Below are 55,920 nucleotides of genomic sequence, written 5' to 3' on the forward strand. Positions count from 1 at the left end.
CGGCACCGCCGGCGAAGTGCTCGCCCTCACCGGTGAGGACGACGATCTTCGGATCCTGCTCGACGAGCCCGCACACCTCGTGCAACTCGCCGATCATCTCGGAATCAATTGCGTTGCGCTGCTTCTCGCGATTCAGGGTGACGACAACGCGGTCCGTCAGCTCCTCCACGATGAGCGTGTTCACGGTGCCGCGATCAACATCGACACGCCTTGCCCGACGCCGACGCACAGGGTGGCGAGCCCACGGGAGGCCTTCTCGCGTTCCATCCGACCCAACAGTGTCAACAGAATTCGAGCACCCGACGAGCCGAGGGGATGGCCGAGAGCGATGGCACCGCCGTCGGCATTGACGATGTTCTCGTCGAGCTTCAGCTGGCGGATGACGCCGAGCGACTGGGCCGCGAAGGCTTCGTTGAGCTCGACGGCACCGAGGTCCTCGGCAGACCACCCGGCGCGAGCGAGCGCCTTCTGCGTGGACGGCACCGGACCGAGCCCCATGATGTGGGGCGCGATACCGGCGCTCGCACTGGTGACGATGCGGCCGCGAACGTCGAGGCCGTACTTGTTCACGGCCTCCTCGGACGCCACCACCAGCGCCGACGCACCGTCGGTGAACGGCGACGAGGTGCCTGCGGTGACGATGCCGTCCTTGCGGAACACGGTCTTCAGCGTGCCGAGCTTCTCCAGTGTGGTTCCGCGCCGCGGTGTCTCGTCCTCGGTGACGTCGCCGTTTTTGGTCGAGACGGGCACGATCTCGTCGGCGAAGCGGCCTGCGTCCTGAGCGGCGACGGCGCGTTGCTGGCTGCGGAAGGCAAAGGCGTCGGACTCGGCGCGGGTGATGCCTTCGCGCAGTGCCACCTCCTCGGCGGTCTCGCCCATCGACAGTGTGATCTTGGGATCGGACCCTGCGTCGTGCGCGGCGAAGGTCGGATTGGTGAAACGCCATCCGAGGGAGGTATCGAAGATTTCTCCCGGCTTGGCCCACGCGGTCCCCGGCTTGGCCATGACCCAGGGTGCGCGGGTCATGGACTCGACACCACCGGCGACGATGATGTCTGCCTCACCGCTGCGAATGGTGCTCGCGGCGTTGGCGACTGCCGTCAGACCGCTCGCGCACAGGCGGTTGACGGTGTAACCCGGCACCGTGTGAGGGAGTCCTGCGAGCAGAACCGCCATTCTGGCCACGTCTCGATTGTCCTCGCCTGCCTGGTTCGCGGCACCGAGAATGACCTCGTCGATTCGATCGACGGGCACACCCGCTCGGCGGACGGCCTCGGCGACGACGATCCCGGCCAGGTCGTCGGGGCGCACGGTCGACAGCGCACCGCCGTAGCGTCCGTGCGGCGTGCGCGCGCCTGCCACGAGAAATACTTCGCCCACTTGGATCTCCTTCGTACGGTTGCGTCATTGATAACCGAACATTCGGTCGTTTGGCAAGACCTGCTGCCCATGGTGCTGTGGAATCGGCCGTCGGCTGAGAAGATGTGGACATGACAACCGCACGCGCGCCGCGCAAGACCGGACTGCCAGGCCGGCCGGGATACGACCTGGATTCCTTGTTGGCCGTGGCGGTCAAGGTCTTCAACGACCGTGGATACGACGGCACCAGCATGGAAGTTCTGGCGAAGCGGCTCGGCATCACCAAGTCCTCGATCTACCACCACGTATCGGGCAAGTCGGAGCTGCTCGAACTCGCGCTGTCCAGGGCGCTCAACGCACTCTTCGCGGTGACGACCGAGGATCGGGCGACCACCGGGCGGTACATCGACCGCCTCGAATACCTGGTGCGTCGCAGCGTGGACATCCTGTGTGCAGAGCTGCCCTACGTCACGCTGCTGCTGCGCGTCCGGGGTAACACCGACGTCGAGCGGCGGGCCCTCGCCCGTCGCCGCGAGTTCGATTCCTTCGTCACCGGGCTCGTGGTCGCCGCCGCCGAAGAGGGCGACCTGCGTCCAGGGGTGGATCCGGCACTGGCGTCCAAGCTCGTGTTCGGCACGGTCAACTCGCTCATCGAGTGGTACCGCCCGCGTACCGGCGGATCGGTCGAAGAGTTGGCCGACGCCGTGGTCGCGCTGACATTCGACGGCCTGCGCCGCACGTAGAGGGTGAAGTCTTGACATCTCGGCGTTCGACGGCGATGGTAATTACCGACCGAACGTACGGTGAGATGGAGGCGTTGTGAGCAGACTTCTGGAAAGCTATGCCCAGGGAGCGTGGTATTCCGCCACCGACGAGGGAGCGCCGCTGCTGAGCGCCGTCGACGGCAGCGAGATCGCCCGGGTGTCGTCCAGCGGCCTCGATGTCGCGGGCATGATCGACTACGCCCGCACCGTCGGAGGGCCCGCGCTCGCGGCACTGACATTCCACGAGCGCGCTGCACTGCTCAAGCAACTGGGCCTGACACTGCTGGCCGGCAAGGAGGAGTTCTACCGACTCTCCCGGCACACCGGAGCCACCGTGCGAGATTCCGGTGTCGACATCGACGGCGGATTCGGCACCGTGCTGAGCTACGCGAGCAAGGCCCGACGCGAACTCCCCAACGAGACGGTGTATCTCGACGGTGCTATCGAGCAGCTCGGCAAGAAGGGCACCTTCCTCGGTCAGCACATCTACACCTCTCGGCGCGGTGTCGCCGTGCAGATCAACGCTTTCAACTTCCCCGTGTGGGGATTCCTCGAAAAGCTGGCCCCCGCGTTCATCGCCGGCGTGCCGTCGATCGTCAAGCCCGCCAGCCAAACTGCGTACCTCACCGAGCTGGTGTTCCGACGGATCATCGAGTCGGGGCTGCTGCCCGAGGGTTCGGTTCAGCTGCTGTGTGGCAGCGCCCGCGGTGTGCTCGATCACCTCGGTGGTCAGGATTCGGTGGCCTTCACCGGATCTGCCGATACCGCAGCGACCCTGCGCTCACACCCCAACGTCGTGGGCGAAGGGCTGCACTTCACGGCCGAAGCGGATTCTCTCAATGCCTCGATATTGGCTTCCGATGTGGCACAGAATGATCCGGAGTTCGACCTGTTCGTCAAGGGTGTCTTCACCGAGATGACGTCGAAGGCCGGCCAGAAATGCACCGCAATCAGGCGCGTACTGGTTCCGCAATCCTCGGTCGAGGCCGTCATCGAGGCGCTGAAGGCCAAGCTGGAGAAGGTCGTCGTCGGTGATCCGGCCGACGAGGGGGTCACCATGGGTGCACTCGCCAGCATCGACCAGCGCGACGAAGTCCTCAAATCAATTCGTGGACTGACCAAGTCGGCAACGGTCGTCTTCGGTGATCCGGACGCCGTGGATTCGCGACCCGGTGCCTTCATGGCACCGGTCCTGCTGAAGGCCGGCGACAAGAGCGCATCCGAACCGCACGAGATCGAGGCCTTCGGTCCTGTCTCGACCGTCATCGGCTACGACAGCACCGCGGACCTGCTCGATCTTGTAGCCCGCGGAAAGGGTTCTCTGGTTGCCTCTCTGGTGACCAAGGATTCGGCGATCGCGCGCGAGATCGTGCTGGGCAGTGCGCCGTACCACGGCCGCATCCTGGTCCTGAACTCCGAGGATGCCAAGGAATCGACCGGGCACGGGTCTCCGCTGCCGGTTCTGGTGCACGGCGGGCCCGGTCGCGCAGGCGGTGGTGAAGAACTCGGTGGCATTCGGGGCGTGCTGCACCACATGCAGCGCACAGCAATTCAGGGAACTCCGGATGTCCTGACGGCAATCGGCAACAAGTGGGTCACCGGCGCGAAGCAGACGACCGGCGACGTCCACCCGTTCCGCAAGAACCTCGGCGAACTGAAGCTGGGCGACACCATCGTCGGTGGACCACGGCAGGTCTCGCGGGCGGACATCGATCACTTCGCGGAATTCACCGGCGACACGTTCTATGCGCACACCGATCCCGAAGCGGCAGCAGCCAATCCGTTGTTCGGCGGAATCGTCGCCCACGGCTACCTGGTGGTCTCGCTGGCGGCAGGGCTGTTCGTCGACCCAGCGCCGGGCCCCGTACTCGCGAATTTCGGCGTCGACAGCCTTCGTTTCCTGACGCCTGTCAAGGCCGAGGATTCGTTGACGGTGACACTGACCGCCAAGTTGATCACTCCGCGTCAGAGTGCCGACTACGGCGAGGTGCGTTGGGATGCAGTGGTCGTCAACCAGAACGATGAACCGGTCGCCACCTACGACGTGCTGACTCTCGTCGCGAAGCCCGAGGCCGCATCATGAGCGTGCGAGTGGCCGTCTGTTACGGAATGCCCGAGGACCCTGCCGCATTCGATCGTCACTACGCCGAGGTGCACGTGCCCCTCGCTCGGGCTGTCCCCGGTTTGATCGACTTCACCTGGGGCACGCTGGACTCGCTCGACGCTTCACCACCGCCGTATTACGCGATCGCCAGCCTGTACTTCGCGGACGAGGCATCGCTGAAGACGGGATTGGCCTCGCCCGAGATGAAAGCGGCAGGCAAGGATCTGCGGAACTTCGCGACCGGCGGCGTCACGATGTTCACCCAGAACGAGCAGTCGGTGGTGCAGCCGTGACCGATTCGCCTATCGCCCGCGAGATGTTCGAGGTCGACGCCGCGTCGCGCAAGCTCGGCATCGAATTGATCGAGCTGTCACCTGGGCACGCTCGGATGTCGATGGTGGTCACCGAGGACATGGTCAACGGGTACGCCATCACCCACGGCGGATACGTGTTCCTGTTGGCGGACACCACGTTCGCAATGGCCTGCAATTCCCACGAGGACTCGGCTGTCGCGGCCCGATGCGACATTCGCTACCTGCGTCCGACGAAGACCGGCGACGTGCTGGTCGCAGACGCCGTCGAGCGCGCGAGGTTCGGCCGCAACGGGCTGTACGACGTGTCGGTGACGTGCCGAGGTGAGCTGATCGCGGAATTCCGAGGCGACAGTCGCACCATAGCTCGGTAGTGATCCAGCACGTGGAAGTACGGTGAATCGGTGACCACTGCAGACCTCTCGGCGCTGGCAGATGCGACTGCCACCGCAGTGGGCGGTGCAGTGTCGGTGATGGATCCGCAGGGCTACGTCGTTGCATATTCGTCCGTTCCAGGGCAGCCGATCGACGACGTGCGGCGCGACGGGATTCTGGGCAAGCAGGTCCCGGCCCGCTACATGGTGCACCACATCGATCCGCTCTTTCGGCGAAGTTCGACGGTCCATGTGGTCGACGTTGCTGGCGCGCTACCGCGGCTGGCGGTGGCCGTCTCGGCGGACGGTGAGTACCTCGGCTCGATCTGGTGCATCGTCGCCACGGCTCCGGCCGGCCCACCCGATGGCGGCGCGGTGACCGCATTGACTCGCGCAGCCGCTGCTGCGGTGCCACTGCTCCTCGCCCGACATCGTCCGGCCGGACTCGGAAACTCCAGGGCACGTGCGTTGTTGACCGATCCCGCCGTAGTCACCTCGGCCGGTAGCCGCTTCGCGGTACTGGCAGCGACAGTGGACTCGGCGCAACCGGAAACCCTGCTGGTGCAGCTCGGGGGTCTGTTGGAGCTCACATTCGGCGGTGATGCGGATTCCGGGTTCATCGTCGACGATCACGTCGTGTTCTTCGTCGTGGCGACGGACGACGACCGTGGTGTCGCCGACGAGGCCGAGCATGTCCGACGGCGGGCGGAGATGGCATTCGGCGTGCCGGTGACATTCGCGATCGGCGGGCCGCATGCGCGGCCCGCGGTGGCGCGTAGTCACGCGCACTGGGCGCTCGATACCATCGAGAAGGGTTCGCACACCACGACATTCGAGCAGAGCCGGGTACCGGTCACCCTGAACAGGGCGGCCGACGCGCTCTCGGACGTGCCGCTCGCGATTCCGGCCGTCGAACGGATGCTCTCCTACGACGCTGCCGAAGGTACCGACTACGGCGCGACGGTACTGGCGCTACTCGCGCACGAATCGAACGTGGCCGCAGCGTCGGCATCGCTCTATCTGCACGCCAACACCTTTCGCTACCGGCTGCGACGTACGAAGGAACTCTTCGATCTCGATCTCGATGATCCCGATACCCGATTGCTCGTGTGGATGTCGCTCCGGCTCAGGGCCGGGCGGTGAGCACCTTGCCTGGATTGAGCAGGTAGTGCGGGTCGAGTAGTTCCTTGATGCCGCGCTGCAGTTCGGCTGCGACCGGGTCGAGTTCGGTTTCGAGAAGGTCCCGCTTGAGCAGTCCCACGCCGTGCTCGCCGGTGATGGTTCCACCGAGCGAGAGAGCGAAGGCCGCGATCTCGTCGAATGCTCGGTGAGCCTTGGCCAAGGATGCCGGATCGATGGGGTCGACGATGACTGTCGGATGAATGTTGCCGTCGCCGGCGTGGCCGACGACGCCGATGACGATGCCCAGCCGGTCTGCGACCCGACCCACCTCGTCGATCATCGTGGCGAGCTGTGAAATGGGTACGGACACATCGTCGACCAACGGTGAACCCAAGCGCTCGAGTGCGGGGTAGGCCAGTCGACGTGCTTGAATCAGCTGCTCCGACTCGACTTCGTCCTCGGCGACGGCGACGTCCACCGCGCCGGAATCGGTGCACAGCGCGGCGATGGCCTCGAGTTCCTGCACGGCACCGTCGCCGATGTCGGACTGTGCGATCAGCACTGCGGCGGCGTCGGTTCCGAAATCCATCCGCGAGTATGCGTCGATGGCGGCAATGGTGGTGCGGTCCAACAGCTCGAACAGGCTCGGGGTGATACCCGCCGCACGTATCCGCGATACTGCCTCTCCTGCAGCGACAGTGGACGGGAAGGTCGCAGCCATGGTCAGTGGGGTAGCGCTGGGGAAGTCGAGACCGACGGTGGCCTCGGTGATGATGCCGAGGGTTCCTTCCGATCCGACGAACAGATCCGCCAGAGAGAGTCCGGCCACGCCCTTGACGGTGCGTCGACCGACGAAGGTGGCCCTGCCGTCGGCGAGAACCACGCGCAGCCCACGCACGAATCGTGCTGTGACGCCGTACTTCACGCAGCACAAGCCGCCGGCGTTGGTGGCGATGTTCCCCCCGATGGTCGACGCCTCCCAACTGGACGGGTCGGGCAGGTACGTCAAACCCTGCTCTCGAGCAGCGTCTTTCAGTTCCTTGTTCGTCACGCCGGGTTGTACGACGGCGACGCGGTTGACGACGTCGAGCTCGACGATCTTGTTCATGCGGCGGGTGTTGAGGGCGATGGCTCCGACGCTGGCGTTCGCGGCTCCGGCCAGGCCGGTCAAAGCGCCCTGGGGGACAACGGGAATGCGGTGCGCAGATGCGATGGTCATGATGGCTTGCACGTCCGACTCGGTGGTCGGCAGTACCGCGGCCAGCGGCAGGGCCGATTCGCAGAGGGCGGCCGCGTCGTGACGGTAGCTCTCGAGGATGTCCGGGTCGGTCACCACCGCATCGGAGCCGAGCGCGCGCGTCAGTTCGTCGAGGATCGGAGAGTCGAGCACGAGCGTCGACGATGGTGCAGCCATGGGTTCGAGTATGACCTTCCGTCACTGGCGGTGTCTGCGTCGTTTCGGACTAACACTCGCGCTTCGGTCGGTAGATCTCGACGAACTTGTAGGCGAACACACTCGTCATGGCCCGCGCCACCTTGACAAACCATCGTGTCGACGGTCACAGTGATTACCGACCGAATGGACGGTGAGTTATATCCGGTTTTCGGTCGCCGAGATTGATCGTGTTCGAACCCTATTACCCTGCCTCACGACACTCCGAATCGCCGCTCCTGAACTGAGCGCCGGAGCCCGAACGAAACGAGACAAGTCGATGTCAACACAGGTCGAGACGCCCACCGGGGTGTCGCGCGAGCATCGCCGGGCCGCCATGGCCAGCATGGTCGGAACCACGGTCGAGTGGTACGACTTCTTCATCTACGCGCAGGCAGCGTCGCTGATCTTCGCCCAACTGTTCTTCGCGCCCATGGGGTCGTCCGGACAGCTCGTCGCCTACGTCACGATCGGCATCAGCTTCATCTTCCGGCCTCTCGGAGCCATCGTCGCGGGCTACTTCGGCGACAAGATCGGCCGCAAGAAGGTCCTCATCGCCACCCTCACCCTCATGGGTGCGGCCACCGTCGGTATGGGTCTGCTCCCCACCTACGCCACTATCGGTATCTGGGCTCCGATCATTCTGATCGTGCTGCGCATCCTGCAGGGATTCTCCACCGGCGGCGAATGGGGCGGCGCGGCGCTGATGGCCGTCGAGCACGCCCCGAAGGGCAAGCGTGGAATCTATGGCGCTGCAACTCAGATGGGTGTTCCTCTCGGCATGCTCATCGCGGTGGGAACGTTGGCGCTGTGCACCGGTCTGCTCAGCGAGGAGCAGTTCGAGGCCTGGGGCTGGCGCATCCCGTTCCTCATCAGCTTCGTGCTCATCCTCGTCGGCTTCTACATCCGACGCCGCGTCGAGGAGACCCCGGTGTTCAAGGAGCTCTCGGAACGCAAGGAGCGCAACCACACTCCGGTCCGTTCGCTGTGGCGCACCAACAAGAAGCAGGTCATGCTCGCTGCGCTGTCGTTCATCGGCACCAACGGAAACGGCTACATCATCGTCGGCGGCTTCATCGTCGCGTACTCGACGCGAGAACACGGACTCGCACGCGTTGACGTGTTGGTGGCCAGCTTGTTCGCGGCCATCGTCTGGGGAGTGTTCACCCTCCTCGGCGCGCATCTGTCCGATCGCTACGCCCGAACGACCATCATGAATCTCGGAAACGCGGCAATGGTGCTGTGCGCCATCCCGTTCTTCCTGCTCGTCGACACCGGTGAGCTGCACTGGATCTACCTGGCCCTCGGACTGTTCGCCGTCGGACTCGGGCTGTCGTACGGCCCTCAGCCGGCCCTGTACGCCGAAATGTTCCCCGCAGCAGTCCGATTCAGTGGCGCGTCCATCGGCTACGCCATCGGCACGGTGCTCGGTGGGGCCTTCGTGCCCACGATCGCTGAAGCGCTGTTCAAGGGAACCGGCACTTCGATGTCCATCTCGATCTACCTGATGATCCTGGCCGCGATCTCCTTCGTGGCAACCTCGCGCATCAAGAATCGACGGGACGAGGATTTGACCGTCTGACCAACTATGACGACAGCCCCAAATCCATAGTGATTTCGGGGCTGTCGCGCATCTATCGCGGCGGCCGCGCTGTCGTCACTAGACTGAAGTTTTTCCCCGATGCGTTTACCCTCGGCCCTATATTACGCCTACGCCTACGCCGACGTACCGATTGACGTCGACACAGGCCGACCGGGCTGACAGTGCCTTCCAATCAGAGGGTGACGTCAGTATATTTGCGTCATGTCCCTCCCTGACGCAACCCTTCGGAATCGGTTTCTACGCGATTATGTGGCGGCCCTTGAATCGGGGGACGCCGCATTCTTTGCAGGTGCTGGCCTGTCTCGTGATTCTGGCTACGTCGATTGGAAAGGCCTGCTACGCGAATTTGCGGAGGAGTTGGGGCTGGATATCGACATCGAGTACGACCTGCCGATGGTTGCGCAGTATTTCATCGATGAGTCCAACCAGCAGCGCGGCCGTCTCAATCAGCGGCTCAGAGAGCAGTTCGACAAGGCGGCCCCCGTAACAGCGGTGTACAGCGCATTGACTCGTTTGCCCATCAAGTCGATATGGACCACGAACTACGACCAGGGGATTGAGCGTGCGTATGAGAACCAGCACTTGGTAGCCGATGTCAAGTCGTGCGGGCGGCAGTCGACGTGGGTCACATCCAAGCCTGACGCCTCTGTCGCGATCTACAAGATGCACGGGGACATCGGCGACCCGGACAATCTTGTCTTGTCGAGAGATGACTATGACCGCTATGCATACAAGTATTCGTATATTCTAGATTCGCTAAAAGCGCAGCTGTCGCAGCAGACATTTTTGTTCTCTGGTTTTAGCTTCACAGATCCGAACTTGGACCATGTCTTAGCGCAAGTACGTTCCAACTACGGTGATAACTCGCGTACCCACTGGGTTCTGATGAAAAGACATCAGGATGGTATGGACGCAAAGCGGCAAGAGCTCTGGGTTCGCACGATGAAGCGATACGGACTGGAAACGATACTGCTCGACGATTACGACGAGATTGGTGCCCTTTTGGTTGAGGCAGATCAGCGCCTTCGTCGTCGTCACGTTTTCGTTAGTGGTTCCGCAACCACTCCTGACCCTTTCGGTCAAGATCGTCTGGATGATTTCGGTCGGAAAGTTGGGCAACGGATCATTCGATCCGGGAGGAATCTAGTCAGCGGATTCGGACTGGGTGTTGGAGCGTCGGTCTTATCAGGTGCTGCTGAAGAGGTGTATCGAGTCCAAAGTGACCCGGCGCAGCGACTCCGCCTCTTCCCCTTCCCTCAACCATCTCCTGGTCAACCTCGGGACAAGCAAATGGACGAAAAATGGCGCCAAGGTATGCTTCGAACGGCGGGTTTCGCGGTTTTTATCAGTGGCAACCGCCGAAGCTCGGACGACAGTCCTGAACTGGCTGCCGGAGTGCTGCGGGAGTTTGAGATAGCTATTGCAAACGGGGCTTATCCACTCCCCGTCGGTGCCACGGGTTGGATGGCATCGGAACTGCATCGGACGGTAGGTAGTCGTTTCGAGGAGTTACTGCCCGGCGCGCCGCGGGAATCCTTCAATCTACTTGCGGACACTGGGGCTGAAAACGACGCTCTTCTGGGGGCCCTGGATACCCTCATCGAGTCCCTCAGTCCGTAAGGGAAACAGTGTCGCTGGCTGCCGCTATCATTGGGGGATCGACTGCCGAAGGCGCAGTCGCCCACGGGGGAGGGTGTGTGATGGCTCGTCGTACTTTTTTCAGCTTCCACTACGAACAGGATGTTCAACGGTCGGCGGTAGTGCGAAAAAGTTCCCAGTTTAAAGATAGCGTTGACGCTGAATGGATTGATGCGTCACTTTGGGAAGAGACGAAGAAGAACGACGCCGCGATCCGCACACTCATCGCAAAGGCGCTCGAACGCACGACCGTTACAGCTGTTTTGATTGGAAGCCACACCGCAAGTCGCCGCTGGGTTCAGTACGAGATTCAGCAGAGCCTTGCTCGCGGCAATGGGTTGATAGGCATCTATATTCACAATATTCCTGGGTTTAACGGGCAAACGTCGAGTCGAGGTGCTAACCCGCTCCCCGCGTCGGCCCGTACTTATGATTGGGTCCATGATGGCGGTTACCAGAACCTCGGAAGATGGGTCGATTTAGCTTGACAGCCTCGGGAAGCGAAGCCCGCCAATCTCCAACATTGGAATCGACGAATACGATATCGATGCCGGTTTAACCTCGCTATCCGCGCATCCTGAGTCCGTCCCCGAGCACAGCTCGATCGTCGGCGTTGTTAAGGCCTTGCTGTGGCTACGTCCGTTTCTGTTCCTATTCCTATTCCCGGCGCGGCTTGAGTTCTAAATACTCGCAGTTCGATAGTGCTGGCGCGGGAGCCGTTGCAAATCGCGATAGAGGTGTGCCCGCAGACGATACTCGTCGCCCGGTACGGTCGATTTCCGTGACCGGGGCGGCCCGGGTGTATGAAAGCAGATGCGCTGACACTAGCTGCCCGGCAACGGGCCTAGCCCTCTACTCGATTGTTGAGAGTCCCGCCCGCGGACAAGGTCGATGAACTGTGTGCGGATCATGGCACGCGAGTTTGGGCATCTCTGACATGCAGATCAACGGACCTCGCATGCTAGCGGCACGCAGTTACTGCAGTTGACCATCGAAGAACGGGTGCGCACTGCGGGCGGTGGATGATGAAGAGGAGGTGCCACACCGGGAGATGGAATAGCGTGCCTGACAAGTGTCATGCACGCCGAGCTGAGCGGCCCGTTCGGTATCGCTCGATCTCACCTCCGAGCTGTGTAGGACCAACTCCGGTCCTGGTTGAAGGGATTCCAATGGGACTACGCTTTCAGTTGTACAAACGGCCATATCGCTGCATACAGCAAGGCACCCAGAACTAGTAAGAGTGCCACGTCGCGGAGAATGGTGACCCGGGCTGATAGCGTAAAATCACCGACGTCTACGTCCCGAATGTGGGCGTAAGTGGCGCAGTAGAGTGGATCGCGGCCTGGGTAGGTGGCGATCTCATTGACGTGAGGCGAGGCAACAGTGGGACGGGTGGTCAACAGTGAGACGGCGCCCGCGACCCCTAGGAAAACGCAGATAACACCCATCAGCCATGGGATGTACCAGAATCCGTCAGCCCGAATTACCGTCGCGCCCCCGTTTGAAAGCAATGCGATCTCGGCTAGACCTATCGTCGCAGCGGTAGCAGACCGTGTCTGTACCCGCTCTAAGTCTTGACGCTGCCGATCGAGCTGCCTGCGGCCTTCGTCGAGTAGGACCTGTAGTTGCTCGACTGTGAAGTCAGCGATGTCTGGATCGCGGTCGGGCGGTTTTTCGAACACTGGAACCTGTACTCCCGGCCAAAATAGTGCAAGGCAGTACAAGAAGTAGGCCCGGACCTCGCGAAAACGACCATTGATTACCCGTATCACGCGGAAGACCCCAGCCATTTCGCTAGTTCAGCGGTGATCTGCCCCGCTATCGTCCGAGGTAGGAACAGCCATTGACCACCGGGATTTAGATCGATGAACGCGGCTTTGCCGTCGTTAGTCTGAATCCAGTCCTGGGCGCTGTATCGCACGCCCATTTTCTGGGCGATGCGCTGGGCACTGTTTATCTCGCCGATCGTCAGATCGTGTGGAGCGAAGGACGAGTGGGCTGCTGCATTCATCCTCCAGTCGAGCGGTAGACCACTCGCAAGCAGTGCCGCACCCCAGGTCCGATCCGCCACAGTGACGATGCGAAGGTGTCTGTCGGCGCGAATAAGCCTCTGAGACAGGAATGTTGGATTCAATGTGTCAAGGGCAGTAAGTGATTCAACCGGAACCGCCTGTGCGTAGACTATGTGCTGTTCGCCGGCATGTTCGTAGTTGCCGGGGCCTAGCGGCTTGACGACTGCTTGCTCGCCGATCCGCGACCGAATGTACTCAGGCGATCCGCCGATAATGGCTTCAGGAGACGGGATCTGCAACGCGCGCGCGTCGCGCGCTTGCAGCATTTTGTTCTCGCTTGATAGTTGAGTGTCGATTGGTGTCAGCCACTCAATCATGGGGTCCCGCAGGATGATGCTCAGTGACGCGAGTTGCGTGGCCAGCTCCGCTGCCCGCCTGGAACCTATGACAGCGCCATTGTCCCACGACGGTTCGGCGAGACGGCGTATCCAGCCACGTGTCCTGTTCGGCGGGCCAATCGACACTGCGGAACCTGTGAGGTCTTTCGCTACCGTGTGCTCGTCGTCGATGTAGATCAGTACGTCTGGGATACTGCCGGCGTCTATCACGACAGTGGACCGGGCGGGCAGATGCCGAACCACCTGATCGACGTGTCGGTCACCAAGGGAACCGACTATGACGCGTTCGCACGGTGCGAACGCGGTCACGGCGCGAATGTTCCTAGAAGGAACGCCGAACGAGACTCATCAGTCGTCTCGACGGTTGCGGTATAGATCGAAGACGGTCCGGGGCGCGGAAGGGTGTCCGGTCGAGGACGCGGGGGATTAGGACGTGGGCGCGGCGGCGGACTTTCCGGACCGGCGTTGACTGGTTTGGAGAATCGTTCGTAGAAGCTCGTCACAACTGGCACCTTCCTGGAATTCAAATTCTCGCGGGTAACGGCTGAGGGTGGAGGTATTGCGTTACCCAGTTTGAGCTTGGTATAAGTCTGGCCAGGAGCGCGATGTCGCGTGCGATCTACGTCCTCAGCGCCTTGTTTCTAAGATGCTGTCTTCGCAGAACCATTTTGTATGCTCTCAGCCCTGGTCATCGATGACGGCCTTGTTTGCTGGTGTGTATGCCGACCGTGACCATTGAGTCCTTTCTGTGACTCACACTACAGCGAGGCGGGCGGAATGTCGTATCTATCCGTGCCAATAATACGTTCGGCAAACCAAGGGTGGTCACTCCGAGCGCGCGGTCTGCTGGGCCGGAATTGCCCTACCCTGTCGAGAGGTTGTGGTTCGTCATGCGGTTCAACGAAACCCTTGGCGTCGACTTCTTCGTAGTCTAGTTGCGACCTCGGGGTCACCCGCGGTAGCGAGTGTCGGCGCAGGAATCTGTGGCGGGACCCTCAAGGACTGAATCCGTGAAGTGAGCTAACGCAGCGTCTACGCAGCATGTAGATCGTCTAGGAACATGTAGGGCGTCGTACCGCTTGCCAGTTTGCCGATTGACCAGTCGCTGGGCAGTAACCGACCACGCCATGGCGGGACCGCGACTGGCCCCCCGGAACTACAGCAGTTGTTCGGCTCGATGGAGCAATTTGTCGAGCGCCCGTCCTCAGCTGTGCGCGTGCAACGGCCGTCCCGACAGCGCCATCATTGCCTCACCCAGCGCTTCGCTCTGCGTGGGGTGAGCGTGCACGAAGCTACCGACCTCGGACGGCAATGCCTCCCACGCGACCGCAAGTTGGGCCTCACCGATCAATTCACCCACACGGTCGCCGACGAGGTGGACGCCGACGATCGGGCCGTCATCACGTGCGCGAATCACCTTGACTCCGCCTGCGGTGGCGAGGATTCGGCTCTTGCCGTTGCCGCCCAGGTCGTAGACCACCGAAGTCACCGTTCCGTATTTCTCCTCCGCCGCCTTCTCGGTGAGACCCACCGACGCCACCTCGGGATGTGAATAGGTCACGCGTGGAACGAGATCGCCGTCGATGCGTGCGGGCGAAAGGCCGGCAATGTGCTCGGCAACGAACATGCCATGCTGAAAACCTCGATGAGCCAACTGATAGCCAGCCACGATGTCACCGACGGCATAGACGCCCTCTGCGGTGGTGAGCAGATTGTCGTCGACAGTGACGAAGCCGCGTTCGGTAGCGACGCCCTGCTCGGCCAGACCCAGACCATCGGTGCGGGGCCCGCGGCCGACGGACATCAGGACGAGATCCGCCGAAAGAGTGTCCCCGGATGACAAAGCCACCGAGACGTCGTCGCAAGATTCCATGACGCTCTCGACCTTGGTACCGGTACGAATGTCGATACCGCGCTTGCGCAATGCCTTGGTCAGCTGCTTCGAAGCCCACTCGTCTTCACCGGGAACGATGCGATCGAGGGCCTCGACGACGGTGACCTTGGCGCCGAACGATGCCCAGATACTGGCGAATTCGATACCGATGACCCCGCCGCCGAGTACGACGACAGACTCCGGGACGCGACCCAGTGCCAACGCCCCGTCGCTGGTGAGGACACGAGGTCCTAGTTCGATACCCGGGATGGTGCGTGAATACGAGCCGGTGGCGAGGACCAGTGAGGCCCCGGTGATGCGTCGACCCGCCACCTCGACGGTGCGAGGGCCGACCACCTGGCCACGGCCGGAGACGATCTCGATACCCGGACGCTTCAGCAAGCCCTGGAGCCCGGCGTACAGACCGGCCACCACGCTGTGCTGATAATCCAGTGCCGCAGGCATATCCACACCCGTGAGTGATGCAGTGACGCCGACGTGAGCAGCCCCGCGCACCGCATCGGCCACCTCGGCCGTGTGCAGCAGAGCCTTGGTGGGGATGCACCCACGATGCAGGCATGTACCGCCGAGCTTGTCCTCCTCCACCAACGCAACCGACAGACCGAGCTGTTCGGCCCGCAGCGCACACGAGTACCCACCCGATCCGCCGCCGAGGATGAGAACGTCGACATCGCTCATCGGACGGATCCCAATGCCACGACGGGGTTCTCGACGAAATCGGCAACAGTGCGCAGGAACCCGCCGGCCACTCCGCCGTCGCATACTCGGTGATCGAAGGCCAACGACAGCTGCGCTACCTTGCGCACGGCAAGTGCGCCGTCGACCACCCAGGGTCGGTCGATGATGCGTCCGATGCCCAGGATCGCTGCCTCGGGGTGATTGATGATCGCAGCGGAGCCGTCGACCCCGAACACCCCGTAGTTGTTGAGCGTGAACGTTCCGCCGCTCAGGCGAGCTGCAGGAAGAGAGCCGGTCCGTGCGAGTTCGGTCAACTCGGCCAGCCTCTCGGCAAGTTCCTTCAGATCGGCCTTGTCGGCCTGCGGCACAACGGGAACCATCAATCCGCGATCGGTCTGCGCGGCAATGCCGAGTCCGACGCTCTCGTAACGCAGGATTTCGCCCGCAGCAGTATCGACCGTGCTGTTGAGCTCCGGGAACTTCGCCAGCGCGATCATCGTGAGCTTGGCGAGCACCGCCAACAACGTCACTTTCACGCCGTCGATGGAAGCATCGAGGTCGCGTCGGGCCTGCATAAGCGCCGTCGCGTCGACGTCCACCCAGACGGTCGCCTCGGGGATCTCCGAGCGACTACGAGAGAGCCTGTCGGCGATGGTCTTACGAATCCCGGTGATGGGGATTCGAGTGACCCCCTCCGACGAGGAAGCAACGGGCGAACCGGCCAAGGCGCGTTCGACGTCCGCGCGTGTGATCACTCCGTGGCCGCCCGAGGTTGCGATGCCGGCTAGATCGAGCCCACCCTGAAGCGCCATGCTCCGAACAATGGGGGAGAGCACCTTCGGTGCATGTGAGTGGAAATTCGTAGCCTGGGTCGAGTTTCCGCTCACCTGCGGCGGAGCCGCACTCCGCTTCCGGCGGCCGGTCGGGCCGTGTCCCGTGCCGTAGCCGATCAGTACGTTCCCCGAACCGGCGCGTTCTTCCTCGCGGTATCGCTCGTGGGCAGCGGGGGTATCGGCGACGGCACCACCGGTAATGCTGATCAGGGGAGCGCCGACGGCGAGTGAGGTGCCCTCGGCCGCATGCAGTTCGCCGACGACACCCTCGAACGGGCAGGGCACCTCCACGGAGGCTTTCGCTGTCTCCACTTCGACGACGACCTGATCGATGGTGACGGTATCGCCGGGCTTGACCTTCCACTCCACGATCTCGGCCTCGGTCAGTCCTTCACCGAGATCGGGGAGCAGAAATACCTGCATGCTCATACTGTGACCGCCTTGCTGAGGTCGGGAGCATCGTTCCACTGCAGTCGGTCCATCGCGTCGAGGACGCGGTCGGCGGACGGCAGGTGGAAGTGCTCGAGTTTCGGTGCAGGGTAGGGAATATCGAGTCCGGTCACCCGCAGTACCGGAGCGTGTAGGTGATGGAAGCAACGCTCGGATACCCGTGAGGCGATCTCCGCGGCGACGCCGGAGAAGCCCTGCGCTTCCTGAATCACGATGCAGCGTCCGGTCTTACGTACCGAGGCCGCAACGGTCACGTCGTCGAACGGATTGAGCGACCGCAGATCGATCACCTCGACGCTCCGGCCGTCCTCGGCCGCGAACTCTGCGGCTTGCATGGCCACAGACACGGTGGGTCCGTAGGCGAGAAGTGTGACGTCGGTACCGGCACGGCGCACGACGGCCGTGCCGATCGGCTCGGTCTTGGTCAGCTCGATGTCGTCCTTGGAGAAGTACAGCCGCTTCGGTTCGAGAAAGATCACCGGATCGGGATCGGCGATGGCATCACGCATCAGTGAGTACGCGTCGGCGACGGTGGACGGGGAGACGACCTTCAAACCTGGGGTGTGGGCGTAGTAGGCCTCGGATGAGTCGCAGTGATGCTCGACGCCGCCGATACCACCGGCGAACGGAATGCGAATGACCATCGGCGCGGTGAGTGCGCCGCGAGTTCTGTTGCGCAGCTTGGCCACATGGGACACGATCTGCTCGAAGGCCGGGTAGGCGAAGGCGTCGAACTGCATCTCGACGACGGGCTTGTAGCCCGACATCGCCATTCCGATCGCGAATCCGACGATGCCCGATTCAGCGAGCGGAGTGTCGAAGCAGCGGTCGTCGCCGAAGTCTCGGGTCAGTCCGTCGGTGACGCGAAAGACGCCGCCGAGCGTGCCGACGTCCTCGCCGAACACGACGACCTTCTCGTCCTCGGTCAATGCATCGCGCAGGGCGGCGTTGAGGGCTCCGGCCATGGTCATCGTGGTCATGACAGTTCTCCTGCAGCGATTTCGGCGGCGACCTGATTTCGCTGTTCGGTCAGGCCGGGGGTGGGGGAGGAGTAGACGAACCGGAACAAGTCCTCGGGGTCGACGTCCTGCTCGACGTTCATGCCGGCGCGCAAGGCTGCAGCATCGGCGTCGGCGGACACGGTCATCTGCTCGCGGAGCTCGTCGGTGAGAACGCCCCGGCCTCCGAGGTAGGAATCCAAGCGTGAGAGTGGATCCCGGGCCAACCATCCCTCGACCTCATCGGCCTTGCGGTAGCGGGTGGCATCGTCGGCATTGGTGTGGGCGTCCATGCGGTAGGTGTGCGCCTCGACGACCACCGGTCCCTTGCCTGCTCGGACGTACTTCACGGCCTCGTCCATCACGGCCATCATCGCAATCGGGTCGTTGCCGTCGACCTGCTCGCTGCCGATGCCGTAGCCGACGCCCTTGTGCGACAACGACGGAGCTGCACTCTGGCGCGCGAGTGGAACGCTGATCGCAAATCCGTTGTTCTGCACCAGGAAGATCACCGGGGCCCGGAACACCGCGGCGAAGTTGAGGGCCTCGTGGAAGTCGCCCTCACTGGTGGCTCCGTCGCCGCAGAAGGCGAGGGCGATGGTGTCTCGACCCTGCTTGGCCTCTGCGTACGCGAAGCCGGTCGCGTGCAGCAATTGTGTTGCCAGAGGTGTGCATTGGGGTGCCACCTTGTACGCGGTCGGATCGTAGCCGCAGTGCCAGTAGCCGGCGAGCATGCCGAGCAACTCCACCTGGTCGACGCCTCGCGCGGCGAGAGCCATCGAGTCGCGGTACGTGGGGAACATCCAGTCCTGCTCACCCAGGCAGAGGGCTGCGGCGATCTGGCAGGCTTCCTGTCCGCGGGAGGAGGGATAGACCGCGAGCCGGCCCTGCTTGGTCAACGCTGTTGCCTGCTGGTCGAATCGGCGACCGTGCACCATCGAGCGATACATCTCCAGCAGGCGTTCGTCGGACGGCCGCGCATAGCGTGCGGCGCTGTCGACACCCGCCCCGTCCGGTGCGAGGTATTGCACGGGACGGTCGGCGGGCATGAACTGTTGGTAGGACGTTGCCGCTACCTTCTCGACGGTCGTCATGTCGCACTCTCCTGAAATCGGCTTGTACGGCGATTCTGGCCGGTTCTGCGAGGAAGAAGTCCGATGGTCGTAGAATTGCAGACATATGGCTGCCAATTCCGACGCAGGCATGAAATGTGTCCGATCGGTGCAGCGAACCACGAGGTAGGAGCGGACGAATGGACGACGTCTCGAGACGTGTGGAACTGGACGACACGGATCGGCGCATCCTCGCCGAGCTGACCTCGGACGGTCGGGTCTCGATGCGGGTGCTGGCCGATCGACTCAATCTCTCTCGGGCACATACCTATACGCGCGTCGACAGGCTCAAGGATGCGGGCGTCATCGAACGGTTCACCGTGCAGGTGGATCACGCGGCCTCAGGGCTCGGGACCTCGGCGTTCATCGCGTTGTCCATCCGTCAGGATTCGTGGCGGACCGTGTCCGAGGGGCTGAGGTCGATGGAATTCGTCGACCATTTCAGTTTGCTCGGAGGGGATTTCGACGTGCTGGTACTCATCAGGACTCCCGACAACGAGAGTTTGCGGCAAGTGGTGCTGGAGGGGCTGCAATCGCTCGACGGCGTTCGGGCGACCCGCACATGGCTGATCTTCGACGAGGACCGAGGTGGTTTGGGACGGTAGCCCAAGTCAGAAGTTGCCGCGTGCGTCCTGCTCGCGCTCGATGGCCTCGAACAGGGCCTTGAAGTTACCGATGCCGAATCCGAGCGAGCCATGGCGTTCGATGAGTTCGAAGAACACCGTCGGGCGGTCGACCAGTGGCTTGGTGAAGATCTGGAGGAGGTAGCCGTCCTCGTCTCGGTCGACGAGAATTCCGCGCTTCTGCAGCTCTTCGATCGGCACTCGGACGTTACCGATACGGGCTCGCAGTGCGGGATCCTCGTAGTAAGAATCTGGGGTGGCGAGGAATTCGACGCCTGCCGCGCGGAGTGCGTCGACCGAGGAGAGAATGTCGTTGGTGGCAAGTGCCAGATGCTGTGCGCCTGGGCCGCGGTAGAAGTCCAGGTACTCGTCGATCTGTGAACGCTTCTTGGCGATGGCCGGTTCGTTCAGCGGGAACTTCACCCGGTGGTTGCCGTTCGAGACGACCTTGCTCATCAGCGCGGAGTAATCGGTGGCGATATCGGCCCCGACGAACTCGGCCATGTTCGTGAAGCCCATGACGCGGTGGTAGAAGTCGACCCACTCGTCCATCTTGCCCAGCTCGACATTGCCGACCACATGATCGAGGGCCTGGAAGATGCGCTTGGGAGCGCCTACCGGTCGCTGCAACGTCGACGTGCGTGGCACATAACCGGGGAGGTAGGCACCGGTGTATCGGGATCGGTCCACCAACGTGTGCCTGGTGTCGCCGTAGGTTGCGATGGCCGCAGTACGGACCGTGCCGTGCTCGTCGGACATGTCGGTCGGCTCTTGCAGTACTCGCGCGCCCTGGGCTCGCGCATGCTCGATGCATCGATCCACATCCGGCACGGCCAGCGAGATGTCGATGACGCCGTCGCCATGGCGCGTGTGGTGTGCCACCAGATCACTGTCGGGGTCGACGGCTCCCTTGATCACGAAACGCACTGCGCCGGATGTGAGTACGTAGGCGTGGTGGTCACGTTGGCCGGTCGTCGGGCCCGAGTACGCAACGAGCTCCATGCCGAACGCGGACTGGAAGAAGTGCGCGGTCTGCGTCGCGTTGCCGACCACCCACACGATGGCGTCCCACCCGCTGACCGGGAAGGGGTCGCGCTTGTCGTCGTACTCGACCAGACCGACGAGCTGACGCAATTGCTCGGCATCGAGATCGGCCAGTCTTTCGTCATCGTTGAGGATGTTGTCGAGGCTCATGAAGGCTCCCTGCTGCCGATGCGGTGTCGTGTCGACCAGTTGTTCCGATGAGCAGAACATCTGACCGATGGGCCGTCAATCAACCCAAGTTGTGCTGTCTGAGCTGTGCAGATCGAGCAGGTGAATCAAGGAATTGCTATACGATCCGTCTAGAAAAAGCATTCGAGTGACGAGGTGCGACATGGAATCCACATTGGACGAATTGGACCGAGCACTGCTCACTGCGCTGCAGGACAATTCGAGGATCGGCGTGCTCGAGCTGTCGCGAACGCTGGGTGTCGCACGGGCGACGGTGACGGCGAGGTTGCAGCGGCTGGAAGACAGCGGCGTCATCACCGGCTATCGACCGCGAATCGGTTTGGCTGCAGCGGGTTACGGAGTTCAAGCATTCGTCACGTTGGAGATCGCACAAGGTGCGCTCGGCGACGTCGTCGCTACTCTGGAGCGGATCCCCGGCGTCTTGGAAGCCTTCGCGACCACAGGTTCGGGAGATGTGCTGTGCCGAGTCGCAGCTGCGTCGCACGACGATCTGCAGCGAACACTGATCGTGCTCAACCAGTCTCGTACGATCGCGCGGTCGACCAGTGTGGTCGTGCTCTCGGAACTGGTCGAGTTCCGAACGATGCCGTTGCTGAACACAGCAGAACCCGACCGGACGCCGAAAGCCCCTGCCTACCGACCCACGCGGGAGTGAGGTGTCGTCGACTCGACCCCAGGCGCGAGCGGTGCCACCCGATGCAATCCGTCCGAGCACCTGGCCATGCCTGCTATCTACTGTGAAGGAGTGATCGAGATATCCCCGCGCCGCAATCTCCTGCCCTGGGTGCGCGGGGTGCCCTTGGCCTTGGTGCCGCTGCTGCTACTGGCCAGCAATTTTCCTGACCAGTACCAGGTGCCGCTCTGGTACTGGTCAGCGGCGCTGGCCGCGGCGACCGTCTTTCTGTTGGGCGGCCGGTGGCCGCTACCGGTCTCGCTCGCGCTGTCGGCGCTGGCGGTGCCCATGTTCCTCGCTGACGCGTGGGGGCTGTCGGAGCTGGTTCCTTATCTCGGCGCGGCCGGTGTGGCCGAGGTGGCGATGCGATCGACACGGCGCGCGCCGGTGGTCGTGGCCAGCGTGTGGTGGACGGTAGCGGTTCTGTGGGGGATTGCCGCCGGTGAGTCATCGACCTTCTGGCGTCCTGCCACTGCGGTCGAGACTCTCGCCGTTGTCGGCCTGCCGTTGTTGTTCGGGCTGTACCTGCGGGCTCAGCGCAACCTGGCCGCCACGTATCGGGCGCGAGCCGCCGACGCCGACATGCGAAGGCTGGAGGATTCGGCCCGGGCCCGCCTGGCCGAACGCGCCGCGCTGGCCCGGGAGCTGCACGATCTGGTGGCCCATCACATGGCATCGATCGTGTTGCGGATCGGCGTCGCACAGCATGTCGTGGCAGAGGCGGACCCGCGCGTGCGAAGTGTGCTCGACGACGTCCACGCCACCGCGTCAGGTGCTCTGGACGACATACGCAGACTTCTCGTAGCGCTTCGGGATCCCTCGCCCGGAGAGGTCGCGTCGGTGGAGGCAGATGCGGTCTCGACCGAGATCGCTGCAGCCATCGAGCGCACCCGCGCCACGGGGATCACCGTCGACGCCGAGGTGGATACCGACCTCGGCGAGCTGGACACGATCGGAAGGCTCACCCTGCTCCGGGTCGTTCAGGAGTCGTTGACCAATGTCATGAAGCACGCGGATCCTGCCCAACCGGTGACTGTCTCGGTCGTCCGTGAGCACGACGGCGTGATCGCGTCCGTAGTCAGCCGTCTCGACGACTCTGCCGGGGCCGTCGACCCTGCCGGGCACGGATTGATCGGCATGGCAGAGCGTGTCGCGCTCGCCGGGGGCACGCTCGAGGTCGGCGTCGAGAACGAGAGCTGGTCCGTCCGTGCCACGCTCACCTTCTCCGAAGCAGAGCGTGGCCGATGATTCGCCTACTCATCGTCGACGATCAGCGCCTGGTCCGGGCAGGGCTGCGGATGCTCTGTGAGTCGACCGAGGATATCGATGTCGTCGGCGAAGGTGCCAACGGTGCGGAGGCGATTCGTCTGGCCGCCGAGATGTCACCGGATGTCATCCTGATGGATCTGAGGATGCCGGGCCTCGACGGAATCGAGGCCACCAGACATATCCTGGGTTCCAGCTCCGCACCGAAGGTGCTGGTGCTCACCACTTTCGACGACGACGATCACCTCTACCCGGCTCTTGCAGCCGGAGCAGCCGGATTTCTCGTCAAGGACACCGAACCGGCCGCACTGTTGGACGCCATCCGTCGCGTCGCCGACGGCGAACTCCCGTTCTCGCCATTCCTGTTGCGAAGGCTGGTGAACCGGGCAGTCGAGGAGGGGCGTGCCGTCGAGCGCACAGAGAACGTGGAGCTCAGCCCGCGGGAGATCGAGGTTCTCGGGCTCGTCAGTGAGGGCTTGGGAAACCAGGAGATCGCGGACTGCTTGCATCTGGGAGTCTCGACGGTCAAGACACACGTGGCGAATTTGATGGCAAAGACCGAGTGCAACAACAGAGTACGACTGGCAGTGTGGGCCTATCGGCGTGGTTGACATCGACGGAGCACGATCAGTCGACGGCGCTCAATGACCGCCGTGCTGCATGGGTGTGTCGGCCGGCATCTGCATCGGGGTTGCCGTCTGGTTCGGTCCGAGCACCAGAAACTGGCCCATCATGCCCTGATCCTCGTGCCGCATCAGGTGGCAGTGGAACATGTACGGAAACGTCGGGTCCGTGTACTCGGTGAACCGCAGTATCAACCGGATCGTGGTGCCAGGAGGAACGTAGACAGTGTCCTTCCACCCTGCCAGCGCAGGCAGAGGCTTCGCACCGTTGATGTCGAGGATCTGAAACTGGACATCGTGCACGTGAAAGTTGTGCGGCCAGTTGTCCGCGTTGTGGATCGTCCACACTTCGGTGGTGTCGACGGCCGGGCTGAAGTCGACACGATTCATGTCCATCTGCTCGCCGTTGATCATGAACCACTGCAGGTCGAAACGACGCTCGGCGACTGCGGTGGCCGGGTCGAGGCGGGGAATGTCGGCGAGCACGAGTGGCAACGCCGGGGATCGTTCGGGTTTGGGGACCGGTAGGAGCTCGAGCATGTCGAAGGAATCGGTCAGTCCGTACTCGGACGCGATGTCCCGGTCGATACCTGGTTGATCGTCGAACGGGAACGCGCGCAGCATCATCGGAGAACTACCGCCGGCCGCCACGACGATGTCGACTCGTTCTCCGGGGCTGAGTGTGATGCGGCTCAGCGGCAACGGCTCGGTGAGCAGTCCGCCGTCGCTGGCCACCATCGTGAAATCACGGTCGTCGGCGAATCCGAGGTTGTACATCCGTCCTCCGGAACCGTTCAGGATTCGTAGTCGCACCAGTTCGGTGCTCACCTGCAACTGCGCGCCGGCGATTCCATTCGTGATGATCGTGTCGCCGAGCAGGCCTGCGTCGGTCGGGTCGGACTCGTCGAGAGCACCGTCTGCTGTGAACCGGCGATCCTGGATGATCAAGGGGAAATCGTCCACACCATAGGTTTTCGGCAGGTCGAGAGAATCGGAATCGTCGTCGTCGATCAGGAAGATTCCCGACAGTCCCCGGTAGGCATGTTTCTCGGTGGCCCCGTGCGGGTGAGGGTGGTACCACAGCGTTGCCGCCGGCTGGTTCACCGTCCACGTCGGTTCCCAGCGTCCGCCCGGTGTGATCGTCTGGTGGGGTCCGCCGTCGTATCGCGCCGGGACGTGCACACCGTGCCAGTGCACGGTGGTGTCCTCTGGCAGCGCGTTGTCGATGGTGAACGCGACGGTTTCGCCGCGCCTGGTCCGGATCGTCGGCCCCAGGATCGAACCGTTGAAACCCCATGTCGGGGTCTGCACACCCGGCAGCATCTCGGTGTTGCCCGCCTGTGCGGTGAGCGTGAAGTGGCGGACACCGGCGGCATCGACGGTGGAGTTTGCCAGGGGCGGCACCGGAAGTGGCCGGCGGACGCCATTCGACGCCGCGGCCACGACACCGGACGAGGCGGATCCCGGAGTGGACTGACTCAGCGAGCATCCCGCCGACAGTGCAATCGGCGCAGACGCCAACCCCACCAACAAGATTCGTCGGCTCAACGTATTACGGACCATGACGTTCACTGCACTCCCGGGTTTCTTACGGTGTTCGATTACCTCGCTGTGTAATCAAGTCTCCGGGGTGCGGGAATCGCAGGCATCCACCCGCAGGCCATCGTTCGAGAAGGGAAATCCACCGAAGGGACCTACCGATACTTCGGAAGCTGTGGTACGGGCCTCGAATCTGCTCAGGCCGATACGATCCGGCCACGGACGTCTCCAAAGCCGATGCGTGCACCGTTCGGACCCGGAGCGCTGGCGGCGATGACGACGTCGTCCCCGTCCTCGAGGAACGTCCGGGTCTCCGACCCGAGGACGACGGGTTCGGCTCCACCCCAGGTCAATTCGATGAACGCGCCGCGTTGGTTCTTCTCGGGTCCCGAGATGGTGCCCGATGCGAACAGATCGCCGGTTCGCGATGTCGCGCCGTTGCTGGTCTCGTGCGCGAGCATCTGAGCGGGGGACCAGTACATCGCACTGTACGGCGGGCGAGAGACGACGTGGCCGTTCCACGCGACGGTCAGGTCGATGTCCAAAGCCCAGGAAAGAGATTCGCGGAGGTATGCGAGCGGCTCTGGATCCTGCACCGGTGTCGAGGTTCGCGCCTGCTCCAGAGCGAGCAGGGGAACCACCCAGGGTGAGATGGACGTCGCGAAACTCTTGCCGAGATTCGGCCCGAGCGGCACGTACTCCCAGGCCTGGATGTCGCGAGCAGACCAGTCGTTGACGACGACGGCACCGAACACGTGCTCGGAGAACTGATCCGGCGAGATGGGACCATCCGACGGAACGCCGACGACGAAGCCCATCTCGGCTTCGATGTCCAGTCGCCGACTCGGACCGAAGGTGGGCGAGAGCTCGTCGGGTGCCTTACGTTGGCCGCACGGTCGAGTGATGTCGGTGCCGGAGACGACAACCGTGCCTGCCCGGCCGTGATACGCGACGGGCAGGTGCTTCCAATTCGGTAGCAGCGGTTCGGCATCGGGCCGGAAGAGTCGGCCGAGATTGGACGCGTGGTACTCGGAGGCGTAGAAGTCCACGTAGTCGGCCACCTCGAACGGCAGATGCATCGTGACATCGGAAACGGACACGATTGCTTCCGCCGGGGTCGTGCCACTGATGAGCAGGTCGGTGACGGACGTGCGCACCTCCATCCATCGATTGCGTCCGCGGGCCATGAACGCGTTCAGGCTGGGCGACGCGAAATCGGCATCACCGAGAGCTGCGTACAGGTCGATCACATTGTTGCCGTACCGGACTCCGACACGAGCGTCCGTGTCCGGAGTGCTGAAAACGCCGTACGGGAGGTTGTCGATTCCGAACTCGGAATCGGTGGTGATGTCGATGTGCGTCACGAACGGCGCTCCTTCGTCACTGGGGTGGGATGAGACCCAGGCGGACGAGATCGTCGAGAGGTTCGCGGATGCGGGAGGTGCCGAACGACGCGAATGCGCGTTCACCTTCGACACCGGCCACAATGCCGGCCAGGATTTCCTCGTCCCGGATCGACAGTATCTTTTCGAGTTCGCCGACCCTGGCGCCGCTGTGCGCGGCTTCGGCGGCAAGTATTACGTTGAGAAAGCCGTGTTGCTCGAAACCGTTGTTTGGATCGGTGTTACGGGCCGCGTGGTGCAGTCCGGCAGTGGCTTTGAAGTGAATCTCTCGCTGCGCGGCCTCGTATATCTCCGACGCGAGTTCCTGCTCACTCGGGTACAGGTCCGCGGTGATGCCCCCGGCCCTGAACTTGGCGCGATACCCGAACTCGTCGACGGCGTCGAAGATGTCGTCTCGTCGGGAGTCTCGAGGAATCTCGACATAGATGTCGATGTCCTGAGTGATGGTCCGCAGTGCATCGATATCGATGCCGTCGGGCACGGTGACCTCGATGGCCACGACCGTCACTCCGGCCGTACGGTCGGCGGCACGGAGCCCGGCCTCGACCGTCTCGGGACCTTGGGAGGCTGTCAACGACACCTGCATCCGAGCGCCCAAGTCGAGCTCGGTCACCCGATCGATGGGAACGACGAGCGGACCGACCAGGTCTGCGAACGTACTGGCCCGGTATTCGAGGTGTTGTGCCACAGCAACATCGAGCGGCGCGTTGCCGGGCGGAAAGGTGGCGTCGTCGTCGCACAGTCGACGGAAGAACGGCGGGATCATCGGTTCGGTCCTCGGCCGGCCCAGGTCCACGCATAGCCGGTGTCCTCGCATGCGAGCGCTCCTTCGCCGAGTTCGAGGGGACGGAACGTATCGACCATGACGGCCAGTTCGTCGAAGAACTCGGCACCGATGCTGCGTTCGTAGGCACCGGGTTGCGGCCCGTGAGCGTGACCGCCCGGGTGTACCGAGATCGATCCCTGGCCGATTCCAGATCCCTTGCGGGCCTCGTAGTCGCCGCCGACGTAGAACATGATCTCGTCGGAGTCGACGTTGGAGTGGTAGTACGGCACCGGAATGGCCAATGGGTGGTAATCGACCTTGCGCGGAACGAAATTGCAGATCACGAAATTGGACCCCTCGAAGGCCTGGTGCGCAGGCGGTGGTTGATGCACGCGTCCGGTGATCGGTTCGTAGTCCGAGATGTTGAACGTGTACGGGTACAGACAGCCGTCCCACCCCACCACGTCGAACGGGTGGTTGGGGTAGACGTATCGGGTTCCGACGATGCCCGTCGAACCGCGATGTTTGACAAGCACTTCGACGTCGTCGCCGTCGACGAGTAGGGGCTCGGTGGGGCCGTGCAGATCGCGTTCGCAGTAGGGAGCGTTCTCGAGCAGCTGGCCGTACGTCGACAGGAAGCGCTTGGGTGGCGCGATGTGACTGTTGGCCTCGACTGCATAGGCGCGCAGGGAGCCGTCGGGAATCCAGCGGTGAGTCGTTGCGCGCGGAATGAGCACGTAGTCGCCCTGCTGCGCATGGAGTGCGCCGAACACCGTTTCGACAGTGGCAGAACCGGATTCGATGTAGACCATCTCGTCGCCGATCGAATTACGATACAGCGGTGAGGTTTTCGACGCGACGACGTAGGACAGTCTGACGTCGGCGTTGCCGAGAACGAGGCGTCGACCGGTGACGACGTCGGTGTCTGCGATGACGGACTCCGGAAACAGCTCGTGCAGCTTCAGGTGCCGCGGCACGAGTGGATGGTTGGGCGTCGTCGATTGATCGGGCAGTTCCCAGACCGTGGCGTCGACGATAGCCGACGGTATGTGGCGGTGGTACAGCAGAGACGAGTCCGACGAGAAGCCCTCTTCGCCCATCAGCTCCTCGTAGTAGAGGGTGCCGTCGGGAGTTCGGTGCTGGGTGTGGCGCTTCGGCGGAACCGAACCGAGCTGCCGGTAGTAGGCCACGCATCCTCCCGTTCGCTGCTGTTCGACTCGTCGGGGTACGGGCGAGCATCAGGGGCAACTCTAGTCACGAGTCATCCGATCGATACCTGGATCGAAGTCCACACCACGCGGCTCGGTCCATTTCGGTGTGGGCCATGATGGACGCATGAGCTCGAAGAACCTGTTCGGTGGTCCCCGCACCCTGCTGATCGTCGCCGCGGTGGTCGTCGCGATCGCACTCGTCGCTGCCGCCGCGACCCTGCTCGTGCGTGCCGTCCTCGGACCGCCCGAGGGGGAGGACCCGTTCGAGATCGAGGGCTACTCGGTTGTGCAGGTCGATCCCCAGGTCATCGACCTCGCGTTCGCCACACGCTAGTCGACTCCGCGGCGACTTCTGCTCGATACGATGGTCGACCGTCAGTCGTCCGGGCGAAATCCGTCCACACGTTTGGCTGCTCTCGCCTGGCTCGTCGAGGATCAGTCTGGCGTTGGAGTGGTACTGAAGATGGGCCAGCAGATTTCGGTTGCGGTGAACGCAGTCGGCTCTGAGGGCGTGCCGCCGAGATAGTGTTCGCGGATCGGTCCTGGGCCGCTGACCAATTGTTCGTTTGTGTATGTTCCCAGGGTCGCGTAGCTGCGGTCGATGCCCTCGTGACCGCCGGAGTGCGTGAGGACCGCGAAGTGGGCCTGAGGTAGGAGTTGTGCCCGGACACCGTCCGGGGGGTCCGCCGAGTGTGGAGCTGCGACGAAGAGCGTTGCCTCACCCCAGGATTCGAGAAAGAGTGCCCGGTCGTACAGGCCGCCCGGCACGACCTCGGAGTCCATGGTTGTCGCCGCTGCGACTGCATCCCGTAATTTCCTGACCGTCCCCGCGAACCAGCTGTCGATCTCCGCGACCTCGAGAGTAGTGCCGATGGACCACACGGCGAGCGCCGGCTCGAGGCGCAGCTCGATCTCGGCGGGGGCGCGCACGGGGGAGAGTAGTTCGCGGAGCGCGCCGACGGTGTCGCGCGTGTACTGCAGCTGCACCTCCATCTGTTCGAGATGACTCGTGAGGATCTCGGTGCGGGCCCCGGCGTCTTCCGCGCTCAGCAGTGCCTTGATATCCGGGATGGACATGTTGAGCGATCGGAACCGGCGGATGATGTGTGCGTGATCTACCTGGTTGGTGTCGTAGAAGCGGTAGCCGGTGTGTGCGTCGACGAGAGTTGGTTCGAGAATCCCGATCTCGTGATAGTGGCGTAGTGCATTTCTGCTGAAGCTGGTCATCACTGCGAAGTCGCCGATCGAGACCTGTGCGCCCATGGCGTCCTCCTGTGCGTCGCGCCGTCCGCGTTGTCGGGTAGGGCCCATCGTGGAGCTGCCCCCGAAGGCAAGGTCAATAGGGAGGCGGGCCGAGTGTCGGACATGGACACCGGTGTGCCGACCGAGTGTTGACACTCCCCCTGGGGGAGGCATCACCGTGGTGTCATGACCACAGAATGGGATGGACTCCCGGACAACGTAAAGAAGTTCATGACCGCACTCGACGCCCGACACGGCGCACGAGCGCTCACCGTATTCACCGCGGATGCCGTGGTGACCGATGAGGGTCACGATTACTCGGGCCGCGACGAGATCGAGGCCTGGCTGACCGTCTCGGTCAGTGAGAGTGAGTACACCTACACAACAGAGTTCACCGGAGCGACGACGACCGGCGCGACCGTCGACGTCGAGCAGCACCTGGAGGGCAACTTCCCCGGGGGAGTTGTCGACCTGCACTACCGCTTCACGCTGGACGGCGCGCTGATCGACCGGTTGGTGATCGAGCCATGAGCAAGCGATGGTTCATCACCGGTGGCACACCAGGCGGCTTCGGCATGGCGTACGCCGAGGTGGCGCTGGAGGCGGGGGACCGCGTGGTACTCACGGCCCGGCGTCCAGGGGAACTGGCGTCGTGGGCCGATCAGTACGGTGACCGTGTTCTCGTCGTGCCCATGGATGTCACCGACGCGGCACAGGTACTACTAGCGGTACGAACAGCTGAGGAGCATTTCGGCGGTATCGACGTGCTGGTCAACAACGCCGGCCGCGGCTGGTACGGATCGATCGAGGGAATGAGCGAGACCTCGATACGGGCGATGTTCGAGCTGATTTTCTTTGCCGTGCTGTCCGTGACGCGCGCAGTGCTACCAGGTATGCGCGCCCGCGGAAGCGGGTGGATCGTCAACGTGTCCTCTGTGGCCGGGCTTCTTGCGGCAGTCGGATTCGGTTACTACAGCGCCACGAAGTACGCGATCGAGGCCGTCACCGATGCGCTGCGCCAGGAGGTCGCCGAGCAGGGCATCTCCGTGTTGGCAGTTGAACCAGGGGCTTTCCGAACGAACGCGTACGCCGGATTCGCCGACGAGTCCGTCGCGGAGGCGCTTCCGGAATACCACGACATGCTGGAACAGGTGCGGGCCGCCTTCGTCGACATGAACGGGGTGCAACCGGGCGATCCGCATCGCGGTGCCCGTGCGGTGATCGCAGCGATGGCCCAGGACCCGCCGCCACGCCGGCTGATCCTGGGCAACAGTGGGTACGACGCCGTCGTCGACGCGCTGGAGCAGAACCTGGGCGACATCCGATCGAACGAGACGATATCTCGTAGTGCGGATTTTCCCGCCTAGCCGAGGGGTTTACATACCACCTGGTCCGTTGCACTATGTTCTCGGGCATCCGACGAATTCGACGAAATGAGGAGCACCGTGATTTCGAGAAAGACAGTCATTCGCCTCGTGGCGGCACCGTTGGTTGCAGGAGCGCTGACGCTGGGGTCGGCGGGTATCGCGTCGGCCGCAACCACCACGGAGCTCAGGCCCGTGCAGGCGTTCTTGTTCTTTCAGCACGGCGTCAGCGTCGGGTCGGGGCCGGTCGAGGCAACGGCGACGGTGATCGAGGCAGGGGAAGTCACGGTGACGACGGCGAGCAAGATTTCGGGTGCGGGTGACATGGGCTCGTCTGCGGTTGGCCTGCTGCCGGTTCCGGTAACCGTGGTGTGGACGAACATCGACAACGGCCGATCCGGTGCGGCGGGTGGGATATCGACCGAGCCGATCACTCTCGCTACCGGCGCAGGCGGTGTCGATCTCACGATCACGACGGACACTCCCAACCTGCCCGGTGGTGGCCGCGTCGTTGTGGAGTAGCTATGCCTTCAGTGTGGACGTTGGGTGTAGCGGTAGCGACCTCGCGGACGTGGTGGACCACATCATCGATACGGTGCGTCGACGCCTTACGGCACTGACGTGAGCGTCCACAATTCGCTCCCACAAACGGGAAAAGGTATTTCGGCACTAATAGTGGACGCTGAGGTCACCCACAGTGTGGTTCGGTCCCGACCGGCTGGTCCACTGTGGCCATATGCGCTGGATGTGGAGTGGATTTCGGCGCACATCGAACGTTGGCCCGCGGTACGTCACTGGCGATCAAGGTCTACCCGCAGGTGGCGTTGTCATGAATCGACTCGAGTGCTAAGTTGAAGGTTCAACTTGAGTACGCGAAGGACCCCCCATGACATCCGTTATCAACCCGCCGGTCGCGGGTGCAGCGTTCGACGCATTCCTCGCCGACGCCGCGCCCGCGAGCCGGTCGCAGGAACTGTGGACCCCGAGCGACGGGCCGATGCCTGCCCTGTACATCAGCCACGGCGCACCCCCGGTCTTCGACGACGCACTGTGGATGGACCAGCTGTTCACCTGGTCGCAGTCGATGCCCAAGCCCAAGGCGATCCTCATCGTCAGTGCACACTGGGAAGAAGCCCCGCTGAGCCTGTCCGCATCGGCTGCCGCGACCCCGCTGGTCTACGACTTCGGTGGATTCGCTCAGCGCTACTTCTCGATGGAGTATCGGACGCCCGACGCCGAGGCCTTGGCTGCTCGCGTTGCTGCAGCAATCCCGGCGTCGGAGAATCTGCACCGACACACTTCTCGTGGACTCGATCACGGTGCCTGGGTTCCGCTGAAGGTGATGTACCCGTATGCCGATGTTCCCGTTCTGCAGTTGAGCCTGCCGACGCATGCTCCCGACCGGCTGATGGCGATCGGTGCGGCCTTGAAAGAGCTCCGCGCCGAGGGTGTGCTGGTCATCGGATCCGGATTCATGACGCACGGACTGCCGTTCCTCTCGCGGGAGAATTTCGCCACCAACACCGTGCCGACGTGGTCCGAGGACTTCGATCTCTGGGCCGCCGACGCGTTGTCGCGTGGTGACGTCGCGACTCTCGCGGACTTCCGCAGCGTCGCGCCGGGAATGCCCTATGCCCACCCCACCGTCGAACACTTCACGCCGCTGTTCGTGACTCTCGGTGCCGCCGAGAACCCGGAGGCACCGGTGACCACTGCCATCACCGGCTTTCAATTCGGCTTGGCGAAGAGGTCTTTCGCCGTCGCGTGACGTCGCGGGAAAGCCGTCGCGATCGGTTGCAGTTGGGATCGGTTCACTTCTGAATCTTTTTCGACTCGGGGATTGTTATCCACGCCACTTCGCTCTACAGTTCTGAAGATCATCTAGGACATCGGTGTCTAAGATGGTGGGAAGCGCTGTACGAACCGTCGCCGGGCGCGCCTCCTTTGGACCCCGTCCTCCGGCGCGAAGGAGTACACCCGTGTCTTCTGCCCGATCTTGGACGCTGCGTACAGCGATCAGCGTGATGACCGCCGCAGCGGCTTTCGCCGCCATGACGACGCCCGCTGCTGCTGCACCTGATTCGCCCGAGGTGGAAATTCAGCCGCCTCTGGCACCGTTCACGTGGCCGAAGATTCCGGAGTTCGACACCGACTTCTACCTTCCGCCCGCCGACGTGGTGGCCGCGGCCGCGCCGGGCCAGATCATCGCTGCTCGGCCGGTCGAACTGGCCACTCTCAACGTCATCCCCACGCAGGTCGACGCGTGGCAGTTGTCTTTCCGGTCCAACAACGGTCGCGACGAGCCGATCGCTGCGGTGACCACGGTCATCAAGCCACGTGGCGTCCCTGCCGCATCGCGGCCCTTGATTTCCATTCAGTTGGCCGAGGATTCTCTCGCCGCCTATTGCGCGCCCTCGTATGCGATGCGTGCGGGCGCGATTCCCTGGCCGGTGACCGGCGCGGTGACGTCGGGTGCTCAATTCCTCGAGGTGCAGGCAGCGTTGGCCCAAGGATGGGCGGTGTCGGTACCCGACCATCAAGGCCCGAACAACTCGTTCGCCGCAGGGCCGGTCGCCGGTCGGATCACCCTCGACGGCATCCGAGCCGCCGAGAACTTCGCGCCGATGCAGTTGGCCGGTCAGGCCACCAAGGTGGGGATGAGCGGTTACTCCGGCGGCGCGATCGCCACCGGACATGCAGCCGAACTGGCCGAAAGCTATGCTCCCGAACTCGACATCGTCGGAGTCACCGAGGGCGGCACCCCTGCCGAACTCGGGGCACTGGTGGACAACGCGAACAACACACTCGGCTCGGGAATCGTCGCGGCCGGGATCATCGGTGCCAGTCGTGAAGATCCCGAGTTGGCCGATTTCATCGACGAACACATCGATCCGCTCGGCCGGGCGTTGTTCGCGGCCAAGGACAATCTCTGCGTCGGTTACTCGTCGGCGCTGCTGCCGTTCGTCAACCTGAAGGGCTTTCTGCGCACCGAAGGCGACCCGATTCAACAACCAGTGGTGAAGAAGGCGCTGTCCGCGATGCGGCTCGGCGACACCACTCCGAACATGCCGCTCTACGTCTACCACTCCAACCCGGACTGGCTGGTGCCGATCGGACCGGTCAACGCGATGGTCGATTCGTATTGCAGCCGTCCGGGTGCCGATGTCACCTACACCCGCGACCATTTCAGTGAGCACATCACCCTGGAGTTGATCGCCTTTCCGAGCGCGGTGTTGTGGATGCGCGATCGCTTTGCCGGTATTCCGGTGGAACCGGGTTGCCGAACGAACGATGTCGGTTCGATGGCGCTCGACACGAGTGCACACCCGCTCTTCGTCGATGCGGTAGGCGAGATAATCGCCGGACTGTTCGGTAAGCCGATCGGGGCGTGAGGGAACCGATCGGCGCACGGAAGGCGACGGCGTCACCGGCGGTAGACTCCGCCGGTGACTGTCGCCGATGATCAGGGCCGCATCTACGCCGGACAATCCTCCTCTGCTCGGAAAGCCGATCGTCGTGCACGGTTCTTGCAGGCCGGAATCGAGGTCCTCGGGTTACGCGGCTACGCAGCCACCTCGGTGTCGGATATCTGCGCTGCTGCCGGTCTGGCACGCAGCCAGTTCTACAGTGAGTTCGCCAACCGTGAGGCGCTGCTCGTGGACGTCTACGACCTGATCCAAGACGATGCGCTGGCCGCTGTCGTGGCCGCCCTCGACGATCAGGTTGACCGAGATCGTCGCGCCCTGGTCGTTGCCGCCATGACTGCCCTGGTGGGATCGATCGGAAACGATCCACGCCGAGCGCGGATTTCCTATCTGGAGATGTTGGGTGTCAGCGACGCCGTCGAACAGCACCGGGCGCGCCGCCGTGCACAGTGGGTGGAGTTCTTCGAGAACACCCTGCGTTCGGAAGTCGGTCCCGATTTCGTTCCCCCGGGTGGATACCGTTCGGCTGCAACGGCATTCCTCGGGGCGCTCACCGAAATCGTCTCCGACTGGTCCCGTACCGCTCCTCCTCGCCCACCCATCGAACAGATCGTGAAGACGATGGTTGCCGTCCTGGGAGCGTTCGTTCCGGACCTGACCTGATCCGCAGCCTGTCGCGCAATACAGTGGACCGATGACGAATGCCACCGGTCCACTCGCAGGACTCGTCGTCGCGGATTTCTCTCGCGTACTCGCAGGCCCGTACGCGACGATGATGCTCGGCGACATGGGGGCCGAAGTCATCAAGATCGAAAGGCCCGGAACCGGCGACGACACCCGATCGTGGGGACCGCCACACGACTCCGCTGGAACGGCAACGTATTTCAACTCCGTCAACCGTAACAAGTCCTCGCGTGCCATCGACCTGCAGTCCGAGAGCGGGGTCGCCAAGGCACGCGAGATCGTCTCGGGTGCAGACATTCTGATCGAGAACTTCCGAGCCGGTGCCATGGACCGGCTCGGTCTGGGGTATTCGACGCTCTCACCGCGGAATCCAGGTCTGATCTACTGCTCGATCACCGGCTTCGGCACCGGTGGCGGAGCGGCACTACCGGGATACGACCTGGTAGTCCAAGCGGTCGGCGGGCTGATGAGCGTCACCGGACCCGACGCCGAGACACCAACCAAGGTGGGAGTGGCGATGGTCGACATCGTCACCGGTCTGCACGCGCTCAGTGGAATCCTTGCGGCACTGCATCATCGATCGAATACCGGTGCGGGCCAGCAGGTACACACCTCCCTGATGGCATCGGTGCTCTCTGCGTTGAGCAATCAGTCGGCGGCCTACCTGGGGGCCGGCGTCGTGCCCGTCGCTATGGGCAACAAGCATCCTTCGCTCGTACCGTACGAGGTGTTCGAGACTGCGGACCGTCCGTTGGCCTTGGCCGTGGGCAACGATCGGCAATTCGCTGCCCTGGTCGAGGTGCTCGGATTCCCTGCACTGGCCGAGGATGATCGCTTCTCCACCAACACAGCTCGCGTCGAACATCGAGATCACCTGGTTGACGTTCTGACCTCGGCGCTGCGGGCACGGACGGCCGACGAGTGGTATCGCGATCTGATGGCCCGCAACGTTCCCGCGGGACCGGTCAATTCACTCGAGGAAGCGTTCGCGTTCGCGGAATCGCTCGGTCTCGAACCGCGAGTGCAGGTTCCGGGTTCAGTGGCCGACGGCGTCCGAAATCCTCTGGACTTCTCGGCCACTCCGGTGAACTATCGCTTGCCACCGCCCGCCGGGACTTAGTTCAACGCCCACTTCACCGACACGGACACGCTGACGGTCTGTTGTCCCGGTTCGATGGGCACCGCCGTGTCGAACGAACTGGCGGACTCGCCGAACGACCTCGGCTGCTCCTGGCCGGTGATGGACTCGGTGATCGACAGAACGTCACCGAGTTCGCCGCCTGCGAGGCTCGCATACTGCTCGGCGCGATCGCGGGCATCGGCGAACGCCCTGGACCGAGCATCGGCGATCAGCTCGGAATCGTCGTCGATCTTGAAGGAGACCCCGGAGATTCGGGTCGCGTTTCCACCAGCTGCTGTGGCGTCGCCCAGGACTGCGGATGCCTTCGACAGGTCGCGAACCGTGACTTGCAGGGTGTTGGTGGCCTGATATCCGGAGATGGTCGAGGTACCCCCCGGCAGTGCGCCGGAGTACTGCGGATCGATCGACACCTGTTGAGTCTGGATGTCCTCGCGAGCGACGCCGGCTGCGAGGACCGCGTCCGTCACCTCACCGACCGCAGCATTCGCCTCTTCGATGGCGGTGGTGACGTCCTCGGCCGTCGTCTGAACGCCGATCTGGGTTGTCAACGTATCCGGTGCGCCCTGGACTTCCCCGACGCCGTTGACGTTCACTCCTGGAGGTCCCTCGGGGGACGTGGTCGCTGGACTGCTGCAGCCCGCAGTCAGGGCTACGGCCAGCGCCAGGGCCGATGCGCAGGATCCGGCCATCCATCTGTTTCGACTCACCGCCGTAGTGTCCACCATTGCAGGTGAATTGGAAAGGCTCAGGGCTTGCGATACTCGGCGTCGAACGTCACGGTGACCTCGTCGACCACCTTCATGGCTCCGAACATCTGCGAATACGGAGTGATCTTGTAATCCGATTGACGCACAGCAGTTTCGGAAACGATGCGCCATCGATCGCCGAGATCGGTGACGTTCACATCCACGGTGATCTCCCTCGAAACGCCGTGGATCTCGGCCGTGCCTGCCACCTGAAATCCCGCGTCGACGGCGGTGATCTCCGCCGAACGAAACTCGATCGATGGATATCGGTCGGCGTCGAAGCTCTTGAGCGCGTTGGCTTTCGCCACGATCTTCTCCGGTCCGATCAAGGGCGTCAGTCCGCCCTCGCCGTGGACCACCTCGAGTGACCTCACCTCGGCGGTCAGGGTGACCGCGGTGGGTGTGTCCCCGGACCACTCGACTGTCGCAGACCAGGAGGTCACCGCAATCGTGAGGCGATGCCCCATCTTGGATGCTCTTCCTGTGACATCCGTCCGGACAGCCAACTGTCCGCCGTGCGATGCGTCGAGCGTCCAGGTTTCGGTAGTCATGTCCCGACTGTATCGGTCCCGCAGAACCGACGACGGGACTCAGGCGCAGGTGGTTAGGGTGGAGGCATGTTCTCCAATTCCCCTCGAACATTCGTCGCCGACGCCCTCCGGGGCTTCGTCGCCGCCACCGACGACATCGCCTGGCATGCCGACCCCGGATACCTGACGCGTCGCTATCGCATCTCCGACGGCCAGGTCGCCTTGCTGTCCGGTGGGGGATCGGGCCACGAGCCGCTGCATGTCGGATTCATCGGTCGCGGCATGCTCACCGGCGCGTGCCCGGGCCTGGTGTTCACCTCACCCAACGCTCTCCAGGTGCACGAGGCATCCAAGGCCGTGGACTCCGGCGGCGGCGTGGTGCACATCGTGAAGAACTACACCGGCGACGTGATGAACTTCAAGATCGCCCGAGAGTTGTTGCAGGAGGACGGAATTGTCGCCGACGTCGTTCTCGTCGACGACGACGTGGCCAGCGAGAGCGAGGACGGCCCGGGCCGCCGCGGCACCGCAGCGACCATCGTCGTCGAAAAGGTCTGCGGCGCAGCGGCAGAACGCGGCGACAGCCTGCAGGCAGTCGTTGCGCTGGGGCGTCGAACCGCGGAGAACGCGCGCAGCATGGCCGTCGCGCTGAACCCGCCGACGCTTCCGGGCGCAGATGCTCCCTCGTTCGAGCTCCCCTCGGAGGAAATCGAACTCGGCATCGGCATCCACGGAGAACGCGGCACCGACCGCGTGCCCCGGTTGCCTGCTCAGGACATCGTCGCGAAACTGACCGATCCCATCGTGGACTCGCTCGGGTTGAACTCGGGCGAATCGGTGATCGCGGTGGTCAACGGGCTCGGAGCAACGCACCCGCTGGAGCTGCACCTGCTGTTCGGTGAACTCTCGGAGTACTTGCACGGCAAGGGAATCGAGATTTCCCGATCGCTCGTCGGCAGCTTCGTCACCGCGCTCAACATGGGCGGAGCCTCGATCACCCTCGTTCGCGCAGACGACGAACTGCTCGAACTCTGGGACGCACCCACCGACGCACCCGGCTGGCCCAATGCCCACAGCCGTGGCGTGAAGCCGGTGGGCGAACGAGGCGGCTTCGGGCCCTCGTTCGAGCCCTCCGACACCGGAGAGGTGTCGGCGTTCGCCTCGAAGTGGATCGGGACATGGGCGCAGCGAGTACTCGACGAAGAGTCGGCCCTGACCGAGCTGGACCGCAAGGCAGGCGACGGCGACTTCGGTACCAACATGGTGGCCGCGCTCGAACAGCTCGATCTGGACGCCGTGAGGGAAAATTACTCGGCAGCAACGGTATTCGAGGCAGTGAGCGAGGCCTACCTCGGCCACGCGGGCGGTACGTCGGGCGCGCTGTTCGGCATCTGGTTCCGTCAGTTCTACCGGACGATGCTGGAATCCGAGCCGGATCTCGCGGCTATCGGACAAGCTGCCCGTGCCGGGCTCGACAGCATCACCGAACTCGGTGGTGCACGGTTGGGCGACAAGACGATGGTCGACGCCATCGCCCCGGCCGTCGACGCACTCGAGAAGGACGGCGGCACCCTGCAGCAGGCCGCCGACGCCGCGAAAACCGGAGCCGAATCGACGAAGGACATGACCGCCAACCGCGGCCGCGCCAGCTACGTCGGTGAGGCCGCGCGAGGCGTCGTCGACCCCGGTGCCCTGGTCATGGCCTGGTTCTTCGAGGCAGCGGCTAGCTCAGCGAACTGAGAAACACCGCCGCGATCGCTTCGAGGCCGGCCTGATCGTCGGCGTCGAAGCGGTCGGGAACAGGGCTGTCCAGATCGAACACCCCGATCAGGGTCTCGCCCTGGTAGAGCGGGACGACGACCTCCGAGCGAGTGTTGGCATCGCACGCGATGTGGCCCGGGAAGGCGTGGACGTCGGCGACGCGTTGCGTCTCACGGGTGCTCGCCGCTGCGCCGCAGACACCCTTGCTCAGGGCGATGCGCACGCAGGCGGGCTGACCCTGAAACGGCCCGACCACCAGTTCGGTGCCGTCGTACAGGTAGAAGCCGACCCAATTGACCTCGGGCAGAGCGTGATACAACAGCGCCGAAAGATTGGCGGCGTTGGCGACGAGGTTCGATTCCTCGAACACCAGGCCACGTGCCTGCTCGGTGAGCTGGTGATACTGCTCTACCTTGGAACCGTTCAGTTCAGTCGCGGTGAAAGACATGCGCCGAGTCTAAGCGCACACCCCAGCACCACCAGATACGCCGACATGCCGCCCACTTGAATCCGTTGCGCGATGCCGAGACCGTACTCACCGGGCAGATTGTCGGCGATCAGCAGCCACGCGGTGGCCAGCGTGGCGACGATCAGGACGGCCAGGCCCAGCGTGCGAAGCAACGGGTAGAGCCGGTATCGGAACGCGGCCACCGTGAACGCGAACATGACGGTGAAGATCGCGAACACCGCAACGGTGCTTGTCAGGGCGTGTAGATGGTGGAGTTGTGGAAACAACCCGCTCGGCTCTATCGGGCAACTCGGATCGTCGGCCGCCACACACTCGAGGGGGAGTTTCGCGTCGGCGATCGTGGCGATACCGAAGATGCCCGACGCCACCCAGCCGGTGACGACGAGCCGTCGACGCGGGGTTGCCAGGAAGCCGAGAATGGCGGCGAGAACCATCAGTGAACCCGTGACGACGTCTGCGGTGGAGAAGAATTCGCGGTACGGCTGATCGCGGGCGTCGAGTTCGCTGAGGAACGATGTGGTCGGGTCGAGGCCGGTGTCGAGGAAGAATTCGGCCACCCACGCGGAGTACAGCAGTCCGGCGAGGATCAAGCAGATCGCCACTACGACGCGGCGGATATCCACGCCTTCAGTTCTCGAACGCACCGACCAAGGCTAGCCAGTGAGTACATCGGCAGCTGCCACCGCTAGTGCGGCCGCGGACTCGCAGTCGTCCGCCATGACGGACACTGTGGGCACCGTGCGGGCATAGCGCGCGGCGGTGTCGTCTTTCTCGGGCAAGCCGAGCACTGGGTTGCCCAACACTATGTCCGCGAAGCACGACGAATCGGAACCGCGTGTCTCGACGGTGTAGTTGCCCTGCCGGACGGTCTCGCGGTCCGTCGAACGCAGATCGGTGTCGACGTATCCGAGCGCGACGTCGAGCATCGCCAAGTTGTCCTCGAACGTTGCCGAGGACGCCGTGAAATGGCAACGGTACGGATCGGACGCAGGATTCCAGCGGTCCACCGTCCAGGTTGCGGGCAAGTGTTCCAAGACGGCGCACGGGTCTTTCATGGCAAGTGGAAGGTTGTACCGGGAATCGGCGCGCAGTGGTGGATCTTCCAACAGGCCGAGTGCGGTCTCGGTCACGGATTTCGCTGCGGTGCACGCGTCCACAACACTGCCGGACACCTCGATCACGGCGAAACTCCGACCGGATTCGGTGAGGAAACCGTCCATGGCCCCCGGGGTTGCACCGTCGAACTCGTCGCGGAGCGGAAAGCCGATACTGCACGACCCTTGCGACGAGTTGTCCAGATACACCTGTTCGTCGCCGATGGTGATCTGCTCGTAGTCCGGGTCGTCGGACGTCGGCTGATATCCGTTCAGATCGATGGAAACGGAGTCGGTGGCGCTCGATGTCGCGGGATTCAGGCTGGCTGAGCACGTGCTCAACTCGCCGTCGGGGCGGAGCTGCACCACTGTGCCGAGGGCAGCGAGATCGTCCTCGGTGAGAAAGCCGCAGGGATCGAGGCTACGGACGAATTCTGCCGAGTCGGCCAGATATCGGTCTGCCTCGGACATCTCGAACCCGTACCTGTTCTGCGGCGACGAACTGCCGGTGGGCGACGAACTGCCTGCGGGGAGAGCATTGCCGAGCAACACCACCGCGCATCCACTCGTCGATACGGACATCGCCAGCGCCACTGCCGCGAGCAACCAATTTCTACGCACCGTTTTCCCCCGAACTCGAATCGACCGATCATGGGGTTGGACGCGCGTGGGCTCGAAATGGTTTCAAGCGGGAGTGGAGCCCGCGGAATGACTCAAATTATTCAGCGGAAAGTTCGTCGACCACGCGATCGGCGGCGACGGCTGGATCCTCGTGTTCCCAGATGCGCACCACGCGCCAGCCCTCGTCGAGTAGTCGCTTGTCGGTGTCGCGATCGCGGGCGACGTTGGCGGCCAGTTTGTCGGCCCACCACTGCGCGTTGTTGCGCGGCGCGGTCGCGTGAATCGGGCAGCTGTGCCAGAAGCAGCCGTCGACGTAGACCGCGACCTTGCGCCTCGGGAAAACCAGATCTGCTCGACGCCTCATGCCCTTCACCGGAGCGCGATCGACGAAATATCGCAGACCTCGACGGTGCAGCGCCTGCCGTAGCGCCACCTCGGGCTTGGTGTCGCGGCGCTTCTGCTTGCTCAGTCGCGCACTGGTCTTGGCGTCGGTGACGGGCCGGTCTGCGCTCACACCGGAACTCGATCGACGTATCCACCCATGCGCTCGAGATGGGCGTCGAGGTCGTCGAGAAAGCCGTCGACGAAACGGAGGTTGCCTGCTCGTGCCCGCTTGAGGAATCCGGCGGTCGCGCGGGCCGAGAGCAGCTTCGAGTCGTCCAGGAATCCGATCAGATCCTCGTAGGGCTCGTGCACCGGCATGGTCGACACGGCGACCCGGTAGCTGGTGCGATCGCGTCCCCACGCTGCGGTCGGCCATGCCTGACCGGGGAGCAGAGCCAGATCGTTCGAGGCGTCGTACGGCTGGGGATCGTCGAGGGCGCTCGCCGCCCATGACGCCATGCGCACACTGACGGCATTGCCGACGAGCTTCCAGCGATGTCCGCTGCGGACGCCGGGCTGCTGGACGGAGGGCAGCGTCCACTCCGGATCGAATCCCTGCAGACGCTCGGCCCCGATGATGCCGGGAGTGACAATCTCTCCGGACGGCAGGCGAACGGCCGGAGGACTGGCGATGCCGAGCGAGGATCCGCCCTTGAGCGTCGGGACCGCGTTGACCGCCCAGCCCAGGCCGCGAATGCCCTCGGTCCAGTAGAAGCCGCACGGCTGTGTGGTGGGGTCGCCGTCGGGCAGAGGGCCTGCGTCCTGCGAGAACAGCACCTCCCGCGGATCGTCGGTGCGCGAGGCCAGCATCACCACCCGCTGTCGACGCTGCGGCAGACCGAACGCCCGGGCGTCGACGACTCGGTAGGCCCACATGTAGCCGAGGTCCTCGAGCGCGTCGGTAATGTGTCGCATGGCGGCGCCGCGGCCGAGCTGCAGCATGAACGGCACGTTCTCCATCAGCAGCCACCGCGGACCACGTCGACGCGAGACCAGCCGAAACACCTCGTTTACCAGGCCCGATCTGGCACCGGTGATGCCCGCGGTGCGTCCGGCCTGGGAGAGGTCCTGGCACGGGAAGCCGGCTGCGACCAGTTCGGTGTCGGCGGGCAGGCTTCGGAGAGTGGTCACGTCCGTGTGCAGGGGTGTCTCGGGCATACGCGCTCGAAGGACGGTTTGAGCTCCGGGATCGATCTCGCACAGCAACTGCGTCGTCCACCCTGCGTCGGCCAACCCCAGCTCGAGCCCGCCGATCCCCGCGAACAACCCGACCATCGACCGTGCGCTCACGTGTGCCCTTCCCTCGCCCGACGGTCCTACGTTACTCGAGAGTCGGTGCGCTGAGTGCCCACAATTCTTGTCCAACGCGGGATGCCGTGCGGCGAGGCCAATTGTGGACACTCACGTCAGTTGCCCTTGACCTCGACCTCACTCGAGGTTCCACACTGGAATGCGAGGGCCGATAAATCGGTTGGAAACTGAGCCTGTGCAATGAAATCATTCGAGCACAGCAATAAGGAGAAGAACTGTGTCTACGGGTGTGCTCGATCCCGAAACCCGAACCCTCGATCAGTCATACCCGGACACGGCGACGGCACCCAGCTCACTGCGTCGTTTCGCGCCGTTTCTGCTGCCGTACAAATGGTTCTACATCGCCTCGATCGTGGTCTCGCTGATCGCCACCATGACCGGGCTGGTGATTCCGCTGGTGATGCAACGCGTCATCGACGGCCCCATCACCGATCGCAATTTCTCTGCCGTCTGGTGGCCCGCGGCATTCGTCCTGGTGCTCGGCACCATCGATGCACTCGGTATCTGGGTTCGCCGCTATCTGGTCTCCCGCCCGTCGAGCCAATTCGAGATTTCAGCGCGTGCAACGGTATTCGACAAATTGCAGCGCCTGTCTGTCTCCGCTCACGAAAGCTGGGAATCGGGTCAGCTGCTCTCGCGTGCCATCGCCGACCTCGGTTCGCTGCGGCGGTTCATGGCCTTCATCGGCCCGTTCATCATCATCAACGCCGTGACACTCGTCGTGGGCATCGGCGTATTGCTGGTGCAGTCCTGGCAGTTGGGGCTGATCATGCTGGTGACGTCGATACCGCTGGTGATCGCCTGCACCAAGTTCGAGACGCTCTATCGCGTCGTGGCCCGTGACGCTCAGGATCAGGCCGGCGATGTCACGACGACGGTCGAGGAATCCATCCAGGGTATTCGCGTGCTCAAGGCATTCGGTCGAAGTGCCCACTTGGGCAAGCAGTTTCTACGTCAAGCGCGCACGTTGCGTGGCACCGAACTGAAGAAGGTGCGCTACCTGGCGATCATCTGGGCGGTGATCGTCGGACTGCAGCCGATCACCATCGGCGCGATTCTGGCGGTGGGTACGTACTCGATCGTGCAGGGCACCATGACGGTCGGCACGCTCGTCGCGGCCATCGCCATCGTCACTTTCCTGCTGTGGCCGATCGAATCCTTCGGGTACCTCCTGGCCGAGCTGAACAACGCGCGCACGGCAGCGGATCGGTACTGGGAGATCATGGACACTCCCGAGACCGTCACCGACCCGGACAATCCCGTCGAACTGCCCGAAATAATCCGTGGCCGAGTGCAATTCGATCGCGTCGGATTCACCTTTCCCGACGCGTCCTCGCCGCTCCTCACCGGCGTCAGTTTCGTCATCGAGCCGGGGGAGACCGTCGCGCTGGTCGGCAACACCGGTAGCGGAAAGACCGCACTGACGAACCTCGTGCCCCGACTGTTCGACGCCACCGAAGGCTCCATCACCATCGACGGTATCGACGTGGCCTCGATGCGGTTGGCCGATCTGCGCTCGATCGTCACGGTGGCGTTCGAGGATCCGGTGCTGTTCTCGGCCAGTGCGCGCGAGAACATCGCGCTCGGTTCGCCCGGCGCGTCCGATGCCGAGATTGTCGAGGCGTTGGAGATCGCGCACGCAACGGATTTCGTCGAGCAGTTGCCCTGGGGTCTGGCCACTCGCATCGGTGAGCAGGGCATGAGTCTGTCCGGCGGGCAGCGACAACGGCTCGCACTGGCGCGGGCAGTGCTGGGCAAGCCGCGGGTACTGGTACTCGACGACCCACTGTCCGCGCTCGACGTGGACACCGAAGCCAAAGTGCAGAAGGAATTGCGGCGCGTGTTGGCGCACTCGACGACAGTGCTGGTGGCGCACCGGCCGTCGACCGCGGCGTTGGCCGACCGCGTGCTGTATCTCGAGAACGGAAGAATTGTGGAGCAGGGAACACACGAGGGACTGCTGGCGTCGTCGCCGCGGTACCGCGAGGTGATGGGGTCGATTCATGGCTGAGCAAACCGCAGCGGCGGATTGGCGCGGCGTCGGCGGCGAGGAATCCGAGGTCGATGCAACCGGAAACCTGGTGTTGGCCGGGCGTTCTCGACGGTTGCTCGTCTCGTTGGTGCGCCCGTACAAGAAGCAGGCCCTGCTGTCTTTCCTGATCATTCTGGTCGACAACATCACCTACGTTGCCGGTCCGCTGTTCATCGCCTATGCGCTGGACAGCGGCGTCCGCGCTGCAGGACAGGGTGATTGGGGTCCGCTGCTGTGGGCGGTCGGCGGCTACACCGGCTTCGGTCTGCTCGGGATGCTCACCACGTACGCGTTTCTCACCGTCTCCGGTCGGCTGAGTCAGAACATCCTGTACGACCTGCGCGGTCGGGTGTTCGACCATGCCCAGAAGCTGAGCCTGTCGTTCCATGAGAAGTACACCTCGGGACGGTTGATCTCACGACTGACCAGCGATGTCGAGTCTCTGCAGACACTGCTCGAGAGCGCGCTCAACGATGCTCTGACGGCAATCCTGTCGATGGTGTCGATCGCGATCATCCTGGTGTATCTCGACGTTCCGATGGCGATGATCGTGCTGGCCGGCTTCGTTCCGCTGGTCCTCGTCACCCGGTGGTCGCAGCGGCGACAACGCCAGGGATACCGTCGAACACGAGTGGCGATCGCGCGCGTCGTGGTCCACTTCGTCGAATCCATGGGCGGCATCCGCGCGGTGCAGGTGTTCCGGCGCGAGGGCCGCAACGACGCCATTCTGAACACCGAGGATTCGGAGTATCGCGACGCCACCACCGCCGCGTTGCGCGGTATGGCCAGTTACACCGGCATCGTGCGCTGGATCGGCAACGTCACGCTCGCGATCATCCTGGTGTTCGGTAGCTGGCGAGTGATCAACGGCCACATGGACATCGGTGTGCTCGCGGCCTACGTGCTGTATCTGCGCCGGTTCTACGGGCCGCTCGACGAGCTGGCGATGGTGTTCAACGCCTACCAGTCCGCCGCGGCTGCGCTGGAGAAGATCTCCGGTGTGCTCGAGGAAGAGCCGTCGGTGACAGCGCCGAAGAACCCGGTGGAGATCGGAACAGCCAAGGGCGACATCACGTTCGACGACGTGCACTTCGCCTACGGCCCCGAACGCGTCGTGCTGCCGGAATTCTCGCTGCACGTACCCGCCGGACAGGTGGTCGCGATGGTCGGAGCCACCGGAGCAGGCAAGTCGACACTGGCAAAGCTGTTGGCGCGCTTCTACGATCCGACGGCCGGAGCCGTGCGGCTCGACGGCATCGACATGCGGGAGATCAGCGACGAGGACTTGCGTCGCAACGTCGTCATGGTGACACAGGAGTCGTTCCTGTTCTCCGGTTCGGTGGCAGACAACATCCGACTCGGACGCCCGACCGCGACCGATGCGGAGGTGCGGGCAGCGGCGGACGCCGTCGGACTGACGGAGTTCATCGCGTCGCTACCGGAGGGAATCGACACCGACGTGCGCAAGCGCGGAGGCCGATTGTCCTCGGGCCAAAGGCAATTGGTGGCCTTCGCGCGGGTGTTCCTCGCCGCGCCGTCGGTGATCGTGCTGGACGAGGCAACATCGAGCCTGGACATCCCGAGTGAGCGGCTGGTGCAGCGCGCACTCGAGACCATCCTGCAGGGGCGAACGGCGCTGATCATCGCGCACCGACTCTCGACGGTGGCCATCGCAGATCGGGTACTCGTCATGGCCGATGGAAACATCGTCGAAGACGGAACGCCCGAGGACCTCATCGCGGGGGAGGGACGCTTCGCGCACCTGCACGAGGCGTGGGAGGACTCGCTGGTCTAAGTCCAGGGAGTGATCGGCGGCTTGACCCACATGATCTTCTCGTCGGAGTGCTGTGGCGTCGCCCCGTCGTGGCCCGGGTGCTCGGCCGCCCAGGCGGATTTACGGTCGAGCAACTCGGCCACGATGGTCCACGTTTCCATCGTGCTCGGCGGGTGCAGGTCCGCAGCGCGGGCCAGCTTCCTGCGGACGGCGTCGGTGAGGTCGAGGAGCTCGGCACCGGTGACGCCGCGATCCCACACGTAGCGCGCCAGAGCTGTCGCCTTGTCCTGTCGACTCTTCGCGGCCTGTTCGGAGTGCGCGAAATCGAACTGCCCGCCCCCGGTGTTCTCTGTCGTCACGGGCACAACCTTAATGAACTGCGAGAAAAGGCACGTCCGCTTGATCTTCTGGGGGCCTCGTCGCCTACCGTAGATGGGTGATCACTCAAGCATCGGGTGCAGAGCAAGTCTCCGTCCCCGCGACCGGCACCACAGACGCGAAAACTTGGCCCTCGATTCTGACCTGGCGGGCGCATGACGTTCCCCGCATGGAGTCAGTGCGGGTCCAGCTCTCGGGCAACCGCATCAAGGCTGCCGGACGCATCATCGGTGCCGCGTGCAGCGATCACCCCGCCTTCAGTGCGTCCTACGACCTGGTGACCGACGAATACGGCGTCACCAAGCGGCTCTCGGTGCGTACCTCGCTCGCGTCCGGTGACCGGCAGGCCTCCGTCAGCCGCGACGACGAGGGCTACTGGATGGTGGAGAACAGCACCAGCCATCAGCGCTCGACCTACAGCGGCGCGCTCGACGTCGACATGGTGCTCAGCCCGTTCTTCAATACTCTGCCGATCCGTCGATTCGGTCTGCACACCCAGGTCCAGGACCTCGAGGTGCCGACGGTGTACGTGAACCTGCTCGACCTCAGCATCCAGGAAGCCACGCTGACCTACAGCAGCGGTTCCGAGGGCATCCACGTCATCTCGCCGGTCTCCACGTCGTCAGTGAAGGTCGACGCCGACGGCTTCGTTCTCGACTACCCGGGACTGGCCGAGCGGATCTGACGCACGACGCCACCGCGTCGACCCGCGTCCTGCAGTTTTTCCCGCCACCCCGGTTCGCCCGGGCTGATGTCGGTGATCTCGAAGCGTTGATGCTGCTCGTACTGCAGGCGCGCGGTGTTCCCGGCGTCGACCAGCGTTTTCGTCGAGTTCTTGTCCAGTTCTTCGCGCGCGGCGGTGAGTGCGGCCAGTGCCTCGTCGAGCGCGGTTCGCAGAGCGGCCGCGTTGCCCTCGGTCATCGCGCGGACGAGATTCGGCGACGACGACGCAACCCGCGTCCCGTCCCGAAACGAGCCCGCGGCCAGGCCCAGTGCCAGCGGTCCACCGGCAGCTCCCACGACGGCCAGCGCCTCGGCCAGCAGATGCGGTAGGTGGGAGATTCGGGCGACGGCGCGATCGTGCTCGACGCTCTCGGCCGGCACCACCACCGAACCGCAGTCCAGGGCGAGCTGGGCGACCTGCACCCATACGTCGGCGTCGACTCCCGGCTCCGTTGCCACCACCCACACCGCGTCGGTGAACAGCGTCGGATCGGTGGCCGACCACCCCGACTGGTTGGTGCCGGCCATGGGATGTCCGCCGACATAGCGGGCCTGGAGTCCGCGAGCGGCCACCGCCGCGGCGACCTCGGCTTTGACGCTGACGACATCGGTGATCGGAGCCGCGGGGGCATGCTCGGCGACGGCCGCCAGAACGGAGTCCACGGCCGGCATCGGAACAGCGATGACGATCAACGCGTCCTGTGCTGCGGCCCTGCTCAGCGTTGCTGCCAGGTCTGTACCGACGTCGTATCCATCGGCGGTAGCACCGGCGATCGCCTCGGCCGATCGGTTCCATCCCCACACCTGACGGCCCGCACCGTGTGCCGCGCGCAGGATCGACCCACCGATCAGTCCGAGACCCAGAACGCACACCGAAGAAGAAGTCACCCGATCAGATTGGCACAGGTGGGTGACGTCGACGGGAGGTGGACTTCGAATACAGGCCCCTACCGGACTACCGTTGCGCGCATGGCCGCACAGCGCGCGAACAACAACCGCGCATCCGCACCGGAATACGACGACCTCGAGGGATTCGGCGTTGCAGTTGTCCGAGAGGAAGGCAAGTGGACCGTCACGCCGCTGTCCGACGACGCACTGACCAGCCTATCGGCGGCAGAGACCGAACTGCGTGAACTGCGCAGCTCGGGAGCTGTGTTCGGACTGCTCGACGTGGACGAGGAATTCTTCGTCATCCTGCGTCCCGCACCCAAGGGCACCCGACTCCTGCTGTCCGACGCGGTCGCCGCCGTGGACTACGAAATCGCCGCGGACGTTCTCGATGCGTTGAATATCGAGATCCCCGACGTCGACCCCGACGAACTCGACGACATCGAGCCCTACGAAGAGGGCGACCTCGCCCTGCTCGCCGACCTCGGACTACCCGAAGCCGTCCTCGGCATCATCGTCGCCGAGACCGACGACTACCCCGACGAGCAACTGCAATCCATCGCCGAACGCTTGGGATTCGAAGACGAGTTCGCCGCGGCAGTGGACAAGCTGCGGCGGTAATCGATGCCGGTGTCCGACGCGGACATGATCCGCGCAGCGCTGTCGGCTGCGGCCGAGGCATCGGATGCCGACGTGCCCGTCGGAGCCGTCGTGTTCGACGCCTCGGGACGTGAGATCGCCCGGGCCTGCAATGCGCGGGAGGCGTCGGGCGACCCCACCGGACACGCGGAAGTGATCGCATTGCGTCGAGCAGCGGCCGTGCACGGTGACGGCTGGCGACTCGAAGGCTGCACCCTGGCCGTCACGTTGGAACCCTGCACGATGTGCGCCGGGGCGCTGGTACTCGCCCGCGTCGGAGCAGTGGTGTTCGGAGCATGGGAACCCAAGACCGGAGCCGTCGGCTCGCTGTGGGACGTCGTGCGAGACCGTCGACTCACCCATCGGCCACAGGTTCGCGGCGGTGTGTTGGAAGCCGAATGCGCCGAAGTGTTGACCCGGTTCTTCGCTCGCCAGAGATAACGATCTCGTCACACGGTGGCCCCGATGTCCACTTTTGTGGAGGGTGGAGGGCAGAGCGCAACGCTGCGCTCCGAACTTGCGAAGGAGACACTCATGGGACTCGGCGACAAGATCTCGAACAAGACCGAAGACCTCGGCGGCAAGGCGAAAGAAGCCGCAGGTTCGGCCACCGGAGACAGGGACCTCGAAGCAGAGGGCAAGGGCGACCAGACCTCGGCAGCATTCAAAGACGGTGCCGAGAAGGTCAAGGACGCAGCCTCGAACATCAAGGACAAGCTCACCGGCAACTAGCCTGAGCTGGCGATTTAGCCTCAGGCCGTCATTCCGGTACAGTCTTCTGCGGTGGCGTGTCCGAGCGGCCTAAGGAGCACGCCTCGAAAGCGTGTGAGGGTTCACCCCCTCCGAGGGTTCAAATCCCTCCGCCACCGCCAAGAACTCCCCACCCGATCCGTCGGGTGGGGAGTTCTTTTTGTGCGCGACATCTTCCGCCCGCTTTCGCCCCTGACCCCTGCCTCGTCACTGATTGCCAAGTACGGTCGGTCAAACGATCGACCGGGAGTCCGCGTACCAGAAGATGACTGCGCCGATGGCGCCTGCGCCGGTCACTCCGCGCTCAGCAAACCAAGCTCTCGTATCTGCTTCTCGACGCAGTGACCGAAGAGATTGCCCCCATCATCGGGCAGTACGAACGCGATCTGGCCGTGAATTTCCATGGCGACCAACCCGTGCAGTTGCATCCACGCTGCAAGACCCGCCGCGATGGCCCCCGGCGAGCTGCTCGGGCTCCGTCTCTCGCGTAGGACGTCGAGTTGGGCGCAGAGCGTCGGATCGATCGGGTCGGGCTCGTCGGATGCAGCCCGCGCGAGCACGTCGATCATGATCTCCAGCCATCGCTGGGCCGGGGCGTAGGTCTGCGGCGGGGCCAAGTATCCGGTCAGCGGTGGGCCGTAGACCAGCCCGTAGTCGGCAGGATGCGCTCGCGCCCAGTCTCGTAACGACCCGGCCAACGCACGCCATCGGCCGCTCAGGTCGTCGCGGGGCAGCTCGGCATCCGCCGCCTCGGCCGCCGAGCCCAACCGGTCGTAGGCGTCGGAGATGAGGTCGGTGAGCAGAGCGTCCCGCGAAGGGACGTACCGGTAGATCGCACTGCTGACCAGCCCCATCTCCTTGGCAATCTCCCGTAGCGACAGCGCGCCCGCGCCGCCTTCGAGGATCTGTCGGCTGGCGATCTGTTTGATGTCTTCGACGGCAATCTGGCGTGCCCGCTGGCGCGGCTTGAGCGGCATTGGAACATCCTGTCATATTCGAGAGCGGTTGCTCTTGTCTAGACCCGCTGAGTCCTCTACGATTCTGCTCAGAGAGCATATGCTCTCACTAAAGAGAGGAAGCTCCAATGACTGATCGACGCTCCACCGCCGCCCTACTGATTGCGTTCACCGCCCTGAATTTCGTCGCGGTGATGGTTCTGGGCGCAGCCTTCGGCTGGCCCGCCGTGCTCGATGAGCCGGCCGCTGTCGTGCTCCCGGCGTTCGCTGCCGCGCAGGGCCCGGTGGTTGCCGGGTTCCTGCTTCAAACGATGCTGTCCGTGGCGTTGGTTCCGATCGCGATCGGGCTTCACCAACAGTTTGTGAGCCGGGCATCGGGCGAGGGGCCGCGGCTGTGGCCGTTAACCGTTGCCGTGTTCGGCATCTTGGCCGGACTCACTCAGACGCTGGGCTGGATTCGCTGGCCTCTGACGGTTCCCGGCCTCGCCGCCACTTGGCTCGACCCGGCCACGTCGCCCGAGGTTCGCACGGCCACCGAGGTGTCCTACGACCTGCTCAACAGTTACGCCGGCGGCGCGCTCGGCGAGTACCTCGGCTGGTCGTTTCAGGCGCTGTGGGCGGTCGGCATCGCTGTGCTACTCGTCCGGACGCGGGTCGTCAGCGCGGTGACGGCGGTGGCAGGTCTGGTGTTGACCGCCGCGTGGGGCCTGTCATTCCTCGTCGGGCCGTTCTACCCGGCCTTGGCCGACGGCGTTGCCGGCACGGCGGGATTCACCGCGTACGCGGCGTGGTTCTGCTGGCTCGGAGTCGTCGGAGTGGCCCTGCTTCGCCAGGCACCCGCCCTAGTCGATGCGCGATGACCGTCGTCGTGTTGGGGGCGGCCGGGGGAATCGGGTCGCATGTGGTCGACGCTTTGCTGGCGCAAGGCCGATCGGTGCGCGCCGTCACTCGGACTGCGGTAAAGCTACCGGACGGTGTCGAGCCCTTCATCGCGGATCTGCGCGACCCGGCCAGGCTTCGGGCCGCGGTCGACGGGTCCGACGTCGTGGTGCACGCCGCCGCGCCCAGCTATCACCGCTGGGTGCAGGAGTTCCCGTCACTGACCTCTGCGGTGGCCGACGCTGCGGAGGGGAAACGGTTGGTGTTCGTCGACAACCTGTACGGCTATGGGCCGGTGTCGAAGCCACTGACCGAGGACCTGCCGGCTGCCGCGACCGACGCGAAGGGTCGTGTCCGGACGGCGATGGCGAACGATCTGGAAATCAGGCATGCCGATGGACGCCTCGACGTCGTGATCGGTAGAGCCAGTGACTACTTCGGCCCGCGCGGCACAACCAGTGCGGCCGGCGAGCAGATGGTGCCGGCCGCGATCGCCGGAGCGCTCGTCCGCGTGGCCGGTGCGACGGATATACCCCACAGTTGGAGCTACTTGCCGGACGTCGGCCGCGCACTGGCGATGCTCGCAGACGGTCCGGTGGGCCGCGCTTACCATCTTCCGGTCGGCCCGCCCCACACTCTGCGGGAGTTGGCCGACGCGTTCGCTCGGGCAGCTGGGAACGACCGCGCGAGGATGTCCGCCCTACCGCCGTGGTTGCATCGGTTGCTCGCCTTGGGTCATCCAATGCTGCGCGAATTACTCAGCACGCGTTATCAATTCGACGCCCCTTTCGTCGTCGACGACGGTCGCTTCCGCCGTGAGGTCGGATCGTTCACGCTGACCCCCTTGCGCGAGGCGGCGGCCGCGACGGTCGAGTGGTTTCACAGGCAGGCGTCATGAGGGTGCACCGCAATGCGGCGGCAGGGGAAACCCTGACGGTGCACGACACCGGGCCGTTGCTCCGAGCTGAACTGACGATCGAGGCGGTGCATCACGCCCCGCCCGCGCACGTGCACCCGCACTCCGCCGAGCGGTTCACCGTCATCGACGGCGTCATTCGGCTTCGCGTCGGCAGGCGCAAACGCATACTCACGGCCGGTGACTCGGCACTGGTACCGGCAGGCGTCGTCCACGGGTACGAGGGTGTGCCCGGCCGAACCGCGCGTGTGAACGTCGAACTGGATCCTTCGGGGCGTATGGCGGAGTTCTTCGCCGAGATCTACGGCATCGACTCGACAAGCCGCAATGTCACCACCGGTGCCCCACGGCTGAGGTCTGCAGCAGCGGTGCTGCGGCGATACCCCGACGACATCACCGCCGCGGGAGTACCTGGATTCCTGCTGCGACTTCTCGCGGCGCGACGCCAGACCTACGATCCGCCCAGCTTCCTGTAGAAACTCCCACGATAGGAGCGGTCACGAACCGCGGGCTGTACTGACCGGCCACCGACATCCCCTTCGGCAGCAGGCCCGGCACCACGCGCATCTTGTTCTTGCCCAACGCGGTTCGAATTCCTCCGCCACCGCCAGAACTCCCCACCCGATCCGTCGGGTGGGGAGTTTTTGTGAGCTGGGGGCGCGGGGGCGTGGGTGTGCGGCCGGGTTGGGTTCAGCCGCAAACGCGCGCGCGTTTGCGGGAGCACCGGGCGGGGACCCCCAGCGACTCAGAACCTCAGCACTGTCCCGTACCCGCGGCGTCGAGTCCCCGCAGAATTTCGTTCTGATCGCCGGGTGGCACGTCGTTCCAGCTGGGCGCGGTGGTCATTTCGTTGCGCAGACCCTCGACCGACTTGGCGCGATCGGAGATTCCGGTCTGCTCCAGCGCATCGATGGACGGCAGAAACTGCGTGCAGGTCTGCTGGTAGAGCGCTTCACCGGTGACGCCTGAGGTCGCGTCGCTCGGAGCTGCAGGATCAGCGGCGGGCGGTGCCTCCGGGGCATCCGGTGCTTCGGCAGCTGCAGAGTCGGCCGGAGCGGGCGCATCGGTCGTCGGGGCGGCGGAGACAGTCGTGGAAGCCGCAGACGTCGTCGTTGCGGCAGCTGTAGTGGTCGACGCTTCCTCGGTCGACGGGTCGTTGCTACATCCGGCCACCGAGACGGCCACGATCAGCCCGAGCAATCCGGTCGCGATTTTTCCGTTCATCGCAACTGTGTACCACCTGCGACTCAGAGCAGAGTCTGCGCACGTCCGGTGATGGTGCTCAGCGCCGTCGACCAGGCGAGGTTCTTCGGGTCGAGGAACGCTCCGTGTCCCGCGCCGGGCAGCACGACGAGCTCGGGGTCGGTGCTGCCTGCCTTCGTGGCGGCGTCGACGTAGACGCGGCTCTGATTCACCGAGACCGTCTGGTCAGCGTCGCCGTGCAGGGCGGTCAGTGGAACGTCGAGGGGGAGGTATTCGATGGGGGAGGCGATCTTGTAGCGTCCGGGCACTTCGTTGGGCATGCCGCCGAGGAAGGCAGGCACGAACTTGTCGCCGCCGATGTCGGCCGCTCGTTTCATGTCGAAGACGCCGGCCATGATGGTGGCGCTGCGGGGCTTGATTTTCGGTTCCGCTCCGGGCGCATCGACCGGCATCAGGTGTCGAGCGGCGACCCATGCGGCGAGTTGGCCACCGGCCGAATGTCCGGCGACATGGACGCGATCGAGGTCGAGTCGCCCGTCCGCTGCACCCTGTACGACGGTTGCCAGTGCCTCGGTGGCGTCGTCGACGTCGGACAGGGTGTTGGCCCAGTTGTTCGGGCCACGCCGGTACTCGACGTTCCACACGGCGATGCCCTCGTCGGCGATGGCCGTCGACATCTGCTGGAAGTACGACAGGTCGAGATCCTCTTGCCACCCGCCGCCGTGAATCATCACCACCACCGGGAGCGAGCCGGCGTTGTTGTCGGGGAGGTACAGGTCGCCGATGTTGTCCGGTTCGTATCCGTACTTCAGTCGGATGGGATCCCCGGCCGGGCCCGATACCGGTTGCAGCGCAGCAGAATACGTCTCGGCGGTACTCGGCGAGGAGTCGGTGTCGGCCGAACTGCAGCCGACCAACGCGACCGTCAGCAGACCGGAGAGGAAGTGACGACGATTCACGCGCCCCGATCCGTCCACGCGAGCAGTTCGGCGAGCGGCCAGGTGTTGATCACGCGCTCGGCGGGGACGCCACGCGCTTCGGCGCGGATGCAGCCGTAGCCCTGCCAGTCGAGCTGTCCGGGCGCGTGCGCGTCGGTGTCGATGGAGAACAGGCAGTCGCGTTCGAGGGCGATGTCGATCAGTCGCTCGGGGGGATCCTGCCGCTCGGGTCTGGCGTTGATCTCCACTGCGGTGCCGAACTGGCGGCAGCCCTCGAACACCACGGGGGCGTCGAACGTCGATTCGGGCCGGGTGCCGCGGCCACCCTCGACGAGCCGTCCGGTGCAGTGACCGAGGACGTCGACATGCGGGTTGGCGATGGCGGTGACCATCCGCTTGGTCATCGTCACAGAATCGGCTCGCAGGTTGGAATGCACGCTCGCCACCACCACGTCCAGCTCGGCGAGCAGGCCCTCGTCCTGGTCGAGCGATCCGTCGTCGAGAATGTCGACTTCGATTCCGGTGAGGATACGGAACGGTGCGAGCCGCTCGTTGAGCTCGGCGATGACGTCGAGCTGTGCACGCAGGCGCTCGGCGGTGAGGCCGTTGGCGACCTTGAGTCGTGGGGAATGATCGGTGAGAGCGCAGTACTC

57 protein-coding genes, 1 tRNA gene and 1 pseudogene (2 of these 59 running past the window's edge) are annotated in these 55,920 nt (G+C 64.1%); 31 read left to right on the forward strand and 28 right to left on the reverse strand.

Annotated features, from left to right (window positions below; genetic code table 11):
- Both R4P57_RS07580 and R4P57_RS07585 read right to left on the reverse strand, forming a co-directional pair.
- On the reverse strand, nt 1-184 hold the 5' end (the start) of the coding sequence (locus R4P57_RS07580; protein ID WP_317802220.1) for an enoyl-CoA hydratase/isomerase family protein. 539 nt of this gene lie to the left of the window's left edge; the window shows 184 of its 723 coding nt (coding positions 1-184); it begins with the start codon at nt 182-184; its stop codon lies beyond the left edge, outside the window.
- Complete coding sequence (locus R4P57_RS07585) at nt 181-1,380, reverse strand: thiolase family protein (protein WP_317802221.1); 1,200 nt, start codon at nt 1,378-1,380, stop codon at nt 181-183. The genes R4P57_RS07580 and R4P57_RS07585 overlap by 4 nt, the downstream gene beginning before the upstream one ends.
- A 110-nt stretch (nt 1,381-1,490) precedes the next feature.
- Here R4P57_RS07585 and R4P57_RS07590 point away from each other — a divergent pair, with 110 nt between their 5' ends.
- The 5 genes from R4P57_RS07590 to R4P57_RS07610 all read left to right on the forward strand — a co-directional run bounded on the left by R4P57_RS07590 (nt 1,491) and on the right by R4P57_RS07610 (nt 6,055).
- Complete coding sequence (locus R4P57_RS07590) at nt 1,491-2,102, forward strand: TetR/AcrR family transcriptional regulator (RefSeq protein WP_128646201.1); 612 nt, start codon at nt 1,491-1,493, stop codon at nt 2,100-2,102.
- Between the two features lie 76 nt (nt 2,103-2,178).
- Complete coding sequence (gene paaZ, locus R4P57_RS07595; protein ID WP_317802222.1) at nt 2,179-4,206, forward strand: phenylacetic acid degradation bifunctional protein PaaZ; 2,028 nt, start codon at nt 2,179-2,181, stop codon at nt 4,204-4,206.
- Nucleotides 4,203-4,520 (forward strand): EthD family reductase, encoded by a 318-nt coding sequence (locus R4P57_RS07600; RefSeq protein WP_317802223.1) that lies wholly within the window; start codon nt 4,203-4,205, stop codon nt 4,518-4,520. Before paaZ ends, R4P57_RS07600 begins: the two co-directional genes overlap by 4 nt.
- Nucleotides 4,521-4,543: 23 nt before the next feature.
- On the forward strand, nt 4,544-4,912 hold the full coding sequence (gene paaI / locus R4P57_RS07605) for a hydroxyphenylacetyl-CoA thioesterase PaaI (RefSeq protein WP_052047418.1): 369 nt from the start codon (nt 4,544-4,546) through the stop codon (nt 4,910-4,912).
- A gap of 30 nt (nt 4,913-4,942) precedes the next feature.
- Nucleotides 4,943-6,055: a helix-turn-helix domain-containing protein gene (locus R4P57_RS07610; protein ID WP_317802224.1), complete on the forward strand. Its 1,113-nt coding sequence runs from the start codon at nt 4,943-4,945 to the stop codon at nt 6,053-6,055.
- On the opposite strand, the gene R4P57_RS07615 is transcribed toward R4P57_RS07610, so the two are convergent.
- The gene (locus R4P57_RS07615) at nt 6,039-7,448 is read right to left on the reverse strand and encodes an FAD-binding oxidoreductase (RefSeq protein ID WP_317802225.1); all 1,410 of its coding nucleotides are present in this window, start codon (nt 7,446-7,448) and stop codon (nt 6,039-6,041) included. The two genes, R4P57_RS07610 and R4P57_RS07615, sit on opposite strands and share 17 nt — an antisense overlap.
- 298 nt (nt 7,449-7,746) lie before the next feature.
- Between R4P57_RS07615 and R4P57_RS07620 the strand changes: the two genes are divergently transcribed.
- From R4P57_RS07620 to R4P57_RS07630, 3 genes are all read left to right on the forward strand, one after another.
- Nucleotides 7,747-9,048: an MFS transporter gene (locus tag R4P57_RS07620; RefSeq protein ID WP_317802226.1), complete on the forward strand. Its 1,302-nt coding sequence runs from the start codon at nt 7,747-7,749 to the stop codon at nt 9,046-9,048.
- 222 nt (nt 9,049-9,270) lie between these two features.
- Nucleotides 9,271-10,689, forward strand: a complete 1,419-nt coding sequence (locus R4P57_RS07625; protein WP_317802227.1) for an SIR2 family protein — start codon at nt 9,271-9,273, stop codon at nt 10,687-10,689.
- Between the two features lie 80 nt (nt 10,690-10,769).
- Nucleotides 10,770-11,195: a TIR domain-containing protein gene (locus R4P57_RS07630; RefSeq protein WP_317802228.1), complete on the forward strand. Its 426-nt coding sequence runs from the start codon at nt 10,770-10,772 to the stop codon at nt 11,193-11,195.
- 1,280 nt (nt 11,196-12,475) lie between these two features.
- Here the strand turns inward: R4P57_RS07630 and R4P57_RS07635 are convergent.
- The 5 genes from R4P57_RS07635 to R4P57_RS07655 form a co-directional block, all read right to left on the reverse strand.
- Nucleotides 12,476-13,426, reverse strand: a complete 951-nt coding sequence (locus tag R4P57_RS07635) for a hypothetical protein (protein WP_317802229.1) — start codon at nt 13,424-13,426, stop codon at nt 12,476-12,478.
- 895 nt (nt 13,427-14,321) lie between these two features.
- A complete protein-coding gene (gene lpdA, locus R4P57_RS07640) occupies nt 14,322-15,689 on the reverse strand; it encodes a dihydrolipoyl dehydrogenase (protein ID WP_317802230.1) in 1,368 nt (455 codons plus the stop codon).
- A complete protein-coding gene (locus R4P57_RS07645) occupies nt 15,686-16,951 on the reverse strand; it encodes a dihydrolipoamide acetyltransferase family protein (RefSeq protein WP_317802231.1) in 1,266 nt (421 codons plus the stop codon). The genes lpdA and R4P57_RS07645 overlap by 4 nt, the downstream gene beginning before the upstream one ends.
- Nucleotides 16,948-17,952, reverse strand: a complete 1,005-nt coding sequence (locus R4P57_RS07650; RefSeq protein WP_317802232.1) for an alpha-ketoacid dehydrogenase subunit beta — start codon at nt 17,950-17,952, stop codon at nt 16,948-16,950. Before R4P57_RS07650 ends, R4P57_RS07645 begins: the two co-directional genes overlap by 4 nt.
- Nucleotides 17,949-19,064, reverse strand: a complete 1,116-nt coding sequence (locus tag R4P57_RS07655; protein WP_317802233.1) for a thiamine pyrophosphate-dependent dehydrogenase E1 component subunit alpha — start codon at nt 19,062-19,064, stop codon at nt 17,949-17,951. The genes R4P57_RS07650 and R4P57_RS07655 overlap by 4 nt, the downstream gene beginning before the upstream one ends.
- A gap of 158 nt (nt 19,065-19,222) precedes the next feature.
- Here R4P57_RS07655 and R4P57_RS07660 point away from each other — a divergent pair, with 158 nt between their 5' ends.
- Nucleotides 19,223-19,687: an Lrp/AsnC family transcriptional regulator gene (locus tag R4P57_RS07660; RefSeq protein WP_317802234.1), complete on the forward strand. Its 465-nt coding sequence runs from the start codon at nt 19,223-19,225 to the stop codon at nt 19,685-19,687.
- 6 nt (nt 19,688-19,693) lie between these two features.
- Here the strand turns inward: R4P57_RS07660 and hppD are convergent, their stop codons facing one another.
- Nucleotides 19,694-20,899 (reverse strand): 4-hydroxyphenylpyruvate dioxygenase, encoded by a 1,206-nt coding sequence (gene hppD, locus R4P57_RS07665; RefSeq protein ID WP_317802235.1) that lies wholly within the window; start codon nt 20,897-20,899, stop codon nt 19,694-19,696.
- Nucleotides 20,900-21,080: 181 nt separating this feature from the next.
- On the opposite strand from hppD, the gene R4P57_RS07670 reads away from it, so the two are divergent.
- The 3 genes from R4P57_RS07670 to R4P57_RS07680 all read left to right on the forward strand — a co-directional run bounded on the left by R4P57_RS07670 (nt 21,081) and on the right by R4P57_RS07680 (nt 23,488).
- On the forward strand, nt 21,081-21,593 hold the full coding sequence (locus R4P57_RS07670) for an Lrp/AsnC family transcriptional regulator (protein ID WP_317802236.1): 513 nt from the start codon (nt 21,081-21,083) through the stop codon (nt 21,591-21,593).
- A gap of 90 nt (nt 21,594-21,683) precedes the next feature.
- Nucleotides 21,684-22,859 carry a sensor histidine kinase gene (locus R4P57_RS07675; RefSeq protein WP_317802237.1) on the forward strand — a complete coding sequence of 392 codons (1,176 nt, stop codon included), beginning with the start codon at nt 21,684-21,686 and terminating at the stop codon, nt 22,857-22,859.
- Nucleotides 22,856-23,488, forward strand: coding sequence for a response regulator transcription factor (locus R4P57_RS07680; RefSeq protein ID WP_317802238.1), 633 nt, complete (start codon nt 22,856-22,858; stop codon nt 23,486-23,488). The genes R4P57_RS07675 and R4P57_RS07680 overlap by 4 nt, the downstream gene beginning before the upstream one ends.
- 30 nt (nt 23,489-23,518) lie before the next feature.
- On the opposite strand, the gene R4P57_RS07685 is transcribed toward R4P57_RS07680, so the two are convergent.
- From R4P57_RS07685 to R4P57_RS07700, 4 genes are all read right to left on the reverse strand, one after another.
- Nucleotides 23,519-25,063 carry a multicopper oxidase family protein gene (locus tag R4P57_RS07685; RefSeq protein ID WP_317802329.1) on the reverse strand — a complete coding sequence of 515 codons (1,545 nt, stop codon included), beginning with the start codon at nt 25,061-25,063 and terminating at the stop codon, nt 23,519-23,521.
- A 173-nt stretch (nt 25,064-25,236) separates the two neighbouring features.
- Nucleotides 25,237-26,403 carry a fumarylacetoacetase gene (gene fahA / locus R4P57_RS07690; RefSeq protein WP_317802239.1) on the reverse strand — a complete coding sequence of 389 codons (1,167 nt, stop codon included), beginning with the start codon at nt 26,401-26,403 and terminating at the stop codon, nt 25,237-25,239.
- A 16-nt stretch (nt 26,404-26,419) separates the two neighbouring features.
- Nucleotides 26,420-27,208, reverse strand: coding sequence for a hypothetical protein (locus tag R4P57_RS07695; RefSeq protein WP_317802240.1), 789 nt, complete (start codon nt 27,206-27,208; stop codon nt 26,420-26,422).
- Nucleotides 27,205-28,398, reverse strand: a complete 1,194-nt coding sequence (locus tag R4P57_RS07700) for a homogentisate 1,2-dioxygenase (protein ID WP_317802241.1) — start codon at nt 28,396-28,398, stop codon at nt 27,205-27,207. The genes R4P57_RS07695 and R4P57_RS07700 overlap by 4 nt, the downstream gene beginning before the upstream one ends.
- 145 nt (nt 28,399-28,543) lie before the next feature.
- On the opposite strand from R4P57_RS07700, the gene R4P57_RS07705 reads away from it, so the two are divergent.
- Entirely contained in the window at nt 28,544-28,753 is a 210-nt protein-coding gene (locus tag R4P57_RS07705) for a hypothetical protein (RefSeq protein WP_317802242.1), read from the forward strand.
- A gap of 101 nt (nt 28,754-28,854) precedes the next feature.
- Here R4P57_RS07705 and R4P57_RS07710 read toward each other — a convergent pair whose 3' ends face one another.
- Nucleotides 28,855-29,682: a MerR family transcriptional regulator gene (locus tag R4P57_RS07710; RefSeq protein WP_317802331.1), complete on the reverse strand. Its 828-nt coding sequence runs from the start codon at nt 29,680-29,682 to the stop codon at nt 28,855-28,857.
- A gap of 165 nt (nt 29,683-29,847) precedes the next feature.
- Here R4P57_RS07710 and R4P57_RS07715 point away from each other — a divergent pair, with 165 nt between their 5' ends.
- The 7 genes from R4P57_RS07715 to R4P57_RS07745 all read left to right on the forward strand — a co-directional run bounded on the left by R4P57_RS07715 (nt 29,848) and on the right by R4P57_RS07745 (nt 36,254).
- Nucleotides 29,848-30,192, forward strand: coding sequence for a nuclear transport factor 2 family protein (locus tag R4P57_RS07715; RefSeq protein ID WP_317802243.1), 345 nt, complete (start codon nt 29,848-29,850; stop codon nt 30,190-30,192).
- On the forward strand, nt 30,189-31,028 hold the full coding sequence (locus R4P57_RS07720; protein ID WP_317802244.1) for an SDR family NAD(P)-dependent oxidoreductase: 840 nt from the start codon (nt 30,189-30,191) through the stop codon (nt 31,026-31,028). Before R4P57_RS07715 ends, R4P57_RS07720 begins: the two co-directional genes overlap by 4 nt.
- A 78-nt stretch (nt 31,029-31,106) precedes the next feature.
- Entirely contained in the window at nt 31,107-31,547 is a 441-nt protein-coding gene (locus R4P57_RS07725; protein WP_317802245.1) for a hypothetical protein, read from the forward strand.
- 364 nt (nt 31,548-31,911) lie between these two features.
- Entirely contained in the window at nt 31,912-32,793 is an 882-nt protein-coding gene (locus tag R4P57_RS07730) for a class III extradiol ring-cleavage dioxygenase (RefSeq protein WP_317802246.1), read from the forward strand.
- 256 nt (nt 32,794-33,049) lie between these two features.
- Nucleotides 33,050-34,417, forward strand: coding sequence for a lipase family protein (locus tag R4P57_RS07735; protein ID WP_317802333.1), 1,368 nt, complete (start codon nt 33,050-33,052; stop codon nt 34,415-34,417).
- Nucleotides 34,418-34,471: 54 nt separating this feature from the next.
- The gene (locus tag R4P57_RS07740; RefSeq protein WP_317802247.1) at nt 34,472-35,113 is read left to right on the forward strand and encodes a TetR/AcrR family transcriptional regulator; all 642 of its coding nucleotides are present in this window, start codon (nt 34,472-34,474) and stop codon (nt 35,111-35,113) included.
- 31 nt (nt 35,114-35,144) lie between these two features.
- Complete coding sequence (locus R4P57_RS07745) at nt 35,145-36,254, forward strand: CoA transferase (protein ID WP_317802248.1); 1,110 nt, start codon at nt 35,145-35,147, stop codon at nt 36,252-36,254.
- On the opposite strand, the gene R4P57_RS07750 is transcribed toward R4P57_RS07745, so the two are convergent.
- Nucleotides 36,251-36,982, reverse strand: coding sequence for an SIMPL domain-containing protein (locus tag R4P57_RS07750; protein WP_317802249.1), 732 nt, complete (start codon nt 36,980-36,982; stop codon nt 36,251-36,253). The genes R4P57_RS07745 and R4P57_RS07750 overlap by 4 nt on opposite strands.
- Before the next feature lie 38 nt (nt 36,983-37,020).
- Entirely contained in the window at nt 37,021-37,572 is a 552-nt protein-coding gene (locus tag R4P57_RS07755; protein WP_317802250.1) for a YceI family protein, read from the reverse strand.
- A gap of 66 nt (nt 37,573-37,638) precedes the next feature.
- On the opposite strand from R4P57_RS07755, the gene dhaL reads away from it, so the two are divergent.
- A complete protein-coding gene (gene dhaL / locus R4P57_RS07760; protein ID WP_317802251.1) occupies nt 37,639-39,291 on the forward strand; it encodes a dihydroxyacetone kinase subunit DhaL in 1,653 nt (550 codons plus the stop codon).
- On the opposite strand, the gene R4P57_RS07765 is transcribed toward dhaL, so the two are convergent.
- The 5 genes from R4P57_RS07765 to R4P57_RS07785 form a co-directional block, all read right to left on the reverse strand.
- Entirely contained in the window at nt 39,275-39,760 is a 486-nt protein-coding gene (locus R4P57_RS07765) for a GAF domain-containing protein (protein ID WP_317802252.1), read from the reverse strand. The genes dhaL and R4P57_RS07765 overlap by 17 nt on opposite strands.
- Entirely contained in the window at nt 39,736-40,425 is a 690-nt protein-coding gene (locus R4P57_RS07770) for a DUF998 domain-containing protein (RefSeq protein WP_317802253.1), read from the reverse strand. Before R4P57_RS07770 ends, R4P57_RS07765 begins: the two co-directional genes overlap by 25 nt.
- Before the next feature lie 9 nt (nt 40,426-40,434).
- Complete coding sequence (locus R4P57_RS07775) at nt 40,435-41,496, reverse strand: hypothetical protein (RefSeq protein ID WP_317802254.1); 1,062 nt, start codon at nt 41,494-41,496, stop codon at nt 40,435-40,437.
- 97 nt (nt 41,497-41,593) lie between these two features.
- Nucleotides 41,594-42,010 carry a very short patch repair endonuclease gene (locus R4P57_RS07780; RefSeq protein ID WP_317802255.1) on the reverse strand — a complete coding sequence of 139 codons (417 nt, stop codon included), beginning with the start codon at nt 42,008-42,010 and terminating at the stop codon, nt 41,594-41,596.
- Entirely contained in the window at nt 42,007-43,155 is a 1,149-nt protein-coding gene (locus tag R4P57_RS07785) for a DNA (cytosine-5-)-methyltransferase (protein ID WP_317802334.1), read from the reverse strand. Before R4P57_RS07785 ends, R4P57_RS07780 begins: the two co-directional genes overlap by 4 nt.
- Before the next feature lie 253 nt (nt 43,156-43,408).
- Between R4P57_RS07785 and R4P57_RS07790 the strand changes: the two genes are divergently transcribed.
- Complete coding sequence (locus R4P57_RS07790; protein ID WP_317802256.1) at nt 43,409-45,202, forward strand: ABC transporter ATP-binding protein; 1,794 nt, start codon at nt 43,409-43,411, stop codon at nt 45,200-45,202.
- The gene (locus R4P57_RS07795; protein ID WP_317802257.1) at nt 45,195-47,018 is read left to right on the forward strand and encodes an ABC transporter ATP-binding protein; all 1,824 of its coding nucleotides are present in this window, start codon (nt 45,195-45,197) and stop codon (nt 47,016-47,018) included. The genes R4P57_RS07790 and R4P57_RS07795 overlap by 8 nt, the downstream gene beginning before the upstream one ends.
- Here the strand turns inward: R4P57_RS07795 and R4P57_RS07800 are convergent.
- Nucleotides 47,015-47,356: a hypothetical protein gene (locus R4P57_RS07800; RefSeq protein WP_317802258.1), complete on the reverse strand. Its 342-nt coding sequence runs from the start codon at nt 47,354-47,356 to the stop codon at nt 47,015-47,017. The two genes, R4P57_RS07795 and R4P57_RS07800, sit on opposite strands and share 4 nt — an antisense overlap.
- A gap of 188 nt (nt 47,357-47,544) precedes the next feature.
- Here R4P57_RS07800 and R4P57_RS07805 point away from each other — a divergent pair, with 188 nt between their 5' ends.
- Complete coding sequence (locus R4P57_RS07805) at nt 47,545-48,060, forward strand: putative glycolipid-binding domain-containing protein (RefSeq protein ID WP_317802259.1); 516 nt, start codon at nt 47,545-47,547, stop codon at nt 48,058-48,060.
- Here R4P57_RS07805 and R4P57_RS07810 read toward each other — a convergent pair.
- Nucleotides 48,033-49,004: a prephenate dehydrogenase gene (locus R4P57_RS07810; protein WP_411742326.1), complete on the reverse strand. Its 972-nt coding sequence runs from the start codon at nt 49,002-49,004 to the stop codon at nt 48,033-48,035. The genes R4P57_RS07805 and R4P57_RS07810 overlap by 28 nt on opposite strands.
- Nucleotides 49,005-49,067: 63 nt before the next feature.
- Here R4P57_RS07810 and R4P57_RS07815 point away from each other — a divergent pair, with 63 nt between their 5' ends.
- The 4 genes from R4P57_RS07815 (at nt 49,068) to R4P57_RS07830 (ending at nt 50,497) form a co-directional block, all read left to right on the forward strand.
- Nucleotides 49,068-49,607 carry a tRNA adenosine deaminase-associated protein gene (locus tag R4P57_RS07815; RefSeq protein ID WP_317802261.1) on the forward strand — a complete coding sequence of 180 codons (540 nt, stop codon included), beginning with the start codon at nt 49,068-49,070 and terminating at the stop codon, nt 49,605-49,607.
- A 3-nt stretch (nt 49,608-49,610) separates the two neighbouring features.
- Complete coding sequence (locus tag R4P57_RS07820) at nt 49,611-50,066, forward strand: nucleoside deaminase (RefSeq protein ID WP_317798113.1); 456 nt, start codon at nt 49,611-49,613, stop codon at nt 50,064-50,066.
- Nucleotides 50,067-50,159: 93 nt separating this feature from the next.
- Nucleotides 50,160-50,357 (forward strand): CsbD family protein, encoded by a 198-nt coding sequence (locus R4P57_RS07825; protein WP_094635769.1) that lies wholly within the window; start codon nt 50,160-50,162, stop codon nt 50,355-50,357.
- A 50-nt stretch (nt 50,358-50,407) separates the two neighbouring features.
- Nucleotides 50,408-50,497, forward strand: a tRNA-Ser gene (locus R4P57_RS07830).
- A gap of 171 nt (nt 50,498-50,668) precedes the next feature.
- Here R4P57_RS07830 and R4P57_RS07835 read toward each other — a convergent pair.
- On the reverse strand, nt 50,669-51,352 hold the full coding sequence (locus tag R4P57_RS07835; protein WP_317802262.1) for a TetR/AcrR family transcriptional regulator: 684 nt from the start codon (nt 51,350-51,352) through the stop codon (nt 50,669-50,671).
- 107 nt (nt 51,353-51,459) lie between these two features.
- Between R4P57_RS07835 and R4P57_RS07840 the strand changes: the two genes are divergently transcribed.
- The 3 genes from R4P57_RS07840 to R4P57_RS07850 are packed head-to-tail and all read left to right on the forward strand — an operon-like array spanning nt 51,460 to nt 53,602.
- Nucleotides 51,460-52,191, forward strand: a complete 732-nt coding sequence (locus R4P57_RS07840; RefSeq protein ID WP_317802263.1) for a DUF4386 family protein — start codon at nt 51,460-51,462, stop codon at nt 52,189-52,191.
- Nucleotides 52,188-53,108, forward strand: a complete 921-nt coding sequence (locus R4P57_RS07845) for an NAD-dependent epimerase/dehydratase family protein (protein WP_317802264.1) — start codon at nt 52,188-52,190, stop codon at nt 53,106-53,108. Before R4P57_RS07840 ends, R4P57_RS07845 begins: the two co-directional genes overlap by 4 nt.
- Nucleotides 53,105-53,602 carry a cupin domain-containing protein gene (locus R4P57_RS07850; RefSeq protein WP_317802265.1) on the forward strand — a complete coding sequence of 166 codons (498 nt, stop codon included), beginning with the start codon at nt 53,105-53,107 and terminating at the stop codon, nt 53,600-53,602. Before R4P57_RS07845 ends, R4P57_RS07850 begins: the two co-directional genes overlap by 4 nt.
- Here R4P57_RS07850 and R4P57_RS07855 read toward each other — a convergent pair.
- The 4 genes and pseudogenes from R4P57_RS07855 to R4P57_RS07870 all read right to left on the reverse strand — a co-directional run.
- Nucleotides 53,578-53,711 (reverse strand): annotated as a pseudogene (locus R4P57_RS07855) (short-chain dehydrogenase); the annotation flags it as partial. The gene R4P57_RS07850 and the pseudogene R4P57_RS07855 sit on opposite strands and share 25 nt — an antisense overlap.
- A 168-nt stretch (nt 53,712-53,879) precedes the next feature.
- Complete coding sequence (locus tag R4P57_RS07860) at nt 53,880-54,350, reverse strand: hypothetical protein (RefSeq protein WP_317802266.1); 471 nt, start codon at nt 54,348-54,350, stop codon at nt 53,880-53,882.
- Nucleotides 54,351-54,373: 23 nt separating this feature from the next.
- On the reverse strand, nt 54,374-55,288 hold the full coding sequence (locus R4P57_RS07865; RefSeq protein WP_317802267.1) for an alpha/beta hydrolase: 915 nt from the start codon (nt 55,286-55,288) through the stop codon (nt 54,374-54,376).
- Nucleotides 55,285-55,920, reverse strand: partial view of a PHP domain-containing protein gene (locus tag R4P57_RS07870; RefSeq protein ID WP_317802268.1) — the 3' portion only. The gene runs 375 nt beyond the window's last position; 636 of the gene's 1,011 nt are visible here — the last part of the coding sequence; the start codon falls outside the window, past its right edge; it ends in the stop codon at nt 55,285-55,287. Before R4P57_RS07870 ends, R4P57_RS07865 begins: the two co-directional genes overlap by 4 nt.

Origin of the sequence: Rhodococcus sp. IEGM 1330, from assembly GCF_033142445.1 — a bacterium.
Lineage (GTDB): Bacteria > Actinomycetota > Actinomycetes > Mycobacteriales > Mycobacteriaceae > Rhodococcoides.

Coding starts and splice junctions, on each gene's coding strand:
- R4P57_RS07590 (WP_128646201.1), top strand. CDS start 1,491: ATGACAACCGCACGCGCGCCGCGCAAGACCGGACTGCCAGGCCGGCCG.
- R4P57_RS07600 (WP_317802223.1), top strand. CDS start 4,203: ATGAGCGTGCGAGTGGCCGTCTGTTACGGAATGCCCGAGGACCCTGCC.
- paaI (WP_052047418.1), top strand. CDS start 4,544: ATGTTCGAGGTCGACGCCGCGTCGCGCAAGCTCGGCATCGAATTGATC.
- R4P57_RS07615 (WP_317802225.1), bottom strand. CDS start 7,448: ATGGCTGCACCATCGTCGACGCTCGTGCTCGACTCTCCGATCCTCGAC.
- R4P57_RS07620 (WP_317802226.1), top strand. CDS start 7,747: ATGTCAACACAGGTCGAGACGCCCACCGGGGTGTCGCGCGAGCATCGC.
- R4P57_RS07625 (WP_317802227.1), top strand. CDS start 9,271: ATGTCCCTCCCTGACGCAACCCTTCGGAATCGGTTTCTACGCGATTAT.
- R4P57_RS07630 (WP_317802228.1), top strand. CDS start 10,770: ATGGCTCGTCGTACTTTTTTCAGCTTCCACTACGAACAGGATGTTCAA.
- lpdA (WP_317802230.1), bottom strand. CDS start 15,689: ATGAGCGATGTCGACGTTCTCATCCTCGGCGGCGGATCGGGTGGGTAC.
- R4P57_RS07645 (WP_317802231.1), bottom strand. CDS start 16,951: ATGAGCATGCAGGTATTTCTGCTCCCCGATCTCGGTGAAGGACTGACC.
- R4P57_RS07650 (WP_317802232.1), bottom strand. CDS start 17,952: ATGACCACGATGACCATGGCCGGAGCCCTCAACGCCGCCCTGCGCGAT.
- R4P57_RS07655 (WP_317802233.1), bottom strand. CDS start 19,064: ATGACGACCGTCGAGAAGGTAGCGGCAACGTCCTACCAACAGTTCATG.
- R4P57_RS07660 (WP_317802234.1), top strand. CDS start 19,223: ATGGACGACGTCTCGAGACGTGTGGAACTGGACGACACGGATCGGCGC.
- hppD (WP_317802235.1), bottom strand. CDS start 20,899: ATGAGCCTCGACAACATCCTCAACGATGACGAAAGACTGGCCGATCTC.
- R4P57_RS07670 (WP_317802236.1), top strand. CDS start 21,081: ATGGAATCCACATTGGACGAATTGGACCGAGCACTGCTCACTGCGCTG.
- R4P57_RS07680 (WP_317802238.1), top strand. CDS start 22,856: ATGATTCGCCTACTCATCGTCGACGATCAGCGCCTGGTCCGGGCAGGG.
- R4P57_RS07685 (WP_317802329.1), bottom strand. CDS start 25,063: ATGGTCCGTAATACGTTGAGCCGACGAATCTTGTTGGTGGGGTTGGCG.
- R4P57_RS07695 (WP_317802240.1), bottom strand. CDS start 27,208: ATGATCCCGCCGTTCTTCCGTCGACTGTGCGACGACGACGCCACCTTT.
- R4P57_RS07705 (WP_317802242.1), top strand. CDS start 28,544: ATGAGCTCGAAGAACCTGTTCGGTGGTCCCCGCACCCTGCTGATCGTC.
- R4P57_RS07710 (WP_317802331.1), bottom strand. CDS start 29,682: ATGGGCGCACAGGTCTCGATCGGCGACTTCGCAGTGATGACCAGCTTC.
- R4P57_RS07715 (WP_317802243.1), top strand. CDS start 29,848: ATGACCACAGAATGGGATGGACTCCCGGACAACGTAAAGAAGTTCATG.
- R4P57_RS07720 (WP_317802244.1), top strand. CDS start 30,189: ATGAGCAAGCGATGGTTCATCACCGGTGGCACACCAGGCGGCTTCGGC.
- R4P57_RS07730 (WP_317802246.1), top strand. CDS start 31,912: ATGACATCCGTTATCAACCCGCCGGTCGCGGGTGCAGCGTTCGACGCA.
- R4P57_RS07735 (WP_317802333.1), top strand. CDS start 33,050: ATGACCGCCGCAGCGGCTTTCGCCGCCATGACGACGCCCGCTGCTGCT.
- R4P57_RS07745 (WP_317802248.1), top strand. CDS start 35,145: ATGACGAATGCCACCGGTCCACTCGCAGGACTCGTCGTCGCGGATTTC.
- R4P57_RS07755 (WP_317802250.1), bottom strand. CDS start 37,572: ATGACTACCGAAACCTGGACGCTCGACGCATCGCACGGCGGACAGTTG.
- dhaL (WP_317802251.1), top strand. CDS start 37,639: ATGTTCTCCAATTCCCCTCGAACATTCGTCGCCGACGCCCTCCGGGGC.
- R4P57_RS07765 (WP_317802252.1), bottom strand. CDS start 39,760: ATGTCTTTCACCGCGACTGAACTGAACGGTTCCAAGGTAGAGCAGTAT.
- R4P57_RS07785 (WP_317802334.1), bottom strand. CDS start 43,155: ATGGTCGGGTTGTTCGCGGGGATCGGCGGGCTCGAGCTGGGGTTGGCC.
- R4P57_RS07795 (WP_317802257.1), top strand. CDS start 45,195: ATGGCTGAGCAAACCGCAGCGGCGGATTGGCGCGGCGTCGGCGGCGAG.
- R4P57_RS07805 (WP_317802259.1), top strand. CDS start 47,545: ATGGAGTCAGTGCGGGTCCAGCTCTCGGGCAACCGCATCAAGGCTGCC.
- R4P57_RS07815 (WP_317802261.1), top strand. CDS start 49,068: ATGGCCGCACAGCGCGCGAACAACAACCGCGCATCCGCACCGGAATAC.
- R4P57_RS07820 (WP_317798113.1), top strand. CDS start 49,611: ATGCCGGTGTCCGACGCGGACATGATCCGCGCAGCGCTGTCGGCTGCG.
- R4P57_RS07825 (WP_094635769.1), top strand. CDS start 50,160: ATGGGACTCGGCGACAAGATCTCGAACAAGACCGAAGACCTCGGCGGC.
- R4P57_RS07835 (WP_317802262.1), bottom strand. CDS start 51,352: ATGCCGCTCAAGCCGCGCCAGCGGGCACGCCAGATTGCCGTCGAAGAC.
- R4P57_RS07840 (WP_317802263.1), top strand. CDS start 51,460: ATGACTGATCGACGCTCCACCGCCGCCCTACTGATTGCGTTCACCGCC.
- R4P57_RS07845 (WP_317802264.1), top strand. CDS start 52,188: ATGACCGTCGTCGTGTTGGGGGCGGCCGGGGGAATCGGGTCGCATGTG.
- R4P57_RS07850 (WP_317802265.1), top strand. CDS start 53,105: ATGAGGGTGCACCGCAATGCGGCGGCAGGGGAAACCCTGACGGTGCAC.
- R4P57_RS07860 (WP_317802266.1), bottom strand. CDS start 54,350: ATGAACGGAAAAATCGCGACCGGATTGCTCGGGCTGATCGTGGCCGTC.